The sequence below is a fragment of the Mesorhizobium sp. M0088 genome, from assembly GCF_040322895.1.
GTDB lineage: Bacteria > Pseudomonadota > Alphaproteobacteria > Rhizobiales > Rhizobiaceae > Mesorhizobium.
Genome location: NZ_JAMYUI010000017.1, coordinates 57,339 through 111,150, shown reverse-complemented (window position 1 = coordinate 111,150; position 53,812 = coordinate 57,339). Strand labels below are relative to the sequence as shown.

62 protein-coding genes and 1 tRNA gene (2 of these 63 only partly in view) are annotated in these 53,812 nt (G+C 63.0%); 35 read left to right on the top strand and 28 right to left on the bottom strand.

Features of this window, described 5'->3' with window-relative positions:
• Positions 1-30 carry the 5' end (the start) of an LLM class flavin-dependent oxidoreductase gene (locus tag NKJ67_RS21265; RefSeq protein ID WP_292337483.1) on the bottom strand. It extends 1,029 nt beyond the left edge of the window, so the window shows 30 of its 1,059 coding nt (coding positions 1-30); the start codon lies at positions 28-30; its stop codon lies beyond the left edge, outside the window.
• A 300-nt stretch (positions 31-330) separates the two neighbouring features.
• Between NKJ67_RS21265 and NKJ67_RS21260 the strand changes: the two genes are divergently transcribed.
• A complete protein-coding gene (locus NKJ67_RS21260; RefSeq protein WP_023761392.1) occupies positions 331-759 on the top strand; it encodes a DUF6481 family protein in 429 nt (142 codons plus the stop codon).
• Between the two features lie 131 nt (positions 760-890).
• Here the strand turns inward: NKJ67_RS21260 and sugE are convergent, their stop codons facing one another.
• A complete protein-coding gene (gene sugE / locus NKJ67_RS21255) occupies positions 891-1,205 on the bottom strand; it encodes a quaternary ammonium compound efflux SMR transporter SugE (RefSeq protein WP_013528463.1) in 315 nt (104 codons plus the stop codon).
• Between the two features lie 206 nt (positions 1,206-1,411).
• Positions 1,412-1,537, bottom strand: a complete 126-nt coding sequence (locus tag NKJ67_RS21250) for a hypothetical protein (protein ID WP_013528464.1) — start codon at positions 1,535-1,537, stop codon at positions 1,412-1,414.
• A 210-nt stretch (positions 1,538-1,747) separates the two neighbouring features.
• Here NKJ67_RS21250 and NKJ67_RS21245 point away from each other — a divergent pair, with 210 nt between their 5' ends.
• The 3 genes from NKJ67_RS21245 to NKJ67_RS21235 all read left to right on the top strand — a co-directional run bounded on the left by NKJ67_RS21245 (position 1,748) and on the right by NKJ67_RS21235 (position 4,133).
• A complete protein-coding gene (locus tag NKJ67_RS21245) occupies positions 1,748-2,557 on the top strand; it encodes a transglutaminase-like domain-containing protein (protein ID WP_352582859.1) in 810 nt (269 codons plus the stop codon).
• Positions 2,558-2,701: 144 nt separating this feature from the next.
• A complete protein-coding gene (locus NKJ67_RS21240; RefSeq protein ID WP_352582857.1) occupies positions 2,702-3,667 on the top strand; it encodes a cation diffusion facilitator family transporter in 966 nt (321 codons plus the stop codon).
• 61 nt (positions 3,668-3,728) lie between these two features.
• Positions 3,729-4,133: a GFA family protein gene (locus NKJ67_RS21235; protein WP_023810754.1), complete on the top strand. Its 405-nt coding sequence runs from the start codon at positions 3,729-3,731 to the stop codon at positions 4,131-4,133.
• A 19-nt stretch (positions 4,134-4,152) separates the two neighbouring features.
• Here NKJ67_RS21235 and NKJ67_RS21230 read toward each other — a convergent pair whose 3' ends face one another.
• A complete protein-coding gene (locus tag NKJ67_RS21230) occupies positions 4,153-5,424 on the bottom strand; it encodes a DNA recombination protein RmuC (RefSeq protein ID WP_127269360.1) in 1,272 nt (423 codons plus the stop codon).
• Between the two features lie 103 nt (positions 5,425-5,527).
• On the opposite strand from NKJ67_RS21230, the gene def reads away from it, so the two are divergent.
• Entirely contained in the window at positions 5,528-6,058 is a 531-nt protein-coding gene (gene def, locus NKJ67_RS21225) for a peptide deformylase (RefSeq protein ID WP_352582855.1), read from the top strand.
• Between the two features lie 3 nt (positions 6,059-6,061).
• On the opposite strand, the gene NKJ67_RS21220 is transcribed toward def, so the two are convergent.
• Complete coding sequence (locus tag NKJ67_RS21220) at positions 6,062-6,328, bottom strand: hypothetical protein (RefSeq protein ID WP_127396468.1); 267 nt, start codon at positions 6,326-6,328, stop codon at positions 6,062-6,064.
• 152 nt (positions 6,329-6,480) lie between these two features.
• Here NKJ67_RS21220 and NKJ67_RS21215 point away from each other — a divergent pair, with 152 nt between their 5' ends.
• From NKJ67_RS21215 to truA, 5 genes are read left to right on the top strand one after another with little or no spacing between them, the layout of a single operon-like run.
• Positions 6,481-6,768, top strand: a complete 288-nt coding sequence (locus tag NKJ67_RS21215) for a plasmid stabilization protein (protein ID WP_127328141.1) — start codon at positions 6,481-6,483, stop codon at positions 6,766-6,768.
• On the top strand, positions 6,765-7,190 hold the full coding sequence (locus NKJ67_RS21210; protein WP_127383449.1) for a type II toxin-antitoxin system VapC family toxin: 426 nt from the start codon (positions 6,765-6,767) through the stop codon (positions 7,188-7,190). The genes NKJ67_RS21215 and NKJ67_RS21210 overlap by 4 nt, the downstream gene beginning before the upstream one ends.
• A 45-nt stretch (positions 7,191-7,235) precedes the next feature.
• Positions 7,236-8,189, top strand: a complete 954-nt coding sequence (gene fmt, locus NKJ67_RS21205) for a methionyl-tRNA formyltransferase (protein ID WP_127271004.1) — start codon at positions 7,236-7,238, stop codon at positions 8,187-8,189.
• A complete protein-coding gene (locus NKJ67_RS21200) occupies positions 8,186-8,692 on the top strand; it encodes a GNAT family N-acetyltransferase (RefSeq protein WP_127271002.1) in 507 nt (168 codons plus the stop codon). The genes fmt and NKJ67_RS21200 overlap by 4 nt, the downstream gene beginning before the upstream one ends.
• Before the next feature lie 23 nt (positions 8,693-8,715).
• Complete coding sequence (gene truA / locus NKJ67_RS21195; protein ID WP_292337487.1) at positions 8,716-9,486, top strand: tRNA pseudouridine(38-40) synthase TruA; 771 nt, start codon at positions 8,716-8,718, stop codon at positions 9,484-9,486.
• Here the strand turns inward: truA and NKJ67_RS21190 are convergent.
• Together NKJ67_RS21190 and dapE are read right to left on the bottom strand one after the other, a co-directional pair.
• Positions 9,453-10,088: a transporter gene (locus NKJ67_RS21190; protein WP_292337488.1), complete on the bottom strand. Its 636-nt coding sequence runs from the start codon at positions 10,086-10,088 to the stop codon at positions 9,453-9,455. The two genes, truA and NKJ67_RS21190, sit on opposite strands and share 34 nt — an antisense overlap.
• A 5-nt stretch (positions 10,089-10,093) precedes the next feature.
• Positions 10,094-11,287, bottom strand: coding sequence for a succinyl-diaminopimelate desuccinylase (gene dapE / locus NKJ67_RS21185; RefSeq protein ID WP_127273255.1), 1,194 nt, complete (start codon positions 11,285-11,287; stop codon positions 10,094-10,096).
• A 126-nt stretch (positions 11,288-11,413) separates the two neighbouring features.
• Between dapE and NKJ67_RS21180 the strand changes: the two genes are divergently transcribed.
• Complete coding sequence (locus NKJ67_RS21180; protein ID WP_292337490.1) at positions 11,414-12,454, top strand: 2-dehydropantoate 2-reductase; 1,041 nt, start codon at positions 11,414-11,416, stop codon at positions 12,452-12,454.
• Here the strand turns inward: NKJ67_RS21180 and NKJ67_RS21175 are convergent.
• From NKJ67_RS21175 to dapD, 4 genes are all read right to left on the bottom strand, one after another.
• Positions 12,357-13,130 carry a hypothetical protein gene (locus tag NKJ67_RS21175; protein ID WP_127318320.1) on the bottom strand — a complete coding sequence of 258 codons (774 nt, stop codon included), beginning with the start codon at positions 13,128-13,130 and terminating at the stop codon, positions 12,357-12,359. The genes NKJ67_RS21180 and NKJ67_RS21175 overlap by 98 nt on opposite strands.
• 13 nt (positions 13,131-13,143) lie before the next feature.
• On the bottom strand, positions 13,144-13,521 hold the full coding sequence (locus NKJ67_RS21170) for a DUF805 domain-containing protein (RefSeq protein WP_023810766.1): 378 nt from the start codon (positions 13,519-13,521) through the stop codon (positions 13,144-13,146).
• Complete coding sequence (locus tag NKJ67_RS21165) at positions 13,514-13,876, bottom strand: DUF805 domain-containing protein (RefSeq protein ID WP_127318322.1); 363 nt, start codon at positions 13,874-13,876, stop codon at positions 13,514-13,516. The genes NKJ67_RS21170 and NKJ67_RS21165 overlap by 8 nt, the downstream gene beginning before the upstream one ends.
• 72 nt (positions 13,877-13,948) lie before the next feature.
• Positions 13,949-14,803 carry a 2,3,4,5-tetrahydropyridine-2,6-dicarboxylate N-succinyltransferase gene (dapD, locus tag NKJ67_RS21160; RefSeq protein ID WP_127269742.1) on the bottom strand — a complete coding sequence of 285 codons (855 nt, stop codon included), beginning with the start codon at positions 14,801-14,803 and terminating at the stop codon, positions 13,949-13,951.
• 227 nt (positions 14,804-15,030) lie between these two features.
• Here dapD and NKJ67_RS21155 point away from each other — a divergent pair, with 227 nt between their 5' ends.
• On the top strand, positions 15,031-15,876 hold the full coding sequence (locus NKJ67_RS21155) for an LOG family protein (protein WP_013528481.1): 846 nt from the start codon (positions 15,031-15,033) through the stop codon (positions 15,874-15,876).
• 93 nt (positions 15,877-15,969) lie between these two features.
• Here the strand turns inward: NKJ67_RS21155 and NKJ67_RS21150 are convergent, their stop codons facing one another.
• Positions 15,970-16,686, bottom strand: coding sequence for a pyrimidine 5'-nucleotidase (locus NKJ67_RS21150; protein WP_127808367.1), 717 nt, complete (start codon positions 16,684-16,686; stop codon positions 15,970-15,972).
• Positions 16,687-16,846: 160 nt separating this feature from the next.
• Here NKJ67_RS21150 and NKJ67_RS21145 point away from each other — a divergent pair, with 160 nt between their 5' ends.
• The 3 genes from NKJ67_RS21145 (at position 16,847) to NKJ67_RS21135 (ending at position 19,415) form a co-directional block, all read left to right on the top strand.
• Positions 16,847-17,608 carry a GGDEF domain-containing protein gene (locus NKJ67_RS21145; RefSeq protein WP_352582848.1) on the top strand — a complete coding sequence of 254 codons (762 nt, stop codon included), beginning with the start codon at positions 16,847-16,849 and terminating at the stop codon, positions 17,606-17,608.
• Between the two features lie 194 nt (positions 17,609-17,802).
• Positions 17,803-17,979, top strand: a complete 177-nt coding sequence (locus tag NKJ67_RS21140) for a hypothetical protein (RefSeq protein WP_127269433.1) — start codon at positions 17,803-17,805, stop codon at positions 17,977-17,979.
• Positions 17,976-19,415 (top strand): GMC oxidoreductase, encoded by a 1,440-nt coding sequence (locus NKJ67_RS21135; RefSeq protein WP_352582846.1) that lies wholly within the window; start codon positions 17,976-17,978, stop codon positions 19,413-19,415. The genes NKJ67_RS21140 and NKJ67_RS21135 overlap by 4 nt, the downstream gene beginning before the upstream one ends.
• A gap of 10 nt (positions 19,416-19,425) precedes the next feature.
• Here the strand turns inward: NKJ67_RS21135 and phhA are convergent, their stop codons facing one another.
• Complete coding sequence (gene phhA / locus NKJ67_RS21130; RefSeq protein ID WP_127272324.1) at positions 19,426-20,262, bottom strand: phenylalanine 4-monooxygenase; 837 nt, start codon at positions 20,260-20,262, stop codon at positions 19,426-19,428.
• 139 nt (positions 20,263-20,401) lie between these two features.
• On the opposite strand from phhA, the gene NKJ67_RS21125 reads away from it, so the two are divergent.
• Both NKJ67_RS21125 and bchE read left to right on the top strand, forming a co-directional pair.
• Positions 20,402-20,878 (top strand): Lrp/AsnC family transcriptional regulator, encoded by a 477-nt coding sequence (locus NKJ67_RS21125; protein ID WP_027040109.1) that lies wholly within the window; start codon positions 20,402-20,404, stop codon positions 20,876-20,878.
• Positions 20,879-20,993: 115 nt separating this feature from the next.
• Entirely contained in the window at positions 20,994-22,562 is a 1,569-nt protein-coding gene (bchE, locus tag NKJ67_RS21120; protein ID WP_352582843.1) for a magnesium-protoporphyrin IX monomethyl ester anaerobic oxidative cyclase, read from the top strand.
• An 8-nt stretch (positions 22,563-22,570) separates the two neighbouring features.
• Here bchE and argB read toward each other — a convergent pair whose 3' ends face one another.
• Both argB and NKJ67_RS21110 read right to left on the bottom strand, forming a co-directional pair.
• Positions 22,571-23,464 (bottom strand): acetylglutamate kinase, encoded by an 894-nt coding sequence (gene argB / locus NKJ67_RS21115; RefSeq protein ID WP_013528489.1) that lies wholly within the window; start codon positions 23,462-23,464, stop codon positions 22,571-22,573.
• A 159-nt stretch (positions 23,465-23,623) separates the two neighbouring features.
• Positions 23,624-25,123: an amidase gene (locus NKJ67_RS21110; RefSeq protein ID WP_352582841.1), complete on the bottom strand. Its 1,500-nt coding sequence runs from the start codon at positions 25,121-25,123 to the stop codon at positions 23,624-23,626.
• A gap of 152 nt (positions 25,124-25,275) precedes the next feature.
• Between NKJ67_RS21110 and NKJ67_RS21105 the strand changes: the two genes are divergently transcribed.
• The 4 genes from NKJ67_RS21105 (at position 25,276) to msrB (ending at position 28,037) form a co-directional block, all read left to right on the top strand.
• Complete coding sequence (locus tag NKJ67_RS21105) at positions 25,276-25,815, top strand: sigma-70 family RNA polymerase sigma factor (protein WP_127267227.1); 540 nt, start codon at positions 25,276-25,278, stop codon at positions 25,813-25,815.
• Entirely contained in the window at positions 25,812-26,540 is a 729-nt protein-coding gene (locus tag NKJ67_RS21100) for an anti-sigma factor (RefSeq protein ID WP_127267218.1), read from the top strand. Before NKJ67_RS21105 ends, NKJ67_RS21100 begins: the two co-directional genes overlap by 4 nt.
• A gap of 223 nt (positions 26,541-26,763) precedes the next feature.
• Positions 26,764-27,321, top strand: a complete 558-nt coding sequence (locus NKJ67_RS21095; RefSeq protein WP_352582839.1) for a fasciclin domain-containing protein — start codon at positions 26,764-26,766, stop codon at positions 27,319-27,321.
• A gap of 212 nt (positions 27,322-27,533) precedes the next feature.
• The gene (gene msrB, locus NKJ67_RS21090; RefSeq protein ID WP_352582837.1) at positions 27,534-28,037 is read left to right on the top strand and encodes a peptide-methionine (R)-S-oxide reductase MsrB; all 504 of its coding nucleotides are present in this window, start codon (positions 27,534-27,536) and stop codon (positions 28,035-28,037) included.
• A 176-nt stretch (positions 28,038-28,213) separates the two neighbouring features.
• Here msrB and NKJ67_RS21085 read toward each other — a convergent pair whose 3' ends face one another.
• Both NKJ67_RS21085 and NKJ67_RS21080 read right to left on the bottom strand, forming a co-directional pair.
• Positions 28,214-29,809 carry a DHA2 family efflux MFS transporter permease subunit gene (locus NKJ67_RS21085; protein ID WP_352582835.1) on the bottom strand — a complete coding sequence of 532 codons (1,596 nt, stop codon included), beginning with the start codon at positions 29,807-29,809 and terminating at the stop codon, positions 28,214-28,216.
• A 22-nt stretch (positions 29,810-29,831) separates the two neighbouring features.
• Complete coding sequence (locus tag NKJ67_RS21080; protein WP_352582833.1) at positions 29,832-31,031, bottom strand: HlyD family secretion protein; 1,200 nt, start codon at positions 31,029-31,031, stop codon at positions 29,832-29,834.
• 132 nt (positions 31,032-31,163) lie between these two features.
• Here NKJ67_RS21080 and NKJ67_RS21075 point away from each other — a divergent pair, with 132 nt between their 5' ends.
• The gene (locus NKJ67_RS21075; protein ID WP_027040117.1) at positions 31,164-31,898 is read left to right on the top strand and encodes a TetR/AcrR family transcriptional regulator; all 735 of its coding nucleotides are present in this window, start codon (positions 31,164-31,166) and stop codon (positions 31,896-31,898) included.
• A 23-nt stretch (positions 31,899-31,921) separates the two neighbouring features.
• Here NKJ67_RS21075 and yihA read toward each other — a convergent pair whose 3' ends face one another.
• The 3 genes from yihA to NKJ67_RS21060 form a co-directional block, all read right to left on the bottom strand.
• The gene (yihA, locus tag NKJ67_RS21070; protein WP_024502094.1) at positions 31,922-32,581 is read right to left on the bottom strand and encodes a ribosome biogenesis GTP-binding protein YihA/YsxC; all 660 of its coding nucleotides are present in this window, start codon (positions 32,579-32,581) and stop codon (positions 31,922-31,924) included.
• A complete protein-coding gene (locus NKJ67_RS21065) occupies positions 32,578-33,216 on the bottom strand; it encodes a CatB-related O-acetyltransferase (protein ID WP_292457343.1) in 639 nt (212 codons plus the stop codon). Before NKJ67_RS21065 ends, yihA begins: the two co-directional genes overlap by 4 nt.
• Positions 33,217-33,340: 124 nt before the next feature.
• Positions 33,341-33,655, bottom strand: coding sequence for a peptidase associated/transthyretin-like domain-containing protein (locus NKJ67_RS21060; RefSeq protein ID WP_127267228.1), 315 nt, complete (start codon positions 33,653-33,655; stop codon positions 33,341-33,343).
• A 179-nt stretch (positions 33,656-33,834) separates the two neighbouring features.
• Between NKJ67_RS21060 and NKJ67_RS21055 the strand changes: the two genes are divergently transcribed.
• The 3 genes from NKJ67_RS21055 to NKJ67_RS21045 are packed head-to-tail and all read left to right on the top strand — an operon-like array spanning position 33,835 to position 37,122.
• A complete protein-coding gene (locus NKJ67_RS21055; RefSeq protein WP_127267224.1) occupies positions 33,835-34,299 on the top strand; it encodes a MarR family winged helix-turn-helix transcriptional regulator in 465 nt (154 codons plus the stop codon).
• Positions 34,292-35,584, top strand: coding sequence for an HlyD family secretion protein (locus NKJ67_RS21050; protein WP_127267225.1), 1,293 nt, complete (start codon positions 34,292-34,294; stop codon positions 35,582-35,584). The genes NKJ67_RS21055 and NKJ67_RS21050 overlap by 8 nt, the downstream gene beginning before the upstream one ends.
• Positions 35,581-37,122 (top strand): DHA2 family efflux MFS transporter permease subunit, encoded by a 1,542-nt coding sequence (locus NKJ67_RS21045; RefSeq protein WP_352582829.1) that lies wholly within the window; start codon positions 35,581-35,583, stop codon positions 37,120-37,122. Before NKJ67_RS21050 ends, NKJ67_RS21045 begins: the two co-directional genes overlap by 4 nt.
• A gap of 383 nt (positions 37,123-37,505) precedes the next feature.
• Here NKJ67_RS21045 and NKJ67_RS21040 read toward each other — a convergent pair whose 3' ends face one another.
• The 4 genes from NKJ67_RS21040 to rpmH form a co-directional block, all read right to left on the bottom strand.
• Positions 37,506-38,066 (bottom strand): fasciclin domain-containing protein, encoded by a 561-nt coding sequence (locus NKJ67_RS21040; protein WP_352582827.1) that lies wholly within the window; start codon positions 38,064-38,066, stop codon positions 37,506-37,508.
• A 179-nt stretch (positions 38,067-38,245) separates the two neighbouring features.
• Complete coding sequence (yidC, locus tag NKJ67_RS21035; RefSeq protein WP_127270245.1) at positions 38,246-40,045, bottom strand: membrane protein insertase YidC; 1,800 nt, start codon at positions 40,043-40,045, stop codon at positions 38,246-38,248.
• Positions 40,046-40,059: 14 nt separating this feature from the next.
• Entirely contained in the window at positions 40,060-40,413 is a 354-nt protein-coding gene (gene rnpA / locus NKJ67_RS21030; RefSeq protein WP_027040126.1) for a ribonuclease P protein component, read from the bottom strand.
• Between the two features lie 16 nt (positions 40,414-40,429).
• Entirely contained in the window at positions 40,430-40,564 is a 135-nt protein-coding gene (rpmH, locus tag NKJ67_RS21025) for a 50S ribosomal protein L34 (RefSeq protein ID WP_008833937.1), read from the bottom strand.
• Positions 40,565-40,842: 278 nt separating this feature from the next.
• On the opposite strand from rpmH, the gene NKJ67_RS21020 reads away from it, so the two are divergent.
• Together NKJ67_RS21020 and NKJ67_RS21015 are read left to right on the top strand one after the other, a co-directional pair.
• A complete protein-coding gene (locus NKJ67_RS21020) occupies positions 40,843-42,345 on the top strand; it encodes a sensor histidine kinase (RefSeq protein ID WP_256746509.1) in 1,503 nt (500 codons plus the stop codon).
• Positions 42,346-42,564: 219 nt separating this feature from the next.
• Positions 42,565-42,641, top strand: a tRNA-Arg gene (locus NKJ67_RS21015).
• Between the two features lie 445 nt (positions 42,642-43,086).
• Here NKJ67_RS21015 and NKJ67_RS21010 read toward each other — a convergent pair.
• The 3 genes from NKJ67_RS21010 to NKJ67_RS21000 all read right to left on the bottom strand — a co-directional run bounded on the left by NKJ67_RS21010 (position 43,087) and on the right by NKJ67_RS21000 (position 44,247).
• On the bottom strand, positions 43,087-43,656 hold the full coding sequence (locus tag NKJ67_RS21010; protein ID WP_352582824.1) for a hypothetical protein: 570 nt from the start codon (positions 43,654-43,656) through the stop codon (positions 43,087-43,089).
• Complete coding sequence (locus NKJ67_RS21005; RefSeq protein ID WP_352582822.1) at positions 43,653-43,838, bottom strand: hypothetical protein; 186 nt, start codon at positions 43,836-43,838, stop codon at positions 43,653-43,655. Before NKJ67_RS21005 ends, NKJ67_RS21010 begins: the two co-directional genes overlap by 4 nt.
• Before the next feature lie 172 nt (positions 43,839-44,010).
• A complete protein-coding gene (locus NKJ67_RS21000; RefSeq protein ID WP_127318860.1) occupies positions 44,011-44,247 on the bottom strand; it encodes a hypothetical protein in 237 nt (78 codons plus the stop codon).
• Positions 44,248-44,509: 262 nt separating this feature from the next.
• Here NKJ67_RS21000 and NKJ67_RS20995 point away from each other — a divergent pair, with 262 nt between their 5' ends.
• The 4 genes from NKJ67_RS20995 to NKJ67_RS20980 all read left to right on the top strand — a co-directional run bounded on the left by NKJ67_RS20995 (position 44,510) and on the right by NKJ67_RS20980 (position 49,248).
• The gene (locus NKJ67_RS20995; RefSeq protein WP_292703034.1) at positions 44,510-45,925 is read left to right on the top strand and encodes a LuxR C-terminal-related transcriptional regulator; all 1,416 of its coding nucleotides are present in this window, start codon (positions 44,510-44,512) and stop codon (positions 45,923-45,925) included.
• Between the two features lie 290 nt (positions 45,926-46,215).
• Positions 46,216-46,980, top strand: a complete 765-nt coding sequence (locus NKJ67_RS20990; protein ID WP_352582820.1) for an SDR family NAD(P)-dependent oxidoreductase — start codon at positions 46,216-46,218, stop codon at positions 46,978-46,980.
• Positions 46,981-47,176: 196 nt separating this feature from the next.
• Positions 47,177-48,685: a multicopper oxidase family protein gene (locus NKJ67_RS20985; RefSeq protein ID WP_352582818.1), complete on the top strand. Its 1,509-nt coding sequence runs from the start codon at positions 47,177-47,179 to the stop codon at positions 48,683-48,685.
• 26 nt (positions 48,686-48,711) lie between these two features.
• Positions 48,712-49,248, top strand: coding sequence for a cytochrome c (locus NKJ67_RS20980; protein WP_245469276.1), 537 nt, complete (start codon positions 48,712-48,714; stop codon positions 49,246-49,248).
• A gap of 71 nt (positions 49,249-49,319) precedes the next feature.
• Here the strand turns inward: NKJ67_RS20980 and NKJ67_RS20975 are convergent, their stop codons facing one another.
• The gene (locus NKJ67_RS20975; RefSeq protein ID WP_127268040.1) at positions 49,320-50,021 is read right to left on the bottom strand and encodes a GntR family transcriptional regulator; all 702 of its coding nucleotides are present in this window, start codon (positions 50,019-50,021) and stop codon (positions 49,320-49,322) included.
• 239 nt (positions 50,022-50,260) lie between these two features.
• On the opposite strand from NKJ67_RS20975, the gene NKJ67_RS20970 reads away from it, so the two are divergent.
• From NKJ67_RS20970 to NKJ67_RS20955, 4 genes are all read left to right on the top strand, one after another.
• A complete protein-coding gene (locus NKJ67_RS20970; protein WP_352582815.1) occupies positions 50,261-51,301 on the top strand; it encodes an ABC transporter substrate-binding protein in 1,041 nt (346 codons plus the stop codon).
• Between the two features lie 79 nt (positions 51,302-51,380).
• Positions 51,381-52,463: an ABC transporter ATP-binding protein gene (locus NKJ67_RS20965; RefSeq protein WP_127398375.1), complete on the top strand. Its 1,083-nt coding sequence runs from the start codon at positions 51,381-51,383 to the stop codon at positions 52,461-52,463.
• A complete protein-coding gene (locus NKJ67_RS20960; protein ID WP_127380931.1) occupies positions 52,463-53,389 on the top strand; it encodes an ABC transporter permease in 927 nt (308 codons plus the stop codon). The genes NKJ67_RS20965 and NKJ67_RS20960 overlap by 1 nt, the downstream gene beginning before the upstream one ends.
• Positions 53,386-53,812, top strand: the 5' portion of a protein-coding gene (locus NKJ67_RS20955) for an ABC transporter permease (protein WP_127321958.1). 374 nt of this gene lie beyond the right edge of the window; only the first 427 of its 801 coding nucleotides appear in the window; its start codon is at positions 53,386-53,388; its stop codon lies off the right edge, out of view. Before NKJ67_RS20960 ends, NKJ67_RS20955 begins: the two co-directional genes overlap by 4 nt.

The following is a 53,812-nucleotide window of genomic DNA, read 5'->3' as shown; positions in this document are numbered from 1 at the left end:
GTCGGCGAAGGTGTAGAGACCGAGTTCCATCTAATGTCATCCTGGTGTTGGAATTTGCCGCTAGACGTAGCCATCCGCCAACCTCGCCGCCAGAGGCGCGACGGTGAACAGTGCATGTCGTTTTCGGTTCAATCTCTTCGTCGCAATTCCCAAGGGAAAGCGCTGCGCGCTTTTCCCGGGAAAACCGTTTCACACTTCCCTGAAATTGCTCCAAAGGCGTCTCCCGAGTGCAACAGCCGACAATTTCATGGCTGCCATGCCGTTTTGGCGCTTGAACTCTCGGTTTTCGCGCGTATGTAAGCGTCGCGAATTGACTTCAGGGAAGTGGACTTGGCTATCTACAGGGAAAAAGACGTTTTCGAGCGGCGCAATGCCGCAAACGAGGCAAAGAAGGCGCTCCTCGAGCGCTTCAAGGCAAAGCCGGCGGCGGATGATCCCGCTGTGCTGGCGCGGCAGGCTGAACGCAAGGCGATCCTTGCGGCCCGCGAAATCCGCGAAGCTGAAAAGGCTCGGCTGAAGCAGGAGAAGCTGGCACGCGAAGCGGTCGAGAAGGCCGAGCGCGAGGCAGCAGCCGAAGCGGCACGTATCGCCGCCGAGGAAGCTGCACAGGCTGAGGCCAAGATTCGGGAATCCGAAGAGAACGAGCGCATCGCCCGTTTTCTGGCCGACGAAGCCGAACGCAAGGCCAAGCGTGACGCGCGTTATGCGGCACGCAAGCAGCGCACCGGCAGGACGCCGCCGGGCTTCTCCGCCCGCTAGCCTCAGGATTACCGAAGCAGCCAGCTTCGACAATCAGGGTCGCCTCACAGCGGCCCTGAAGGTGTTTGTCCCATGTCGCCCAAATATTGGTCCCGGTTCTGGGAGGATGACATGCGCAAACCAAAAGACCGTCAGGCGGCGAACTTCAGCCCCATGATGCCGCAGACAATGAGCGCGATGCAGGCCAGCCTGATCGCGGTGGCTGGTTCGCCGAGCAGCCAGATGCCGAGCAGTGCCGTACCGACGGTGCCGATGCCGGTCCACACCGCATAGGCGGTGCCAACGGGCAGCGCCTTCAGCGCCAGGCCGAGCAGAGTGAGGCTGACGACCATAGAGGCAACGGTCAGCACGGTCGGCACCAGTTTCGAGAAGCCATCTGTGTATTTGAGGCCGATTGCCCAGCCGATCTCGAACAGGCCGGCGAAAAAGAGAAGAATCCACGACATCGACAACGCTCCATCAGAGCATCGGACCGAAAAGCGATTTTCGGCGTCCGACGATCAGTCAAACAATGGCGGGTCGTCCCGTCCGGATTTTGGGGAGGCGCGAGGTCGTCCCCGCCACGCCAATATAGGAATTTCGAGCGCTCGATCAACAGCGGCCGGCAACAGTATCGCCGGCCGTAATCTTATTGCGAAGTGGATCGCCGGACCTACTTGTCCTTGAGCTTCATCGCCTTGACCGGCGGCGCCTTCAGCGCGGGAGCCGGAGCGGGCTTCTTGGCGTCCTTCTTCGGCTTGCGGGCTTCCTTGCCTGCCTTCATCGCACCTTTAGCCATGATTCGTACCTCCTGATGTGGGACGCCAAGTGAAACAAGAGAACCGCCCGACCGCAAGGGGTTAGCGACCGTTGCCGGCGTCGCCGGATCGCTTTCAACCGGTTTCTAATTTGCTCGTAAACCATGACGGTCCGTGCGATGGTCATTTTCGCACTGCAGCATCGACCCGAGCTTCGCCGGGTGATCGTCAGGCAGGCCGTCAGGACGACAATGCGAATCCACATCGGCTGCGAGATGAGCTTCGACTTTCCCCAGGAAACGCCGCTCATCGCGATGCTGAATGTGCATTATTCGCGTGCCTCCGATCTCGAGCGGCCGGATTTCCTGATTTCCAACCCGCCGGTGCCGATCGAAAGCTATCGCGACAGTTTCGGCAATTGGTGCAACCGGTTCGTCGCGCCGCCCGGGCGTTTCACCTTCGGCACCGACGCGGTGATCCGCGATCCCGGCACTTTCGAGATGGGCGACCTGATGGCCTGGCAGCACGAGGTTCGCGACCTGCCGGCGGACACGCTGCTGTTCCTGCTGCCCAGCCGTTTTTGCGAAAGCGACCTTCTGGCTGATGAAGCGTGGCGGCTGTTCGGCAACACGCCGCTGGGCATTCCGCGCGTGCAGGCGGTCTGCGACTTCGTCCACAACCACATCGTCTTCAACTACGGCAATGCTCGGCCGACACGCACCGCCGCGGAAGCTTATCGCGAACAGAGCGGCGTGTGCCGAGACTACGCGCATCTCGCGGTCACCTTCTGCCGGGCGCTCAACATACCAACGCGCTATTGCACCGGCTACATCAGCGACATCGGCATGCCGAAGCCGTGGGCGAGCATGGATTTCTGCGCCTGGATGGAAGTCTATCTCGGCGGCCGCTGGCATGTCTTCGACCCGCGCAACAATGCACCGCGCATCGGCCGCATCCTGATCGCCTCCGGCCGCGACGCCGCCGACGTGCCGCTGACCCATATATTCGGCCCGGGAGCGCTTGCCGGCTTCAAGGTGTGGACCAGCGAGATCGTCGAGTAGTCGTTTCTGCCTACGAGTCTCTAACGACAGACCTCTTTAACGACCGCCGTTTTTGAACGAGCCAGCGGTTCACACGTTGTGATGGCTGTGGAGCTTCTTCCATCTGACCATTAGACTGGGTGTGCATCGAATGGGGACAGCACCATGGCCGGACACGGCGGCTCAAAAAAGGTGATCTACGCGGCGCTCGCCGGCAATTTCGCCATCGCGCTGACCAAGTTCGCCGCCGCCGCCTTTACCGGCAGTTCGGCGATGCTGTCGGAGGGCGTGCATTCGCTGGTCGATACCGGCAATGGCGGCCTGCTGCTCTACGGCATGCACCGCGCCGCCCGCCCGGCCGATCGCACGCATCCGCTCGGTCACGGCCGCGAACTCTACTTCTGGAGCTTCATCGTCGCGCTCCTCGTCTTCGCGCTGGGCGCCGGCGTGTCGTTCTACGAAGGCGTGATCCATATGATGGCGCCGGAGCCGGTCGCCAACGCCGAGGTGACCTACATCGTGCTCGGCCTTTCCTTCCTTTTCGAAGGCAGTTCGTGGTGGGTGGCGCTGAAGGAGTTCCGCCAGCAGAAGGGCAAGCAGGGCTGGCTGCGGGCGGTGCAGTCGAGCAAGGATCCGAGCGTCTACACCGTGCTGTTCGAGGACAGTGCAGCACTTCTCGGCCTGATCGTCGCGTTCGCCGGCATCCTGGCGGCGGAAGTTCTAGAGATGCCGGAACTCGACGGCGCCGCCTCGATCGGCATTGGGCTGATCCTGGGCGCGACGGCGATCTTCCTGGCCCGCGAAAGCAAGGGACTGCTGATCGGCGAGCCGGCATCGCCCGAGGTGCAGATGAAGGTGCTGGCGATCGCCCAGCAGGATCCGGCGGTGCAGCGGGCGAACGGCGTCCTGACCGTCCATATGGGGCCGGCAGAGATCGTCGCCGGGCTGAGCATCGAGTTCGAGGACCATTTGACTGCGCCCGAGATCGAAGCTTGCGTCGAGCGCCTGGAGGCGCAGCTGAAGAAGGAGATGCCGGAGATCACACGGCTGTTCGTCAAGCCACAGACGGCAGGCACCTGGGAGAAGCGGCGCAAGCTGATCGACACCGCATCCGATCCGGCTCTGGACTAGCGCCGCGCCATTGCCTGGCTGCCTTGACCCGCTAGATTACCGGGATTCAGGAGGAACGAAGATGAAGATCGACGGCGGCTGCCACTGCGGCGCCATCACCTACGAGGCGGAGGTCGACCCGGAGAACACCGGAATCTGCCACTGCACCGATTGCCAACAACTGACCGGAACGGCTTTTCGCGTGACCGTGGGCGCGCCGGAAGGCCACTACCGGATCACCAAGGGTGCGCCAAAGGTCTATATCAAGACAGGATCGAGCGGCGACAAGCGCGCGCAGGGCTTTTGCGGCGAGTGCGGCTCGCATCTCTACGCGACATCGGTTGGCGACGGGCCGAAGGTTTATGGCATCCGGGTCGGCACGGCGCGACAACGTGAACAGTTAGTCCCGAGACGGCAAAGCTGGCACCGCTCGGCGCTGCCCTGGTTGCCGGAATTCCCGGGTATGACGACCAAGGAAGAGCAGTAGCGCCGTCCGGCGCCGCGCCTCAATCGTCGCCTTCGACGACCCTCAGCCTGAGCTGCCCGGTTTTCGAATCGGCAACGCGTGCGCCAGTATCGACCTTCGCGGCGGGAGCCCGTGACGCTGCGTCCGCGGCGGCATCGCCGTCGGGCTGTGCGCCGAACTCCAGCGCTTCGATCTTCTGGCCGCGCTTGGTGACCTTCGACGTCGAAACCAGGATGTCGTCGATGTCCTTGGCCGACTGGCCGAAATGGACCTGCAGCTTGCGCACCCGCTCATCGACGCGCGCGACATCCTCCATCAGCCGAATGACCTCGCCCTGGATCAGATGCGCCTGTTCGCGCATGCGGGCATCCTTGAGGATCGCCTGGATGACCTGGATCGACAGCATCAGCAGCGACGGCGAGACGATGACGATTCGGGCACGGTGCGCCTTGTGGACGATCGCCTCGAAATTCTCGTGGATCTCGGCGAATACCGATTCCGAGGGCACGAACATGAAGGCGGTGTCCTGCGTCTCGCCCTGGATCAGGTATTTTTCCGAGATATCGCGGACATGGATCTCGATGTCGCGGCGGAAGGCCTGCGAGGCGGCCTTCTGCAGGTCGGCGCCGTCGGCGGCGCGGATGGCATTCCAGGCTTCGAGCGGAAACTTGGCGTCGATGGCCAGCGACGGTGCGCCGTTCGGCATCTTCACCAGGCAGTCAGGACGGCTGCCGTTCGACAGCGTCGCCTGGAATTCATAGGCGCCATGGGGCAGGCCGTCGGCAACGATCGCCTCCATGCGAGACTGACCGAAAGCACCGCGCGTCTGCTTATTGGAGAGGATCGCCTGCAGCTGCACCACTTGGCCGGCGAGCGACTGGATGTTGCCCTGCGCGACATCGATGATGGCCAGCCGCTCCTGCAATTTGGCCAGGCTCTCATGCGTGGATTTGGTCTGCTCGGTCATGGTCTGGCCGAGCCGGCCGGTCATGGCGTCGAGGCGCTGGCCGATCGATTGCGTCAGCTCCGCCTGCCGTGCGCCGAACACTTCCGCAATGGCGCCCATGCGACCCTGCATTTCGGCCTGGCTTTGCAGAATTCCGGCCATCCGCACTTCCGCGTCGCGGGCATGATCGGCGGCTTCGGCAGCCGCCACGGCGCGCGCCTTCGCCGACCGCCACAACGCGATGACCAGCGCCACGAACAGGGCCAGAAACAGCAAAGCGCCGAACGCCAGCGCATGGCCGAGCGTGACGGTTGTGGCGCCGAGCCGGGCGACAGGCTCCGAAAGGATGGTGCTCAAATCATTCATGTGGACAGCATAGACGATTCGCCACGATAGCACAGATCAAAACGTGAACGAGCCTGATGCCGACCGGTTGACGCTTTTCGCTGGAGGTCTTAGGTGGAACGCCATGCCGATCAAGCCGCTCATCATCCTTCCCGACCCCATCCTGCGCCAGGTTTCCAAGCCCGTGGAGCGTGTCGACGCGCCGTTGCGCAAATTAGCCGACGACATGCTGGCGACCATGTATGACGCGCCGGGCATCGGCTTGGCGGCGATCCAGATCGGCGAGCCGCTGCGCTTGCTGGTGATCGATCTGGCCAAGGAAGACGAGACGCCGGCGCCGCATGTCTTCATCAATCCGGAAATCCTGGAGAGCGCCGACGCGCGCTCCGTCTACGAGGAGGGCTGCCTGTCGATCCCGGATTATTACGCCGAGGTCGAACGCCCGGCCGCCGTGCGGGTCAAGTATCTCGACCGCGACGGCAAATTGCAGGAGATGGAGGCCGAAGGCCTGATGGCGACCTGCCTGCAGCATGAGATCGACCACCTCAATGGCGTCCTGTTTATCGACCACATCTCGAAGCTGAAGCGCGACATGGTGGTGAAGAAATTCAAGAAGCTCGCCAGGGACAAGGCGCCGGGCAAGCTGGCGGGATAGGGATCATTCGAGCACGCCACGCAAAACCCAATCCCTGCCAAGCTCGAACGCTTTTGCACCGATCTCTAATGCAAGCGCGCGAGATTCTGGCGAGATGATCAGCACCAGAGAGACAACCACGGCTAACACCATCATTAGCAGGGTGTTATAAATGGCGAAATTGCTCTCTCTTCGCCTCGACAATTCGCCTTTCTCGTATCGTTCTTCGACCGATTTGTATTCAGCTATTGGCTTCCTGCGTTTCCCCAAGGGATTTTGAGCGCGCTGCATATGAAGCTCCCAGGACAGATCCGCGAAGCATACGCCTGAACAGTTGGTGTAGACTTAATGGACCGTTTTGAGTGGCTGGGTGAAGGGGCGGAACTCTTGTTGATCAATGACTCCGGGGGTGATATCAGTGATATCAAATCTTGGAGGCATCCATGGGCGATATGTTGATCAGAGATATTCCCGAACCCTTGAAGCGCGAAATCGAACACGCGGCGCGCAAGGGCGGCCAAAGTCTGTCGGGCAAGGCGATCGATCTCTTGCGTAAAGGCATGGTCGCGGAGAAAGAAGCCAAACCGGAGCCGGGACTTTCCGCGTGGGATGCCATTCGTTCGGCGTTCGCTGCTGAAAATGCAATAGGCGATGAATTTTCCGAGATAATGGACCAAATCGAAGCGGACGGAAAACGCGACTTCGGCCATCCAGTTGAGGATTTCGAGTGATCATCCTCGATACCAATGTTGTTTCCGAAGCCAGCAAACCGGCGCCCGACTTGAATGTCTCCGCCTGGTTCCGCAAACAGGATCTTCTCGCACTCTACATGTGTGGGCCAGTCATCATGGAGCAGTCTTTCGGGGCCGAACGGTTTTTGAACAAGACGGGATCAGACCGTTATATTCGCGTGCTCGATCAGCTGATTTCGCAGCAGTTCGCCGGCCGTATCGTGGAATTTTCCGGTTCGATCCCCCGACTTGCCGGCAAGCTGCGGGCGACGCGGGAAAGAATTGGCCGTCCGATCAGTCTTTCCGACGCCATGATTGCCGCGATCTGCCTCGCCCATGATGCGACGCTTGCCACGCGCAACGTTCGCGACTTCGACGAGCTTGACCTGAAGCGCGTAAACCCGTTTGAAGCGGACGCCTGAGCCGGCACACGGTGCGAGCAAGAAGACAGGATACCAGAAGAAAAAATGCCCCTTCGCGTCATCTTCATGGGCACGCCGGAGTTTTCGGTGCCGACTTTGCGCGCGATCGCCGAGGCTGGCCATGAGATATCAGCCGTCTATACCCAGCCGCCGCGCGCCGCAGGACGACGCGGGCTGGAGCTGACGCCGTCGCCGGTACAGCGCGAGGCGGAGCGGCTGGGCATTGAAGTCCGGGCGCCGGTTTCGCTCAAGGGCGAGGCCGAGCAGGCCGCTTTCCGTGCCTTGCAGGCCGATGTCGCCGTGGTCGTCGCCTATGGCTTGCTGCTGCCGAAGGCGGTTCTCGAGGCGACCCGGCTCGGCTGCATCAACGGCCATGCGTCGCTTCTGCCGCGCTGGCGCGGTGCCGCGCCGATCCAGCGCGCCATCATGGCCGGCGACCTGGAAAGCGGCATGATGGTGATGCGCATGGAAGAGGGGCTGGACACCGGCCCGGTCGGGCTGGTTGAAAAATGCGCCATCGAACCCGATATGACAGCCGGCGATCTGCATGATCGGTTGATGAGTGTCGGTGCTGCCTTGATGGTGGAAGCGCTGGCGCGACTGGAAAGGAATACCCTGACATTCACCACACAAGCTGTGGATGGGGTGACCTACGCCAAGAAAATCGATAAATCCGAGACTCGCGTGGACTGGACTCGCTCAGCAAGTGAGGTCCACAATCATATTCGCGGCCTGTCGCCCTTTCCCGGCGCGTGGTCGGAGATAGGAATTGGCGGCCGTCAGGAGCGGCTGAAACTGCTTCGCTCGACGCTGTCGCAAGGCCTGTCGCTTTGGGAAGAGTTGGGCGAGTCGGGAGGAATTCTCGATGACCGGCTGACGGTCGCCTGTGGGGCAGGCGCGATCAGGCTGGTCGAAGTTCAACGCGCGGGCGGAAAGCCCGCTGCCGCGTCGGAGTTCCTGCGCGGGGCCAAGATCGAAAAAGGACTGAAATTCTCATGAGCATGATGTCGATACGCGCGGCAACGCCGCGGGATCGCGAGGCCATCCGCCTCGTCGAGGAACACGCTTTCGGCCAGCAGGCGGAGGCCGGTCTGGTCGACGCGCTGGTGACCGGCGGCGACGCTGTTGCCGAACTGGTGGCGGAAGAGGACGGCCAGGTGGTCGGCCACATCCTGTTTTCGCGGCTGTTCGTCCAGAATGGCGGCAAGACTTTCGCGGCCGTGGCGCTGGCACCGCTGGCGGTGGAGCCCTCGTTCCATGGCAGCGGCATCGGCGGCGCGCTGATCCGCGAGGCGCATATCCGCCTCAGGGATGCCGGCGAAACGCTGGCTGTGGTGCTCGGCGACCCCATCTATTACGGGCGTTTCGGATATAGCCACACGCGTGCCGAGAACTTCGAAAGCGAATACCAGGGCGAAGCGCTGCAGGCGCTGGCTTGGGGCGACGCGCCTGAGGCCGGCACGCTGGTCTACGCCTCCGCCTTCACCGCTCTCGCCGCGTAGGCGAGAGCGTATAGCCGCCCGGCATGCCGCGTTTTCGCCTCGACATCGAATATGATGGCAGTCTGTTTGCCGGCTGGCAGCACCAGGCGGATCAGCCTTCGGTGCAACAGGCGATCGAGCGGGCGATCGAAAAATTCTGCGGCGAAGCGATCCGGCTGCGCGCCGCCGGCCGCACCGATGCCGGCGTCCATGCGACCGCGCAGGTGGCGCATGCCGACCTCGCCAAGGCGTGGCCGGGCGACAAGGTGCGTGATGCCGTCAACGCCCATCTGCAGGCGGGCGGGGCGCGCATCGCCATCCTGAAAGCGACAGTCGTCTCCGACAGCTTCGACGCCCGCTTCTCGGCCATCGGCCGCCACTATCTCTACCGCATCCTGAACCGCCGTGCCCCGGCCGCGCTCGACAAGGGCAAGGTATGGTGGGTGCCGAAGCGGCTCGACGTCGGCACCATGCACGAAGCGGCGAAAGCCCTGCTCGGACGGCATGATTTCACCACCTTCCGCTCGACCCAGTGCCAGGCCAACAGCCCGATCAGGACGCTGGAACGGCTCGATGTGAGCCGACAGGGCGACATGATCGAGGTCAGGGCTTCGGCGCGCTCGTTCCTGCACAATCAGGTACGTTCGATGGTCGGCTCGCTCAAGCGCGTCGGCGACGGCGGCTGGACCGCGGCCGACCTGAAAACGGCGCTCGAGGCGCACGACCGCGCCGCCTGTGGCCAAGTGGCGCCGCCCGACGGGCTGTTTCTCACCGGTGTCGATTATCCAGTCGAGACGAGCCCGGACAGGCTCTGAACTCCGGCATCCTCCGGCACGGTGATGCCGAGCAGCGCCTGCAGGCCGAACAGCACCAGCAGCGAGGCGATGAACATGCCGACGAAAACGGCGGTGCCGACCGATGCGCCCCTGCCGATCGTGGCGTTGGTCATGCGCCAGATCAGCACCATCGACAGGGCAAACAGGAACAGCGACACAAGGCTCGCAGCCTGGCTTGCGGACGACAGGAAAAGCCGGATCAGCGCCGAGGGCAGCATCAGCCATGCGGTGATGGCCGAAGCCCAGTTGCTGGCGACGACGTAGTGGACGAAGCGGCCGCCGATGCCGGCGCGCGGCGCGATCAGGGCGAGCGCAACCAGCGGCAGCACCCAGGAGCCGATGTCGACCGTCGCCAGGCGGACCAGCATGCTGAAGCGGCCCGCGAAGGCGTCGGGATCGCCGATTTCGTTGGCGATGCCGACCCAGCCGACGATCAGCGCTGGTGCTGCAACGACAATGGCGAAGAAGGAATTCCAGAAGCCGTCGGCCGACAGGTCGAGCAGGCGCAGGCCGTCGGCCTTGCCGAGCATCAATCGCCAGGCGCCCGTCAGCGAAGCTTGGGTTTCGTCCGCCGAAAGCATGCTGTTCAGCCCTGTCCGAACCAGTCTTCTATGAAGCGCTGGTAGATTTGCGTCAGCGTTTCCAAATCGGCAATGGCGACGCGCTCGTCGACCATATGCATTGTCTTGCCGACCAGCCCGAACTCGACCACCGGACAATAGTCCTTGATGAAACGCGCGTCGGACGTTCCACCGGAGGTCGACAGCGTCGGCTCCTTGCCGACCGCCGACTTGATCGAGCCGCGCAGCGTTTCGATAAGCCTGTCGTCGCGGGTCAGGAAGACATGGCTCGGCCGGTCGCGCCAGACGAGCTCGTAGTCGACCGGCGTCTTCTTGCCCTGCCGGTACTTCCTGCGCCTGGCCGCCTGGTCGAGCCGGTTGTGGATCTCGGCCTGCAGGGTCTCGTCCGTCCAGGTGTCGTTGAAGCGGATGTTGAAGGTCGCGGTCGCTTTGGCCGCAATGACATTGGTGGCGGGGTTGCCGACATCGATGGAGGTGATCTCCAGATTGGTCGGCTGGAAATCCCTGGTCCCCTTGTCGAAAACCGGATGCAGCAAGGCGTCGACCAGGCTCATCAGCCCGCGCACCGGATTGTCGGCAAGCAGGGGATAGGCGACATGGCCCTGGCGGCCATTGACGGTGACCGCGCCGGACATCGAGCCGCGGCGGCCGATCTTGATCATGTCGCCGAGAGCGTCCGGATTGGTCGGCTCGCCGACGACAGAGGCATCCCATTTCTCGCCCCGCGAAGCCGCCCATTCGAGCAGCTTCACCGTGCCGTTGATGGCCGGGCCTTCCTCGTCGCCGGTGATCAGCAGCGAGACCGACCCTTTCGGACCGCCATTGGCCTCGACATGGCGCGCCACGGCGGCGATGAAACAGGCAATGCCGCCCTTCATGTCGACGGCGCCGCGGCCATACATCTCGCCATTGGCGATCTCGGCGGCGAAAGGCGGATGCGTCCAGGCGGCTTCGTCGCCGACAGGCACCACGTCAGTGTGTCCGGCGAACATCAGATGCGGGCCATTGCCGGAGCGCCTTGCATAGAGGTTTTCGATATCGGGCGTGCCGTCTTCGGAAAACACCGGCCGATCGACCAGGAAGCCGAGCGGTTTGAGCATCGTCTCCAGCGCGGTCAGCGCGCCGCCCTCAGCGGGCGTCACCGAAGCGCAACGGATAAGGGCGGCGAGGTTTTCGGCGGGATCGGTCGGCAGCGTCATGGCAAAAGCGATAGTCGAAAGCGCAGGGCCTGTCACGGCCAGACATAGGGGCCAGCGTCATGGCTGGCGATGCCGCCAATATTATGGTTTTCATGTCGTATAGCTCCGACCCGGCGCGGCGACAGGATGGCAGACAAGGACAGAAGGATCGTCATAGCCGGTGCCGGCAGCATCGGCTGCTATGCCGGCGGCTGCCTGGCGCTGGCCAACCGAGAGGTCATTCTGCTGGCTCGGCCGCGCATCGAGGCAGCGTTGCGGCAGGGTGGATTGCGGGTCAGCGACCTCCAGGGCCGCGATCGCTCGATCAAGCCCGAGGCGCTTGTCGTCACCGTCGATCCGGCCGCCGCTTTGCCGCTGGCGGACGTGATCCTGGTCACGGTCAAGAGCGGCGCCACCCAGGATATGGCGGATCTTATCAAAGCCCATGCCCGGCCCGACGCCGTGGTGATCAGCCTGCAGAACGGCGTCGACAATGCCGACAGGCTGCGCGCTGAACTTGCCGGACGTACGGTGCTGGCCGGCATGGTGCCGTTCAATGTGGTGCAGTCGCCGGACGGCGAACTGCCGCTGCGCGTTCACCGCGCCAGCGACGGCACGGTAATGGTCGAGGATGGCGACGCCGGCCTGGTCGGCCTGCTTGGCGTCGAAGGGTTTGCGGTCGAAACCCATGGCGACATGAAGGCTGTGCTGTGGGGCAAGCTGCTGATGAATTTGAACAACGCGCTGGTGGCGCTTTCCGGCCTGCCGCTGGCAACCGAGCTGGCCGATCGGCGCTGGCGGCTGATCCTGGCCAGCCAGATCGACGAGGCCCTGAGAGCGATGAGAGCGTCCGGCATCGAGCCGGCGCGGATCGCCGGCCTGCGGCCGGCGTTGCTGCCGAAGGTGCTCAGGCTGCCGGACTGGCTGTTCAAGCTGCTGGCGCGGCGCTTGCTGGCGATCGACCTGCAGGCGCGCTCGTCGATGTGGGACGATCTTCAGCGCGGCCGGCCGACAGAGATCGACGACCTGCAAGGCGCCATCTTGCAGCTGGCGGGGAAGGCCGGCACGCCCGTGCCGACGGTTCAGCGGATCACCGCTTTGGTGCGCGCGGCGGAAGCGGAGCGGCTTGGCTCGCCGGGCCTGGCGCCGGAGCGGGTTGTTGCACCGGCCGGCCGTCGATCAACGTGATCTTCTGCCAGATTTTCCGCGACAGGTTGGATGCCAGGTTCTCGATGTCGTTGACGCCGTCGATGACCACGTCGTCATTGACCGACTGCGCGAAGAGCGCTGCGATCTTGCCGGTGATCGACAGCATTTCGGAGCAATAGTCGAGGTAACGCGCCAGGTCGGCGGCATTGGTGATGCGGGCCGGCGAGTGCGCCGTCGGCTTGAAATCGGCCGAAAGGGCTGCCGGATCCTTGGTCAACTGGTGCATGTCGATGACATGGATCAGCGAACGCAGGCCGTGCAGCTGGCGAAACACCCTTTTGCGCTTGATGCGCTCCTCGGTGCGGATCAGAGCAAGCAAGCCCAACACAGCGAGTATGACGGTGTTGATCGAAGCCTCTATGCCTTGCACCGACTGCAGGGCATCGTGGGTTCCCGAAATGCGGTCGATCGGCAAGATGGTACCGACGAACAGGAACACCAGCACACCCGTGACGAAGGCGGCGACGATGAGCCCGCGCAGCCACCAGATCGGTGCTTCGAGCACCTTGGCCGCCTTGGCCAGATCGCGCGACAGCGAGACCAGTTCGGCGGCGACGCCACGCAATCCCGCTTCAGGGAAACGGTCGGCGATCCGCTCTTCCAGCCGCTCGGCGGTTTCGACGATCAGTTTCGGATCAAGCGTGCGGTAGCGCATGTCCGATCGGCCCTCAGGATTGTTCCGGCTCGTTGGTGCGCCGGCCATAGCGGTTGGGTCCAGGCTGCCCTGGAAACAGGCACAACACAAGGAAGGCGACGATCGACACCACCGGCACGAACAGGATCAGCGCGGCAATGCCCGGCTTGTCCAAATCGTGCAGCCGCTTCACCGCCAGGGCGATGTTCGACCACAGCGAGGCGATGAAGGCGACGAAGAAGATGAACGACCACATGTTGCTCTCGGCCGAGCCTTCCGGCACCAGCGTGAAGCGGTAGAGCGGGAAGGCCTGGATGATGGCGACGAGCAACCCGCCAAGAAAATAGGCCGCGCGACTGACGCGGCCCGAGGTTTTGAAGAAAAGCCAGGTGAGATCTGATCTGTCAGGCAAGCGGGTCCGGTCCATATTGATTGGCGCCTCTGGCGCCTTCGAGAATGCCGCATTCCACCAGAAACCAGATCGGGCCGATGAGCGGCACCAGCATGATCAGGCTCCACCAGCCCGACTTGCCGCGATCATGCCAGCGCTTGGCGTAGACTGCGAGCGCGAAATAGATCGAGGCCAGAGCGATGAGAATGCCGATGATGCCGATCTGGGCGCCACTGGCGGTGGTCAGACGTGTACCGAGGATCGCATCGAGAATGAAGGCAACGATGCCAATGACGATGAAAACGCCAATCGCGGCCCAGAACTTGCCACGGTTGATGCGACCATCAAAACTTGTGAGCAGATACTTCCAGTCCATGTCACCCCTCCATCTTGAACCAGCGCGACCGATTGTCGCGCCGGCGGAAGGTGCGCTCGCTTTGCGCAAAGATCAATCGCGCAGCAATTCGTTGATCGAGGTTTTGGAGCGGGTCTTGGCGTCGACACGCTTGACGATGACGGCGCAGTAGAGGTTGGGACCCGGCTCGCCGTTCGGAAAGGGCTTGCCCGGCATCGTTCCGGCGACGACGACGGAATTCGGCGGCACTTCGCCATAGAAGATCTCGCCGGTGGCGCGGTCGACGATCTTGGTCGACTGGCCGATGAAGACGCCCATGCCGAGCACCGAGCCTTCGCGCACGATGCAGCCCTCGACCACTTCCGAACGCGCGCCGATAAAACAATTGTCCTCGATGATGGTCGGGCCGGCCTGCATCGGCTCCAGCACGCCGCCGATGCCGACGCCGCCGGACAGATGCACGTTCTTACCGATCTGGGCGCAGGAGCCGACCGAGGCCCAGGTGTCGACCATGGTGCCGCTGTCGACATACGCGCCGACATTGACGAAGGACGGCATCAGCACGGCGCCCGGTGCGACATAGGCCGAACGGCGCACGACCGACGACGGCACGGCTCGGAAGCCCGCCTTTTCGAAATCGACGGCACTCCAGCCGTCGAACTTCGACGGCACCTTGTCCCACCACACCGCCTCGCCGGGCCCCCCCTTGATGATCTCCATCGGGTTGAGCCGGAACGACAACAGCACGGCCTTCTTCAGCCACTGGTTGACATGCCACTTGCCGTCGGCCTGCCGCTCGGCGACGCGGACGGCGCCGCGGTCGAGCAGATCGAGCGCCGACTGGATGGCGTCGCGCGTTTCGCCGCGCGTTGCCGTCGAAATCGCGTCGCGTTCCTCGAAGGCCTTCTCGATGGTCTTTTCGAGGCTCGCCAGATCGGGCTTCGACATGAATTCGCTCCATTACCAAGCTGTTAAGGGGCAACGCCTTAACCTGTTTTGAAAGTCGCGCGGACCCCTTGGCAGGCTTTGCCTGTCTGGATCTTTGCATGTAGCAGGTTCTTGTCACAAAACCGCGGGACACTTTTGCGGAACCTGCTTATGTGAAGCCTTGGTGAGGGTCAATCGCGGCTGCGTCATGGGGCGGCGCAAGTGAAGAATTTGGACGGGTAGAGCATATGACACCTATGGAAAAGGCGGGCTGGACGCCACTGCCGCATTCGGACGAGGATCTGGAGCGGTCGAAGAGTGTGCCGGATACGCCGCAGACGCGTGCCGAAACTTACCGGCTCGCCTGGAACGATCCCGACTTCATGACGCGGCGCGAGTTGCGCGCGGTCCGGCTGCAGCTTGAACTCCTGAAACCGGAAATGATCCTGGCCGAACGCGGCATCCGTTCGACGGTGATCCTGTTCGGCGGCGCGCGCCTGCCGGAACCCGGCGGCGAGGCCTGGGCGGCCAAGAACGAGACGCAGAAGAAGAACCTCGAGGAAAACAGCAAATACTATGAGGAGGCGCGGAAATTCGCCCGCCTCTGCTCGCAGCAGTCGGCTACCTCCTATTACCGCGAATATGTCGTGGTGACCGGTGGCGGGCCCGGCGTGATGGAAGCGGGAAACCGCGGCGCCGACGATGTCGGCGCGCCGTCGATCGGCCTCAACATCGTCCTGCCGCACGAGCAGGCGCCGAACATCTATGTGACGCCGGAGCTCTGCTTCAACTTCCATTATTTTGCTATCCGCAAGATGCATTTCGTCATGCGCGCCAAGGCGGTCGCGGTGTTTCCGGGTGGCTTCGGCACGATGGACGAATTCTTCGAGACGCTGACCCTGATCCAGACAGGGCGCATGGAGCGCGTGCCGGTGATCCTGTTCGGCAAATCCTTCTGGAAGCGGGCGATTGATCTCGATTTTCTCGCCGAGCAGGGCACGATCAGCCCCGGCGATCAGGACATCATCGACTTCGTCGACACCGCTGACGAAGCCTGGGGGATCATCAGCCGGTTCTACAAGTTAGGGGAGTAGGGAAATGGGGAATTGAAGAACTGACGAATTGAAGAACTGGGGAACTGGGGGAATCCGTGGAGACCGTCCTTCATTCTTCAATTCTTCAAGTCTTCAATTCCCCTCTTCCTCCCCCTCCACAATCGCCGTCAGAAACCCCGCCAGATCGTCGGTGACGAAATCGACATCATCCTCATTGGCTGGGTCGCGCTCCCAGATCTCGGAAAAGGTCGGCTCGAAATTGCGCGGCACGATAAGCACCGTGGTCATGCCGAGCGACTTCGGCACCGACAGGTTGCGGGCAAGGTCTTCGAACATCACCGCATTGTGGCCGGTGACGGCGTGGAGTTCGGCGAACTTCTCGTAGGTCTGGCGCGCCGGCTTGGGATTGAGCCCGGCGGCGACGATGTCGAAGATGTCGTCGAAATGGTCGAGGATGCCGAGTTGGCGCGCGGTGCGCTCGGCGTGCCTGCGGTCGCCATTGGTGAAGATGAACTTGCGGCCCGGAAGCTGGCGGATGGCGGTGCCGAGAACGGGGTCTGGCACCAGCCATGAATAGTCGATGTCGTGGACCTTCTCGAGGAAATCATCGGGGTCGATGCCATGACGTGTCATCAGGCCGTTCAGCGTCGTGCCATATTCGCGGTAGAGTTCCTTCTGCAACTTGCGCGCATCGTCGCGCGGCAATGCCAGCAGCTCGCCGACATAGGCGGTCATCTTGACGTCGATCTGCGAGAACAGATTCGAATGATGCGGATAGAGCGTGTTGTCGAGATCGAAAACCCAGTCGGTGACATGGGCGAAGCGGGCGGGGTCAGGGAGCGTGGTCATGGGCTCCTTATGGCATGAAACGCGCATTCCGGAAGCGACTTTATCCACAACTTCTGCTCGTTGAGGTTGCGTAAATCGCCTCACGATTCAAATTTTAGGCATCTGGGAAAGGTGGCCTTTAGGGCTTGCTGGCAGAGAGGCAGTCTTGTGGGAGCAAGCGATGAACAGCATAATTCTGAGATCCGCCGCCGTTGCTTTCGCCTCAGTCGCGGCCTCTCTCCTGCTGACCCTGATCATCGTTCCGGCCATGGGATTTCCGGTCAACCGCACGATCTGGCTGACCTCCACCCTCTGTCCGCTGGTGCTGGCGTGGGCTGCCAGCGCAAGCACTTTCTGGCAAAGCGACAGGCTGAAAAACGCGCATCGCGATCTCGCCCGAGCCCATGCCCAGCTCGCCGCCGCGCATCGCCGCCTGGCGGAAAAGGCGAGCCGCGACGACATGACCGGCATGCTCAACCGGGAAAGCTTCTTTGCCGCGCTCGACGGTTCGCGCCGCAAGTCCGATCGCGGCGCGCTGCTGATCATCGATGCCGACCACTTCAAGACCATCAACGACAATTTTGGCCATCTGACAGGTGATGACGCGCTGCTTTTGATCGCCAGCGCGATCCAGCGCGGCGTGCGCAGCGGCGATGTGCTCGGCCGCATCGGCGGCGAGGAGTTCGGCGCCTTCCTGACCGGCGCCACCGAGCAGGAGGCCAAGCGCGTCGCCGAGCGCATTCGCCGCGAAGTGGAGCTGATCCGCTTCCGGCCCGTCGACGAGCGGACCATTCCGCTCACGGTCAGCATCGGCGGTACTGTCTGCAGCGAGGAAGCCAGTGTGTCGGAGCTGATGCGCGCCGCCGACCGGCGCCTCTACCAGGCGAAGCACCAGGGCCGTAACCTGACGATCATCGACACCGGCATTTCCGAGGCGGCGTGATCCGATCTGCCGCAACCGGCCTGTTAAGAAAACTCTAACGCTGTTTGCACTCGGTTGCACCACTTAGCCGGGTTTTCACTGCTTCGCGGCCAAACTTGGCACGATACTGGCTTCCACGGTGATGCATGTGTCGTTCCGGGAATTGCCGTTCTGGGAACGCCATGCAGTGCCGAAGCCCAGCCGAGAGACCAGCCATGAGTTTCATCATCAAGAAAATGTCACGCCGCGCGCTCGTGCAGGCGTTGATCGCATTGCCTGCCCTGTCTTTGTTCCGCAAGTTGCCTGATGCCGATGCAGCCGATCCAGAGCCCAACCCGAACGAGATCGTCGAGGTCAATGGCTGGATTCTGAGGCGGAGCGACCTGGCATGATCTTCGACAGCTACGAGGCGTATCGCGCCGCGAACTTCACCCCAAAAGTGTGCATCCTAGGCTCCGGTCCGGCCGGCACGACCATTGCCCGCAAGCTTGGCGCGGCCGGCATTCCGGTGGTGGTGATGGAGGCCGGTCCGCGCGAATTCAGCGACGAGTCGCAGGACTTTTACCGTGGCAGCACGGTCGGGGATTTTTATTTCGATCTCGACATAACCCGGCTGCGGTTGATGGGCGGCAGTTCCAACCACTGGGCCGGCTGGTGCCGCGTGCTCGACAAGCAGGATTTCGAGCCGAAGGCCTGGGTACCCGATACGGGCTGGCCGATCCGCCGCACCGACATCGAACCCTATCTGCCGGAAGTGCGCGACATTCTCGACCTTCCGGCCCTCCGGCCAGATGTGCCGATCTCGGACGACATTCACTGGGTGCAGCTGATCAAGAGCCCGGCCGTGCGCTTCGCCGAGAAGTTCGGCGATGAACTCGACAAGGCCAAGAACATCGCGGTGGTGCTCAACACTTGTGCCACCGAACTTTCCGGCGACGGCAAACGTGTGACGGGCGCCAGACTGTGGTCGAACGGGCAGGATGCCGGCTCCTTCAGTGCCGACTATTTCATCGTCTGCACCGGCGGGCTGGAGAATTCGCGGCTGCTTCTGTGGTCGAACCAGCGTTCGAACGGCGGCGTCGTGCCGAATGCGACGGCGCTTGGCCGCTACTGGATGGAGCATCCGACCTTCGAGGGCGGCAACGCGATCCTGGCCGACTACAACGCGTTCGAGGTCGACGCCGTCAATGAGGCCTTCTTCTCGCCGACCCTTGCCGCCATGGAGCGGCTGCAGATCATGAATTTCGGCATCCGGCTGATCGAGACGCCGTATCCCGGCGTCAAGAGCCTTATCGCCGACCTCGCCTGCACGGCACCCGACATGGCCGAGTGGATGTCCTCCAAGCTCAGTCAGAGACTGCGCTGCGCCGCCCAGCTCTACGTCGCCTGGGAACAGGCGCCGCTGGCCTCCAACCAGATCGAGTTGTCGAAGACCGATGTCGACCATGCCGGCGTGCCGCGCATCGAATTGCACTGGAAGAAATCCGAACTGGAACATCGCACCCTGCTCGAAGGGCTCAGACTGTTCGGCAAGACGCTGATCGAGAAGAATCTCGGCCGCGTGCGCATTGCCGACTGGATCAGCAACGGCCAGGACTATCCGACCAATGACGAGACGGCGGGCCATCACCATATGGGCGGCACGCGAATGGGCACCGACGTCACCAAAAGTGTGGTCGACGCCGACTGCAAGGTGCACGGCATGGACAATCTCTATGTCGGCGGCTCCTCGGTGTTCTGCACGTCGGGCCAATGCAACCCGACGACGACGATCACCGCGCTGGCCTGCCGGCTGGGCGAGCATCTGAGCAAGGTGGTCACCGCCTGACGGTTCTGCGCTATAACGTCGCCGGGTCGAGCGCCGGCTGGTCCTTGCGTCGGGCGACGATCGCCGCGAAATCGGCGGTCTGGAAGGCATCGCGCAAGGCGTCGAAGGACGGCAGCACGAAATAGGCGCGCTGGAACTTGTCGATCTCGTAGCCGGTGCGCATCACCGTTTCCAGGTCGAAGGGCACGTGGTGGGCGTCCTTGCCTTCGACCGCGAACTGCAGCTCGGTAAACGACGACATCAGGCCGGCGCCAAAGGCCTTTAGCGGCTGGCCGGCCTCCTGCATCAAGCCGTATTCGGCCGTGTACCAGTAGAGCCTGGAAATCATCTCGTCGCCGCCCAGCGCGATGATGTCGCCGGCCTTCTCGCCATACATCTGCATGAAGTCGGCGAACACCGGTTGCGACAGCGCCGGCACGTGGCCGAAGAAATCATGGAACATGTCGGGCTCGACAATGTAGTCGAGCTCCTGCCTGGTCCGCAGCCAGTTGGTGACCGGGAAGCGGCGATCGGCGAGATGATCGAAAAACGGGGCCGCGGGAATGAGACCGGGCACCGCGACGATCTCCCAGCCGGTCAATTTGCGCAGCTTGGCGCTGACCTCGTCGAAATCGGGAATACGGTCGAGCAGGCCAAGTTTTTCGACGCCGTCGAGATAGGAATGGTGGGCGAGCCTGCGCGTCAATTTGGTCTGGCGGTCGCACAGCGTGCGCCACACCGCCTGCTCTTCTTCGCTGTAATCGTAACCCTGGGACACGGTGAAATCGGCGCGGCAGACCGAATAGTCACCGCGCAATCCTTGCGCCGCGCAGTCGCGGGCATATTCGGCAACGCTCATCGTCGTCATGGTTTTCCTCCTCGCAAATCATGAATGGCTGACGTGCCGAAAGGCTAACCGGATTTGCCGAGGCAAATCGGTTTTGATGATGGCTCGAACGGAATATTTGGGATAACATCCACTCACAAAACCCTCTATCGGAGTGAAAATGCCTCAATTCGACGATTTCGAGATCAAGATGCTCGATGTCCTGCAGCGCGACGGGCGCAAGCCGGTTTCCGAACTGGCGCAAGAGATCGGCCTGTCGACGACGCCGTGCGCGCGGCGCTTCGAGGCGCTGCAGGAGGCCGGCATCATCAAGGGATTTGCCGCGGTGATCAGCCGCCGCGCGGTCGGCCTGATGGTCGAGGTGTTCATCCAGGTGCGCCTGGTCAGCCACAGCGACGGCTCGCCCGAAAGCTTCATCGCCGCCGTGCAGCGCATGGACGAGGTGTCCTCGTGCTGGACGATGACTGGCGACCATGACTTTCTACTGCATGTCATGGTGCCGTCGGTCGACGAACTCAACGCCTTCGTTATGCACCGGCTGATGCGGCTCGACGGCGTGCGCGACGTCCACACGCAGTTGGTGCTGCAGAACATCAAGGGGCCGGGCCATGTGCCGCTCGGGCATCTCAGGCGATGACAATGCCTCTCTTCGCACTCCTTGGGGAAAAGCTGCACGCAAACTGCTGAAACGGGCCAAGCGCGTGTCCACATCGCCGGCCAGCTTGCGCGGACCAACCGCCCAGAGGTCCGCCATGAAAATCGTCCTGATCAATCCGCCGCACACCGCCATCGGCAGCCGCGTGCCCGACGATCACCTGCCGCCGCTCGGCCTTCTGGCGATCGGCGGGCCTCTGATCGATGCCGGGCACGAAGTACAGCTCGTCGACGCCGAATTCGGACCGATGCCGCTCGATGACGTCGTGCGCGACGCACTGGAGGACCACCCCGACTTCGTCCTGATCGGCCATTCCGGCTCGACCTCGGCGCACCCGACCGCCTTGCTGATCGCACGCATGATCAAGGAGAGGGAGCCGGCGACCATCATCATCTATGGCGGCGTTTTCCCTACCTATCATTGGCGCGACATCCTGGCCGCTACCGATGCTTTCGACTTCATCGTGCGCGGCGAGGGCGAGGCGACCGTCGTGGCGCTGGTCGAGGCGCTGGAAATGCACCAGCCGCCGGCGAGCGTGGCCGGCATCGCCTATCGCGACGATCTCAGCCGCCCCTTCGCCACACAGGCCGCCATGACCATTGCCGACCTCGACGCCTACCGCGTCGGTTGGGAGCTGATTGAGCACTCGCGGTACAGTTACTGGGGCGGCAAGCGGGCCGTGGTCATGCAGTTTTCGCGCGGCTGTCCGCATCTGTGCAATTATTGCGGCCAGCGCGGCTTCTGGACCCGCTGGCGGCATCGCGATCCGGTGAAATTCGCCAGGGAGATCGCCTGGCTGCACCGCGAGCACGGCGTCGAGTTGATCAATCTCGCCGACGAGAATCCGACGGTCTCGAAGAAAGCCTGGCGGGCCTTCCTCGACGCCCTTATCGCCGAGAACGTGCCGGTGCTGATCGTGGGTTCGACCCGCGCCGATGACATAGTGCGCGATGCCGACACCCTGCATCTCTACCGCAAGGCCGGCGTCATCCGCTGGCTGCTCGGCATGGAAAACACCGACGAGCAGACGCTTCAATTGATCCGCAAGGGCGGCAGCATCTCATCCGACCGCGAGGCGATAAGGCTGCTGCGCCTCAACGGCATCCTGTCGATGGCGACCTGGGTCGCCGGCTTCGAGGACGAAGGGTTCCGCGATCTGTGGCGCGGCTTTCGCCAACTCATCGCTTACGACCCCGACCAGATCCAGGCGCTCTATGTGACGCCGCATCGCTGGACGCCGTTCTTCCGCATCGCGCGGGATCGCAAGGTGATCCAGCAGGATGCGCGCCTGTGGGACTACAAGCACCAGGTGCTGCAGATGACGCGGCTGAAACCCTGGATGCTGTTCTTCAGCATCAAGCTGATCGAGTTGGCGGTGCAATCGCGGCCGAAGGCGCTGGCCCGCATCCTGTTCCACAAGGATCCCGAGCAGCGCCATTCGATGCGCTGGTACACCCAGATGGGCCGCCGCGTGTGGTTCCGCGAGGTCTGGGGCTTTCTGGTCCGCGACATCAGGGTGAAAGACGGCCCGACGCTGGCCGAATTCTGGGGCGCGCCGCAGGACGCCGAGGAGGAATCGATGACGGTTTCACGGCCGGCCAGAAAGCTCGCCATTCCCACCATCGGCAATATTGAAGATTCCGAGGCGAAAAAGTTAGCCGGCTGACGAGCCCCTCAGGGCACGATCAGCGTGCCGGCGCCATGTTCGGTGAACAGTTCCAACAGCACCGCATGCGGCGTCTTGCCGTTGAGGATGACGACGCCTTCGACACCGCGTTCGATCGCTTCGATGCAGGTCTCGACCTTGGGGATCATGCCGCCCGAGACCGTGCCGTCCTTGATCAGCGCCTTGGCCTCGGCCACGGTCAGTTCGTCGATCAGCTTCTTGTTCTTGTCGAGCACACCAGGCACGTCGGTGAGGAACAGCAGGCGCGTCGCCTGGCAGGCGCCGGCAATGGCGCCGGCGAAGGTGTCGGCATTGATGTTGTAGGTGTGGCCGTCGCGGCCTGGCGCCACCGGCGCCAGCACCGGGATCATTTCGGAGCGTGCCAGAAGATCGAGCAAGGTGCGGTCGACCTCGACCGGCTCGCCGACGAAGCCGAGATCGAGCACGCGCTCGATGTTGGAGTCCGGATCGATCATGGTCTTGCGAGCCTTTTCGGCGAAAACCATGTTGCCGTCCTTGCCGCAGAGACCGATCGCCCATTCGCCCTCGGCGTTGATCAGCGCGACGATCTCCTTGTTGATCGAACCGGCCAGCACCATTTCGACGATCTCGACCGTCTTCTGGTCGGTGACGCGCAGGCCGCCCTCGAACTTCGATTCGATGCCCATCTTGGCCAGCATGGCGCCGATCTGCGGGCCGCCGCCATGGACGACGATCGGGTTGACGCCGGACTGCTTGAGCAGCGCGATGTCGCGCGCGAAGGCCTTGCCAAGCTCAATGTCGCCCATGGCATGGCCGCCATATTTCACCACGACCGTCTTGTGTTCGTAGCGCTGCATGTAGGGCAGCGCCCGCGACAACAGGGCTGCCTGCATTTCGGCGGTGGCGGTTATTTCCGTCATCGGCTTGGTTCCCGGCTTTTTATTTTAAGCACGTCGCTGTCCCAAAACCGCTGGACACTTTTGGGCGACATGCATCAGGTAAGGACGGCGGCGTCTTAGCGGGAATTGGCGCCGCCCGCAAATGGCTTTGCTGTCATATTCAAGCGCTTCACGACCTCGTCATCGTGTCGGCACCATCAGCGGCGCCCTGCGGTCCAGCCAACCCGAGATCTTCTCCATCTGCGCGGCGAGCGACAAAAGCGTCTCCTCGTCGCCCGGACGGCCGGCCGCCTGGACGCCGAGCGGCAGGCCGGCGTCAGTGACATGGACCGGCAGCGCGATCGACGGCTGGCCGCTGACATTCTGGATCGCCGGCCAATGGGTGAACCAGAGGCTCTTGTCCATCAGCTGGCCGAAGAATGGCTTCAGCTTCAGCAAGGGAGTGAGGTGAAGCTTGTCGAGCAGGTTTTCGATGAACTCGTCGGCGCCTTTCGGATCCATGGCGCCGCAGGCGAGCGGCGGGTGGGCAATGACCGGCATCAGCACGGCGTCGTACTGCACGGTCTCCGAAATCAGCTGCCGCGAGGCGGCATGCAGCCGCTGCAGGTCGGCATAGGTCTCGCCGGCCGACACCATTTCGCCGAAGCGGGCGAGCACCCGCGTCGCCCGCTCGATGTCGCCGGTAACGGAACGGCCGACACGCAGCGCTTCGGCCCGCATCGTGCCGGCGACTGCGGAGGCAACCGTCCTGCAGAAATCGGCGAAGAACTCGCGGCCGATAAAGGGTAGGTCGATCTCCTTGATCGTGTGGCCGCCCTCGCGGGCAAGCGCCATCGCCGTGTCGAGCGCCTTGAGCGTCTCGTCCGAGATCGGCAGGCCAAGCGGGGATTTGCGGTACACGGCCAGGCTGAGCTTGCCGGGATCGCGCGCGGCAGCGGCCGCGAACGTGCCCTTCGGCGGCGGCGCGGCATAGGGCGACAGAGGATCGGACCCATGGGTGAGGTCGAGCAGCAGCGCGCAATCACGCACCGAACGGGTGAGCGCATGGTCGACGACCATGCCGTACCAGCTTTCGCTCACCAGCGGCGTCAGCGGGGTGCGGCCGCGCGACGTCTTCAGGCCGACAAGCCCGGTGCAGGCGGCAGGCACGCGGATCGAGCCGCCGCCATCGGAGGCATGCGCCACCGGCACGACGCCGGCGGCGACCAGTGCAGCCGCACCACCCGACGAGCCGCCGCTGGTGTGACCGGTGTTCCACGGATTGCGGGTGATGCCGAAGGCCCTGGATTCGGTCATCAATCGAAGCCCGTGCTCCGGCGATGTCGAGGTGACGATCGGGATAAGTCCGGCAGCGATGTAGCGGTCGGTCAGCACCGAATTGACATCGGCCAGCCATGCCGGAATGCGGCTGCCGCCATGCGTCGGCACGCCCCTGATGGCGATGCCGAGATCCTTGATGGCGAAGGGAACACCGGCCAGCGGCAGCGAGGGGTCGACGGTCTTGGCGCGGGCCCGCGCGGCATCGTAGAGCGGTTCGGCCGTGGCATTGATGTCGGGACGGGTGGCCTCGGCGCGGGCAATCGCGGCGTCGGTCAGCTCGACGGCCGAAACCTCGCCCTTGCGGACCAGATCGGCGAGGCCCGCGGCATCTTCTTCCCAAAGGATCCGTTCGACCGACATGCGCGCTCCCCCCATCACTGAGGGCAAGCTAGCCAGTGGCGATTCCATTGGCAATCGGTCGACGGACCCGGCTGGCGACACACAAAAGCTTAGGCGTGCACAAGGTTATTTCCGCCGTTGCAAATACATTGCAATCGCCTAACTTGCCGCAGATGACGCCGCAGGACATCACCAAGCTGATCGTCCGGACTTCGATGAAGGATCGGGCCGCGTTCGATCTGCTTTACCGGCAGACCAGCGCGAAACTTTTTGGCGTCTGTCTTCGTGTATTGAACGACCGGGGAGATGCGGAAGAAGCGCTACAGGAAGTCTTCGTCAAGATATGGACGAAGGCGGATCGTTTTGCCGTCTCCGATCTAAGCCCGATCTCCTGGCTGGTGGCAATTGCGCGTAATCATGCGATCGATCGCATACGAGCGCGGCGCAGGCCTGCCGCCGACATCGATGCCGCGCTCGACGTGGCCGATCCGGCGCCGGGGCCTGAAGCGATGGCGGTGGCGGGAGACGAATCCGAACGTATCCACCATTGTCTCGATGAGTTGGAGAAGGACCGGGCAGCCGCCGTCCGGGGCGCCTATCTCAAGGGCGAGAGCTATGCCGAACTGGCGGAGCGCCATGGCGTGCCGCTGAACACGATGCGTACATGGCTGCGCCGCAGCCTGTTGAAACTCAGAGAATGTCTGGAAAGATGACGCTGGCAGAAGACACAGGACCGGAACGTGGAGGCGACGACCTGCTCGCCGCCGAATACGTTCTCGGCGTGCTCGATGCCGACGAACGCCAGATCGTCGCCCGCCGCATCGATGCGGATACGGTTTTTGCTCGTCTTGTCGAGGGATGGGAGGTCCGTCTCTCACCGCTGGCCGCCGCCTACCCGGAAATCGAGCCGCCGGTTTCGGTGAAGACCGCGGTCGACCGCCGGCTGTTCGCGAACGCTGCCGCCGTGACCACGCCCGCCGAATCGCGCGGCGGCCTGTGGTCCAGCCTCGCTTTCTGGCGCGGCCTTGCCGCGGCTGCGGTTGCGGCACTGGCGATTTACATTGCCGTGCCAGTCCTCAACCCGCCGGTCGAGGAGCCGCAGGCGCGCCTCGTCGCTTCGCTGGCCGCCGAAGGCAGCGACGTCAGATATCTTGCCGTCTACGACGCCGCGCATCACGAAGTCGGCCTGTCGCATGTCTCCGGTGAGCGTGCTTCCGGCAAGGACTTCGAGCTGTGGATGATCGAGGGCAAGAACCCGCCGGTCTCGATGGGCGTCATTCCGACCGGTGCTACGGCACATATCGTCGTCTCGCCGGCGGCCCAGCAGAAGCTTGCCCAGGGCGCGGTGCTTGCCGTCAGCCTCGAGCCGTCAGGCGGTTCGCCGACCGGACAGCCGACCGGACCGGTGGTCGCCGCCGGCGACCTGAAGAGCATCTGACCGGCTCTTGGCGTCGCCAGACTCAAAATAGAGTACCTGAAGTGTATCTCCCACCTTCCACGCCCGTAGACAGCATGGTAGCCGGCAAGCCGTTGCGTGGCAAAATCTCTTCGGCATCCCGGGCAAAATAAAAAATAATAATATTTCTGAAACTCCCGCACTTCTGTTCCGTATCTCCTCGCGTCCCCAAAAATGGGAAGAGAAACCCGAGGAGTTTGACATCATGCGTAGATACGCCACCCTTTTGCTCGCCGGTACGATCGCCATTTCGGCCCTTGCCACCGCTGCCTATGCCGAAAACCCGATGGTTGGCGGCGCCGCGATGTATGCTAACAAAAACATCGTCGAGAACGCCGTGAACTCGAAGGACCACACCACGCTGGTCGCCGCCGTGAAGGCCGCCGGCCTTGTCGAAACGCTGCAGGGCGCCGGTCCGTTCACCGTGTTCGCTCCGACCAACGAAGCCTTCGCGGCTCTTCCGGCCGGGACGGTCGAGACGCTGCTCAAGCCTGAAAACAAGGACAAGCTCACCAAGATCCTGACCTGCCATGTCATCGGCGCCAAGGCGATGGGGGCGGATGTCGCCGCGATGGCCAAGGCTGACGGCGGCGCCCACAAGGTCAAGACGGTCGGCGGCTGCGAGCTGTCGCTCAAGGCCGACGGCGGCAAGGTCACCGTCACCGACGAGAACGGCAATGTCGCCAATGTGACGATCGCCGATGTCGAACAGTCCAATGGCGTCATCCACGTCATCGACAAGGTTCTTTTGCCCAAGATGTAACAAGGGGATTGCTGCCGGCGAACTGGCAGCAAGGGCCCTCCGTCGATTGCACGATCCCGCTCCCGTGATCCGCAATTGACCCGCGCACTCCGCGCCGCCCATATTCGGATGTGGGAGGGCGCGGAGTGTTCGTTCGAGGGGGCTACCGTCACCGGCTTTTGATTTCCGCGCGGCGGTATAGTTTGGCAAAAGGACATCAGGAGGAACCGGTCATGAACCGTCGCGACTTTCTTTTGAGCGGTGCCGCCGCCATCGGCGTCGTCGGGGCCGCAGCAACGATGCTGCGCATGGGCGATCCGCAGGCAGCACAGGCCGCCGAAAAATTCGAAGTCACCAAGACCGACGCCGAGTGGAAAGCCATCCTGTCGCCGGCCGCCTTCGACGTGCTGCGCAAGGAAGGCACGGAGTATCCCGGCACCAGCCCGCTGCTCAACGAACACCGTAAGGGCATCTTCGCCTGTGCCGGCTGCGACCTGCCGGTCTATTCGTCGGAGACGAAATTCGATTCCGGCACCGGCTGGCCGAGCTTCTGGCAAGAGATCCCCAAGGCTATCGGCACGACCGTGGACCGCTCGCTCGGCATGACGCGCACCGAGGCGCATTGCCGCCGCTGCGGCGGCCATCTCGGCCACGTCTTCGACGACGGTCCAGCGCCGACCGGCCTGCGCCACTGCATCAACGGCGTCGCGCTGACCTTCAAGCCCGCCACAACCTGACAAATTCCAACTGGATATGAAAAACTCCGGGCTTGCGGCCCGGAGTTTTTTGCGCGGTCAGAGCTTTTTCGGGCGTGGACTGGAGGAGCTTCCCGAAACAGCTGCCCACGTATCTCTGTCTTGTCGCAATTCCTGACGGAAAACCGCCTTACACTTTTCCTGGAATTGCTCCGGTATCAGTGGCCGCCACCACCTCCACCCGCCGCCGCGGCCGGCTTGCGGATCAACATGGTGAACAGGCCAAGCGTCGCAAACAGCACCGTCAGCATGAAGAACACATCCATGAATGACAGCAGCGCCGCCTGCTGCTGGACCATGCCCGACAGCTTGGAGATGGCAGCACTTGTCGCATCCAGGCCGGGGGTTTGCTCGAAATTGAGCGTCATGTTCTGCAGCTTGGTCTGCGCGGCTTCACTGCCCCATTGCACATGCTCGGAGAGCCTTGCGTAGTGGAAGGCATTGCGGTCGATCAGCACGGTGTTGATCAGCGCGAGGCCAACCGCACCGCCAAGGTTGCGGGTGAGATTGAACAGGCCGGACGCATTCTTCAGCCGCTCGGGCGGCAAGGTGCCGAGCGCGATGTTGTTGATCGGCACCATGCACAGCATCATCGAACAGCCGCGCAGGATCTGCGGGATGAGCAGCTCGTTGAAATCCCAGTCGGCGGTCAGATGCGTCATCCACCAGGTGCCGGTGGCGAAGCCGAAGAAGCCGATCATCATCATCAGCCGCGGGTCCATCTTGTTCGACAGGATGCCCGAGATCGGCGCGGTGAAGAACATGGCCAGGCCGCTGACGAACAGCGCCTCGCCGATCATCATCGAATCGTAGCCACGGATGCGCCCGAGATACACCGGGTAGAGATAGGTCAGGCCGTAAAGGCCGATGCCGATGACGAAGGAAAACAGCGAGCCGAAGGCGAAGTTGATGTTGGTGAAGGCCTTCAGGTCGACGATCGGCTCCTCGGCGGTGAACACCCGCCAGAAGAACAGCACCGCGCCGATGGTCATGACAATGGCGCAGATGAAGACGCCCTGGTCCTGCAGCCAGTCATTGTTGGGGCCTTCCTCGAGCACATATTCCATGCAGCCCAGGAAAGCCGCCATGCCGGCGAGGCCCCACCAGTCGAACTTGCTGAACAGCTTGAGGTTGGGCTTGTCGAAGTCGATCAGCGTCCAGGCCGCCGCTGTCACCAGGATGCCGGGCACGACATTGACCAGGAACAGCCAGTGCCAGGACATGGCATGGCTGATATAGCCGCCGACAGTCGGGCCGATGGTCGGCGCCAACGTCGCCACCAGGCCGATCATCGGCGAGACGAAGGCGCGGCGCGAGGGCGGGAAGATGGTGAAGGCAGCGGCGAAGACGCTCGGTATCATGCCGCCGCCGATGAAGCCCTGGACGGCGCGGTAGACAATCATCTGGTCGATGTTGGTGGCAGTCGCCGCCAGCGCACTGGCCGCGGTGAAGCCCGCCGCCGAGATCGTGAACAGCACCCGCGTCGACAGCATCCGGCTGAGGAAGCCCGACAGCGGGATCATCACCACTTCGGCGATCAGATAGGCGGTCTGCACCCACGGGATTTCGTCGGAGCTGGCGCTCAGGCCGGCCTGGATTTCCGACAGCGAGGCGGAGACGATCTGGATATCGAGGATGGCCATGAACATGCCGAACACCATCGCCAGGAAGGCGATGACGCGCCGCGTCGAAATGGTGTCAGGCACAGCCGGCCTCGCCGGCGGTGCTCCTGCTGTCAGGGTTGCGGTTGCCATGGCATTGCTCCCCGGCAGCCGCTCAGTTCGACGCTGCCGCTGATGCCGACCCGGATGGGGCGGTACGGCTGTCGACGGCGACGATGACGCTCAGGCCGGCGCGCAGTTTGCCGCTCTTCAGGACATCTGCCGGCACATCGATACGGACCGGAACGCGCTGCACGACCTTGGTGAAGTTGCCGGTGGCGTTTTCGGGCGGCAGCAGCGAGAACACGGCACCCGAAGCCGGCGCCAGCGACGAGACGGTTCCCTCGAAGTCCTGGCCGTCGGTCGCATCGACCGAGATCTTGACCTTCTCGCCGGGAACCAGCCGGGCAAGCTGCGTCTCCTTGAAGTTGGCGACGATGTAGAGCTTGTCCATCGGCACGATGACAGCGAGCTTCTGGCCGGGGCTGACAAGGTCGCCCTGTTCGACCGAGCGGTTGCCGACGATGCCGTCATAAGGCGCCTTGAGCACGGTGAAGGAAAGATCGCGCAGCGCCTTGTCATGGCTGAGCTGCAGGGAGGCCAGCGTGCTCGCCGATTCCGCGCGTTGCGCCTGCAGCACGCCGATATTGGCCTGCGCGGCGGCGATCTGTGCGTCGGCGCCGACAAGGGCGGCATCGGCCTGCTGGACCGCCGTCTGGGCGTCGTCCAGCTGCGCCTGCGTGCCGACATGGGTCTTGAGCAGTTGCGAGGCGCGCGCCGCGACCTTGGCCGCATTGTCGGCGGCGGCCTGGTCGGCGACCTTCTGCGCCTGCGCCTGCTGCAGCGAGGCGCGGGCCGCGTCGGTCTGGGCGTCGATACGGTCGAGCGTCTTGCTCAAAGTGGCGATCTGCGCCTCGGCCTGGGCGACGGCAATCTTGTAATCGCCGTCATCGACGACGAGCAGCGGATCGCCGGCCTTGACCAGCTGGTTCTCGCTGACCTTGACCTGATCGACATAGCCGGAAATCTTGGGCGATATGAACGCCATGTCCGCCTGGACATAGGCATCGTCCGTCGAGATCATGAAGCGGCCCGTGGTCCAGTAATCGTAACCATACCAGGCGCCGGCGCCCAGCAAGGCGACGCCGATGATCGGCAGCAGGAAGGAACGCACCGAACGCTTCTTCTTGGCCGGAGCCTCTGCCGGTGGCGACGAGACCGGCTGGACAGGCACTTCCGGGGCTTCCGTCGCCGGCGCAACCTTGGCGTTGGGAAAGGGACGGACTTCGGCAGTGGTCGGCGCGTTCGAGGACATGACATCTCTCTAAAGTTATAATATAATACTGAACCGTTCGGTTCGATCCGGCCGTTGACATAGCGCGTAAACAGGACCATATCAAGGGCAATCGAACCGCTTGGTTCGAATTATTTTCGAGGTGTGACTTTCATGGCCGAGACCCCGCCCAATGTCGAAAACGAGTCGTGCGACGACCTGTTGGAAAGCTTGCGTCGTGGCCGCCCGGCCGCGGGGCAGGATCCGGTCAAGCGCAGCCAGATCATCGACGGCGCCCGTCGTGTCTTCATCGACAAGGGCTTCGAAGCCGCCTCGATGAACGACATCACCCGCGAGGCCGGTGTCTCCAAGGGTACGATCTACGTCTATTTCGCCAACAAGGAAGAGCTGTTCGAAGCGCTGATCGAGGAAGAGCGCGGCACCATCTTCAAGAACATGTATGACGTGCTGGACAATGCCGACAACCTGCGCGAGACGCTGGTGAAGTTCGGCAAGGTGCTGGCCCTCAAGATCACGTCGGCCAAGGTGATCCAGGCGCAGCGCACGGTGATCGGTGCATCCGACCGGATACCCGACATGGGCGCGCGGTTTTACGAGCGCGGTCCCAAGCGTGGCCACGACAAGGTCGCGGCCTTTCTCAATGCCGCCATCGAGCGCGACCTGCTGCGCATCGACGATGTCGATCTTGCCGCCTATCAGTTCACCGAACTGTGCCTGGCCGGTCTGTTCCGCCAGTGCATCTTCGCCTATCGCACGAAAGCCCCGACCCAGGACGAGATCGACCGCATCGTCAGGTCAGGCGTCAGCATGTTCCTCAAGGCATACGGCACCGAAAGGCTTGTGGCGGAAGAAGGCCACCAGACGATTGCTATCGAAGCCAAGCCGTAGGCCATGCTCTAAGGTGTGGATGCTTAGCCGCCATTGGCGGCAAGCACGATGGCCGCCTGCAATTCCTGGAGGCCCTCGGCCTTTTCAGAAGAGGTGGCCAGCACGAACGGGAACGCCGCCGGCCGCTTCTTGATCTTTGCCAGCGTCTCCTCGATCAGCCTCGGCACGCCGGCAGTCTTGATCTTGTCGGTCTTGGTCAGCACGATCTGGTAGGACACCGCCGCCTTGTCGAGCAGCGACAGCACTTCGTCGTCCTTGGCCTTGATGCCGTGGCGGGCGTCGATCAGCACATAGACGCGCTTCAGCGTGACGCGGCCCTTGAGATAGTCGAAGACCAGCTTGGTCCACTCGTCGACCTTCTCCTTCGGCGCGGTGGCATAGCCATAGCCGGGCATGTCGACCAGCGCCAAGGGCGGCAGGTCGGCGCCCTCACCCGAAAATCCGTCCGGCACGAAATAGTTGAGCTCCTGCGTGCGCCCCGGCGTGTTGGAGGTGCGCGCCAGCCCCTTCTGGTTGACCAGCGCGTTGATCAGCGACGACTTGCCGACATTCGAGCGGCCGGCAAAGGCGATTTCCGGCGGCCCTTCCGGCGGCAGGAATTTCATGGCCGGCACGCCGCGGATGAAGATCCACCCCCGCGTAAACAGTTCGGTGCCGATTATGCTGCTGTTCAGAGCGTTCAAGCTGCTGCCTCCAGAAGAGAGATATCGGCGCCCCGGATAGCATCGAGGTTGCGACTGACCTTGTCCACCGGCCAGTCCCACCACGCCACCGCCAGCAGCCGCCTGATTGTCCGGTCGTCGAAACGCATCTTCACCACCTTGGCCGCATTGCCGGCGACGATCGCATAGGGCGGCACGTCGTGCGTCACCACCGATTTCGCGGCGATGATGGCGCCGTGGCCGATTTCCACCCCGGGCAAGATCACCGCCTCCATGCCGATCCAGACGTCGCTGCCGACGATGGTGTCGCCACGCACTTCCCTGGACCAGGTCGCCGGGTCAAAACCCTTTTCCCAGCCATGGCCAAAGATATTGAACGGATAGGTCGAAAAGCCGGACATGGCGTGGTTGGCGCCGTTCATGATGAACCGCGCGCCCTCGGCGATGGCGCAGAACCGACCGATGATCAGCTTGTCGCCGATGAAGGGATAGTGGTGCAGCACGCATTTTTCGGCGAATTTATCCGGCCCGTCGGGGTCGTCATAATAGGTGAAGTCGCCGATCTCGATGTTCGGCGCATTCACCAGTCCCTTGAGGAAGCCGACGCGGGTATGCATCGGGATCGGGTGCTTGATGTCTGGGTTGGGTCCGTCCATGTCGAAATCCGTCAGAGAAATGGCAGCCAGGCACATCCGAAACTCGAATGCGCCCGTTCAAAATAGCGTGATCCGCCCTATAGCACCAATCGGGCGACGAGCGAGCTTTCCTTGACGGCCTTGCTCATTTGCCGCCGCGGCAGATCACGATCGGATCGGACATTGCGCTGTCGAAACCGCTGCCCTGATAGACGGTGACGTTCGCCGCGCCGGGCGGCAGCATGAAGCTGCCTTCGACGATTTTCTGGTCTCCGGCCGGCATGTGGAGAGCCCAGCTATAGGTGCAAAACTGAGGCGGCGCCTGGGGTTCGACGTGGCTGCAGTTCAATTGCGCGCCACCCAGCATGGCGGCGCCGCCGCAGCTGACGGCGTCCTTTGCGAGCGCAATGCCAGGCCATCCCGCGATGGCCGCCACGGTCACGATCTTCAGCCAATTCATCGTCCTATCCTTGCCCGGCAACAGCCTGCTACCTGAGCCTTTTTATGGTGTCGCAGCACATGCGTCATTTTTTCCAGGCGGGCTTAGTCCGTCTTGCGCACCGCGTCCAGCGGGATTATGTGCATGATGATAATAAGCATGCTCACTAAAAGTTGCGCCTTAGAACCTCAGTACCTTCCATGCCATCGTCACCCAACATCAGCTTCGTGCTGCACGATGTCGCGCGCCTGCTTCGAAAGCGGTTCGAGCAGAGGTCGCGGGCATCGGGGCTGACCCGCGCCCAGTGGCAGGTGCTCGCCTATCTCTGCCTGCATGAGGGCATCCACCAGAACAAACTGGCCGATCTTATCGAGATCACGCCGATCACGCTCGCCCGGCTGCTCGATAAGATGGAGGCACGCGGCTTCATCGAGCGCCGGCCCAATCCCGCTGACCGCCGGGCATGGCTGCTCTACCTGAAGCCGCAAGCTTATCCGCTCATCGAAACCATGCGTACCAATGGGCAGAAGACGCGGGACGAGGCCTTTGTCGGTCTTTCCGCGGATGCCCAGCTGCATCTGCTGCAAACCCTATCCCTCATCAAATCCAATCTGCTCGCGGCTTGCACCCAGCCTGCCGCCGACCGGGAGAAAACACATGGCTGAATCAACCTCACCAAAGAAGCCTGCCGAAGAAGACGGATCCTCCGCCGGCCGGGCGCGCGACCAGATCATCCGACTGGACAGCGAACGCGAACAAAGGCGAGCCGGCACCCTCATCGGCAATGACGAGCTCGAAGCACCGGTCGCCCTGGAGCCGGCGGCGCTCGAGGCGCCGTCCAAGGAGCCACGGCAGGCCACGGTTGCGGTGGCGCCTCCGGCGCCGGTCAAGCCCAAGCGCGGCCGGGCACGGCCGATCCTGTTTGCCCTGCTTCCGGTCGCGCTGGTCGTCGGCGGCTATTACTACGTCATCGGCGGCCAGGTCATGACGACCGACAACGCCTACATCCAGGCGCAGTCGCTCGGCGTTTCCACCGATGTCTCCGGCACTGTGTCCGAGATCGACGTGCACGAGAACGAGGCGGTGAAGAAGGACCAGGTGCTTTTCCGGCTGCGGCCGGCCTCTTTCGAAACCGCTCTTGCCGCCGCCCAGGCGCAGCTCGGCACTGTGCGCAACCAGGTGCTGACCTTGCAGGCGAGCTACCAGCAGTCGCAGGCGCTGATCGAGCAGGCGCAGGCCGACATCCCCTATTACGAGGCCGCTTTCCAGCGCCAGCAGGATCTGCTCAAGACCTCCACCTCCTCCAAGGCGACCTTCGACAGCGCCCAGCACGACCTCGTCGCCGCCCGCCAGAAAGTGTCCGTTGCCCAGGCGCAGGCACAGGCGACGCTTGCCCAGCTTGGCGGCGACGCCAGCCAGCCGGTGGAGAAGAATCCCTTCTACCTCCAGGCGCAGTCGGCGGTGGACGACGCCCAGCGCAACCTTGCCGATTCCATCGTCAAGGCGCCGTTCGACGGCATCGTCACCAATGTCGACGCGCTTCAGGTCGGCAAGTACCTGCCGGCTTCGCAGCCGGCCTTCAGCCTGATTTCGGCGACCGATCTGTGGATTGCGGCGGAGCCGAAGGAAACCGAACTGACCTATGTGCGGCCGGGACAGACGGCGACGATCAGCGTCGACAGCTACCCCGGTGCCGTCTGGCACGGTACGGTCGCCTCGATCAGCCCGGCGTCATCGTCGAGTTTCTCGCTGCTCCCGGCGCAGAACACCACCGGCAACTGGGTCAAGGTCGTGCAACGCATTCCGATGCGCGTGACGTTGGACGATCTCCAGGGCAAGCCGCCGTTGCGTGGCGGGATGAGCGTCGTGGTCGGCATCGACACCGGCCATGCGCGCGGCCTGCCGGACTTCGTGACGGACCTGCTCGGCCGGTTCGGACAAAAGTCATGACCGGCGCGTCCGCGACAGGTGGCGTGGTCGCCAATCGCGGCGCCATCACCGCCTGCGTGATCCTGGCCGTGATCATGCAGGCGCTGGACACGACCATCGCCAATGTCGCGCTGCCCTATATCCAGGGCAGCGTCTCGGCGAGTGCCGACCAGATCAACTGGGTGCTGACGTCCTATATCGTCGCGGCGGCCGTCATGACGCCGCCTTCGGGCTATCTTGCCAATCGTTTCGGCCGCAAGCGCATCCTTTTGATATCCATCACCGGCTTCGTCGTCGCGTCGGTGCTGTGCGGCTTCGCGCAGTCGCTGCCGCAGATCGTCGGCTTCCGCCTGCTGCAAGGTCTGTTCGGCGCGGCCCTGGTTCCGCTGGCGCAGAGCATCCTGCTCGACATCTACAGCGTCGAGGAGCGCGGCTCGGCGATGGCGCTGTTCGGCGTTTCGGTGATGGTCGGGCCGGTGCTCGGGCCGGTCATCGGCGGCTGGCTCACCGAAAACGTCAGCTGGCGCTGGGTGTTCTACATCAATGTCCCGATCGGGGCCCTGGCTTTCGCCGGCGTCTCGATGTTCGTCCAGGAAACCAAGACGGATCTCAAGGCCAGGCTGGACTGGCTGGGCTTCGGCATGCTCAGCATAACCATCGCCGCGCTGCAGATGTTCCTTGATCGCGGCGAGCAGCTCAACTGGTTTTCGTCGTCCGAGATCATCGTCGAGGCGCTGATCTGCGCGTCGGCCTTCTACATCTTCCTCGTCCACACCTTCACCGCCAAAAACACATTCGTGAACCCGCGGTTGTTCCTCGACAGGAATTTCGCCGTCGGCATGATCTTCATCTTCATCATCGGCATCACCTATCTGGCCTCGCTGGCCCTGATGACGCCCTATCTGCAGACGTTGATGGGCTATCCGGTGGTGACGGCCGGCATCGTCATGGGGCCGCGCGGTCTCGGCACCATGGCTTGCATGTTCCTGGTCGGCAGGCTGATCGGCAAGGTGGACACGCGCTGGCTGCTGTTGACCGGTCTGCTGGTCACCGCCTGGGCGATGTACGACATGACCGGCTGGACCCCTGATGTTTCGCAATGGACGATCATCAGCACCGGCTTCATCCAGGGCGCGGGCCTGGGCTTCCTGTTCGTGCCGCTAACCACCATCACCTTCGCCACGCTGGCGCCGGAGCGGCGCGCGGAAGGCACAGGCCTTTACAATCTGTCGCGGAACATCGGCTCCAGCGTCGGCATATCCGTCGTCACCGCGCTGTTGACGGAGAACGTGCAGATCAACCACGCCAACATCGCCACCTATGTGACGCCTTACAACCAGGCTTTCAGCAATCCGGCCATCTTCCAGGCGATGGATCCCTACAGCGCCGCGGGCCGCGCCGCGCTCGACGGCGTGGTGACGCTGCAGGCGACTGTTATCAGCTACATGAACGACTTCAAGCTGATGATGATCCTGTCGCTTGCCGCCATTCCGCTGGTTCTGTTGCTGCGCAAGCCGGCGACTCCGGCGAAGATCGACCACAGCGCCGTGATGGAGTGATGTTTTGGTCGAGGGCCTTTTGTTGAAGCAAGTTTCGAATGCGTCACTGTCGACAAAATGGAAATACAACGTATGGCGACGTCGTCGGCTGTCCCGTTGCACGTGATGCTAGGTTGCCCAAGTATCCAGCTGATTGAGGACGGCAATCGCCGGATACGATTTCCTGCCGGCTAACCGGCATCTCGGCTACCCCCTCCGTTCAGGTATTTGTTCTCTACGGTCTTCGGTCCATGAACCAAAAGAAACCGGGGTCCTGTGAGGGACAGGACCCCGGCCGATGCCGATACGACTTCCCAAGAAACATGGCACCTCGTCATGAGATGGGGATGGCAGGCCCGAGAAAGCCCCGACGGACCTGCCTTGATCCCCTTTGCCGAAAGCCGTTACTTCGGCAACAGCACCTTGTTGACGACATGGATGACGCCGTTCGACTGGTTGACGTCGGCGATCGTCACTCGCGCCTCGCCGCCTGACTCATCCATGATGTAGAGCTTGCCCTTCTTGACTTCAGCGGTCAGCGTGTCACCGGAGACGGTTTTCATCTCGTACTTGCCGCCCATCGCTTTGGCCTTCTTCATCATTTCGGCGCCCGAAATCTTGCCTGCCACGACATGCGCGGTCAGCACCTTGGTGAGCTTGCCCTTGTTCTCCGGCTTCAGCAGCGTGTCGACGGTGCCCTTGGGCAGTTTCGCAAACGCCGCGTTAGTCGGGGCGAAGACTGTGAACGGGCCAGCGCCCTGCAGCGTGTCGGCCAGGCCGGCGGCCTTGACCGCGGCGACCAGCGTCGTGTGGTCCTTCGAATTGACGGCGTTCTCGACGATGTTCTTGGTGGTGTACATCGGCGCGCCGCCGACATTCGGGTTTTTGGCATAGGCGGGCGCGGCAATCGCCACGCCGGCGACGAACGCGGAAAGGGCGATGGTCCTGAATGACGGCAAGCGCATATGGTCTTCCTCCGGGTGAGGGCTGATCGGAATTGATAGCCTTTGGAAACGCACAGGCAGTCACGCCGCCGGCGGGGCGCAAGTTTCGCCGATCACAGGAACGTGATGCCGAAAGCGGCTTGAACGAAAAAGCCCCGCGCGAGGCGGGGCTTTGAAGGCTGGAGAAAGCGCTGCGCCTTCTATTCGGCCGGTGATGGTTTCTTTCGGAACAGCGCGACCAGATTGTCCCACAGCTCGATCTTGGCGCCCTGGCGCTTCATGATGATGCCTTGCTGCAGGATCGACAGCGTGTTGTTCCAGGCCCAGTAGATGACCAGGCCGGCCGGGAAACCCGCCATCATGAAGGTAAAGATGACAGGCATCCAGGTGAAGATCGCCGCCTGCGTCGGGTCCGGCGGCGTCGGGTTCATGCGCATCTGCAGGAACATGGTGACGCCCATGATCAGCGGCCATACGCCGATCATCAGCATATGCGGCAGCGTGATCGGAATGAGGCCGAACAGGTTGAACAGCGATGTCGGATCGGGCGCGGCCAGATCCTGGATCCAGCCGAAGAACGGCGCATGACGCATCTCGATGGTGATGTAGAGCACCTTGTAGAGCGCGAAGAACACCGGGATCTGCAGCGCCACCGGCCAGCAGCCGGCGATCGGATTGATCTTCTCGGTCTTGTACAGCTCCATCATCGCCTGCTGCTGCTTCATCTTGTCGTCCGCGTATTTCTCGCGGATCTCGAGCATTTTCGGCTGCACCTTCTTCATGTTCGCCATCGACGCGTAGGACTTGTTGGCGAGCGGGTAGAAGATGGCCTTGACGATGACGGTGGTGGCGAGGATGGCCAGACCGAAATTGCCGAAGAATTTGTAGAGCGTGTCGATCAGCCAGAACATCGGCTTGGTGATGAAGTGGAACCAGCCCCAGTCGATCAAAAGATCGAACCGCTTGATTTGACGGTCCTCTGCATAGGCGTTGATCTTGCCGACCTCTTTGGCGCCGGCGAAGATCTCGCTCTCCACTGTCGCCGATTGACCGGCGGCAACCGTTATCGGGTCGGTCAGGAAGTCGGACTGATAGCGGTGGCGGCCGTCCTCGAAAAAGGCGTAGCGCGGCTGGAACGGCTGCTTTTCGGTCGGCACCAGCGTCACCGCCCAGTATTTGTCGGTAATGCCCAACCAGCCGTCAGTCGACTTGCCCGGCGTGAACTGCTTGTCCGATTCGATGGACGCGTATTTGTGCTCCTGCAGGCCTTCGGTGCCGGTGAAGCCGATCAGGCCCTCATGCAGCACATAGGTGCTGGCAACGAGCGGCTTGTCGAAGCGGGTGACGCGGCCGTAATTGGACAGCGAGACGGCGGCCGTGCCCGCATTCTGCACCGTGTCGGACACCGTGAACATGTAATCGGTGTCGACGGAGAAGGTGCGCTTGAAGGTCAAGCCCTTGTCGTTCGAATAGGTCAGCGTGACCGGGGTTGTCGGCGTCAGCGTCGCATTGCCGTCGACGGTCCACACAGTCTCCGGACCGGGCACCGCGCCGGTCTTGTCGTTGCCGACGAAGCCGATCTCGGCATAATAGCCATTGGGCAGTGCCGCCGGGTTGAGCAGGCTGATCTCGGGCGAGTTCTTGTCGACCGTCTCGGTGTAGTGCTTGAGCTTGAGGTCGTCGAGGCGGGCGCCGGTCAGGTTGATCGAACCCTCGAGGCTCGGCGTGTCGATCTTCGCGCGGGTCGTCGTGGCGAGCGCCTGTTCGCGGCCGGCCGGCGTCACGGCGTCGGTACCCGGTGCATTCGGAATGGCGCCAGGTGCGGCGGGCGTTCCGGTGTCGGTACCGGCGGCCTTCTTCTGCTCCTCGATGCGCTGCTGTTCGACGCGGGCCGCCTCGCGCTGGGCTTCGCTGCGCGGCAACACGTAAAAATATTGCCATACCGCAAGGATCAGCACCGACAGCGCGATGGTGATGAAGAAGTTCCGGTTGTTTTCCATCGAAAGCCCTTGGCCTATCGTGTTCCGCGCAGTCGGCGGGAGAGTTCGGCCTTCAACTGGCCGAACGGAGTGGTAAGCACGTCTTCGCGCCCGACGATGACATAATCATTGCCAGGCGCCATGTCACTTGCAGCATGCGTACGGACGGCTTCTCGCAGCCGCCGCCGGACACGGTTGCGGACAACCGCATTGCCGACCTTCTTGGTGACGGTGTAGCCGACGCGCGGCGACAGGCCGTCGCCGCGGTCGAGAACTTCAACGAGAAAAAGCCGCCCGCGTCGTTTTTCACCACGACGGACAGCCAGGAATTCCGCGCGCTTCAGAAGCCGCTTGGGATTTGGTCCCACTGGCTTGCCGGTTGCGGGCAACGATCTCGTCTTCCGTTCAGGCGCTGAGCCGCTTGCGGCCGCGGTTGCGGCGAGCTGCGACGACGCCGCGACCACCCTTGGTGGCCATGCGGGCACGGAAGCCGTGCCGACGTTTGCGGACGAGTTTAGACGGTTGGTAGGTACGCTTCATTTGTTTTAATACCGCGGGGTGCGGCCCTTCTTGATTCTGTCACTGTGTAACAGGAGCTTTGCCGGGCCGGCTTTGGCGCGATCGAAACCGCGCCGGGACGAATGGCCCGAGCGTGTGCGGGCTTATAGAAAGAAGGCTTTTGGAAGTCAATCCGGAGTCGTAGGGCGCAATCCGGCTCCGTTCAGACCGGTTTATGTTTGCGACCAAGGATGAAATTGGCAAAAAAGCCGTAATCGCCTAATCTGCGTTGATCAAGTGATCGTGAAGACATTAGCCGCATGAGCGAAACCATACAGGCACAGGAAGGGATCGGCACGGCGGCGTCCACCGAGGCGCCAGCCGCCGTGCGCACGGTGCCGCTGTCGCGCGGCCTGTCGACCAAGCTGCTGCTGCTGACCATCGTCTTCGTGCTTCTGGCCGAAGTGCTGATCTTCCTGCCCTGGATCGCCAGCTACCGGCTGAACTGGCTTAAGGAACGGCTGAGCACGGCGGCTGCGGTGTCGATCGTGCTGGTGCAGGGTGAGCCCGCCTCGCTGTCGCGCACGGCCCAGAACGACGTGCTGATGGCGATCGGCGCCAAGGCGATCGCGGTGCGCGACGGCGGCGTCTCGCGGCTGCTGGTGGTGGCCGAAATGCCGCCGAAGGTCGACGCGCATATCGATATCGCCTCGATCGGCATGATCAAGGGCATGACCGGCGCGCTCGACACGTTGTTTTTCGGCGGCGACCGGATGCTGCGCGTCTTCGGTCCGGTCGGTGACTCGGACAAGGAGTTCGAGCTGATCATGCCCGACAACAGCCTGCGCAATGCGATGCTGCGCTATTCGCGCAACGTCGCCTTCGTCTCGCTGCTGATCTCGCTGTTCACCGCCATGCTGGTCTACGCCGCCATCGACCTGATCATGATCGGGCCGATCCGCACGATGACGCGCTCGATGCTGTCCTTCTCCGAGGCCCCCGACGATCCCGGACGGATCATCCATCCGGCTGCCCGCGCCGACGAGATCGGCGTTGCCGAGCGCGAGCTGTCGCAAATGCAGGAGCGGCTGCAAAAAATGCTCTCCGAGCAGAAGCATCTTGCCGACCTCGGCCTCGCGGTCTCCAAGATCAACCATGACATGCGCAACATCCTGGCCTCGGCGCAGCTGATGTCGGACCGCCTGCGCCAGGTCAAGGATCCGACCGTGCAGGCCTTCGCGCCGAAACTGCTGCGCGCACTCGACCGTGCCGTGTCCTATTCCGAAGGCGTGCTTCACTACGGCCGCACCCAGGAGCCGCCGCCCGCGCGCCGCCGGCTCCGGCTGCGGCAGCTGGTCGAAGACGTGCAAGGCCTGCTCGACATCGAGCAAGGCATCGAGTTCGTCAATTCGGTCGAGCCGGCCTTCGAGGTCGATGCCGATTCCGACCAGCTGTTCAGGGTGCTCACCAATCTGTGCCGGAATTCCGTGCAGGCGATGGCGGCCGACAGCGAAAACGCCTTGGTGCGCCGCCTGGCGGTTTCGGCCGTGCGTCTGGGCAGCGTCAGCCGCATTGCCGTCAGCGACACCGGACCCGGCCTGCCGCCCAAGGCGCGGGAAAACCTGTTCGCGGCCTTTCGCGGCTCGGCGCGCAGCGGCGGCACCGGCCTTGGCCTGGCGATCGCGCACGAACTGATCCGCGCGCATGGCGGCACGGTGGAACTGGTCGAGAGCATTGGCGGGCGCACCACATTCGCCGTCACCATCCCCGATCAGCCGGTCCGGCTCGACCAGGCGCGCAATGGCCTGCGCCGCCCCGCCTGACCGTTTAGGGCGCTGGGTCTCCAATGAGCAGGAACCGGCTCGACTTCGGACCGTTGCCAGGTGCCGGAATCCCAGCCTTCATCGCCGGCCAAGGCACTTGTGACAAAACTTTTGCCGGATCGGCTTGCTTTTCCGAAATTCAGTCGCTAGGGAACACGTCTCGTCGCGACCGGTCGTTCACGATCGGATTGCGGGGTCATGGAAAGCATGGCCTGTTGCGCGCCCGTAGCTCAGCTGGATAGAGCACCAGACTACGAATCTGGGGGTCAGGAGTTCGAATCTCTTCGGGCGCGCCATTCCATCCAGCTGAAATTGCTTGCCTTTCAGGCCTCGCTAATCAACCGTATCGGCATGAATTCCTGACGAATGGTGGCCCGCCTGTTGGTCAACAGACGATTCGATCAGATTCGCACGGATCGGGCTGGCGGTCATCGCGGTCGCTGGGTACACGCATGGGGCACCGGTGTTGATGTTGCCGGCTCCCAACGCAAAATCTAGGGAATGACTGTCCGAAAAAAGGCCGTTTTCAACTGCCGCCGATTCCTCGCGTTCTCATACATGCTGATCGGCGGGATGAGGCGCGCTCTCCGCTCCGGCCCTCGCCCGCACCTCGAATTTGGTGCGCTTCAACTCCGGAAGAGTCTTCTGATGCTGCAGATGATCCAGCACGGTCTTCTGCGCGACGTTGCCAAACCCCCAAAGGCACCTGCAAGCAGGGGCCTCTGTCTTCGACATGGGCCGTCACGTTCGATCTCGGTTGCCGGCGGACGATGCCGGCGCGCTCCCGGCTCGCACCTCCTGGAGCAGCAGCAACAGGTCTGCCTTGGCCAAAGCAGATAGCAGACAAGCAATGTCAGCGGCGCTGCGACGAGCGTCCAGGAAGCGCCCGACCATACCAGTTGCAGGGCACCGCCGCTCCCCACCGCGGCCGAGACCAGCGCCGGCAGACGGCTGGCCAGAACGGCACTCCGGAACGGCACTCCGGAACGGATTGGGCCAGTTGGCTGGCCAGCCGGGCAACGGCTTGCCGTCCTCGAAGGCGCTGCCGAACTTGCCGAGCGCATGCAGCAAGCCCGAGGTCGCCGCAAGCACAGGTTCGCCGAACAGGAACAGGGCGATGCCGAGTCCGATCGCCCCGACCCCTGACGTCATGTCGCCAAGGCGGTTTAGGGACACGTCTGGGGACGGCTTCCTGGCCCATGCGCGGCAGTAGATCTCGCCGCTCCAGAAGAAGACCAGCGTGGCCAGGGTGAGCGACAGGGCAGCGATGCTGCCAACGAAATAATCGAGGAGCGCGGCATGGCCACTCACGGCGGAACCGGCGGCACGGCAACGATCTGGACCATGACGCCCGTCGCCAGCCCGAGCCCATTGCCGAGATTGTAATATCCTCCGGGACCTACCATGCGTGAACGGATTGCCGCGGCGAAACGCGACAGGCCTGAAGTGTCGCCCGGCTCTCCGGCGGCATCGGGAAGGTCATGCATGATCATTGATAACGAACCCCGCGATCAGGCAGCGCACGCAGAAGACGTGCTGGATCATCTCGATCCGAGCAGCAGACAGTTGGCCCGCACCTTCGACATATCGATGTTTCGACAAAAGCTGGTGTATGTGGCGCGCGGTGAGACCAGCTTAGATCAGACCGCGGTCGATCGGGCTTCCTTAGGTGTTCGGCTCGGTCGTCATCGTGCTCTCGTCGTTTTCCGCCCTGTTCAGATTGGCGCAGTGCGGGTGAGCGTTGGCGGGGACAATCTCATAACCGGCTGCGATCAACTGGAGACTCATCTCCTCGAAGTGACGCTTCGAGCCGCTGACGATCGATTCAGGCGTGTAGTTCCAGCCGTTGCGGGCAGCATTGGCCAAGATGCTGGCATAGGCATGCATGCTGGCGATTTTCACGTTTGATTCCAGCAACTGTCGGCACCCGCTTGCGAAAGAAGGTGACGGTTGGGCGGAATAGCCCAAGGCCGTGCATGCCAGCACTATGGATACAGGACGCATGGAACCCCCCTTAGCCGATTGTTTGTTGCCGTCGGGGAAGCTTGCGCCGTGCGAGCCTGCGGCGGAATCGGGCAGATGCGGTATTCGGCCTAGTGCATTTGTAGCATTCTTCTGTAGCATTCTTCGGCTACGGAGGGGTTTCCAAGGACGGGGGTCCACAATGGTGCTCGGCGCTTCGAAAGCTCAAACGCTTGTCGCATTGTCGGGTCGTGAGCGCGAGGTCGCGGAAAAATTTGCCGCCGGCCTGACCTATCGGGAGATCGGCAAGGCGCTTTTCATTGCTCCGGCCACTGTTCGCACTCACCTTGCGACCATCTACGGAAAACTTGGGGTGCGGACCAAGATCGGGCTCGCGGCGTACTTTGCCGGCGCTTCCGGCGCCAGGCCAGGCGGGCTGTCACCCCATCAAAGCGAAAAACCGCGGCTGGCGGTGATGCCGGTCAAGGGTCAGTTCGGCAAAACAAGGACCGATGCGGATGCATTGACGCGCGCGTTGACCGCAGAGCTCGGACGCTTCTCCCAGATCGGAATCGTCGCAGCGGCCACAATGTTCGCGCTCGCGAAGCGGCATCTCACTGTCAAGGAAATCGGCAGGACCACGGGAGCCAACTATGTCCTGGAGGTCGCGGTCCATAGCCAAGACAAAGCCATGCACGCCTTCGCGCATCTCGTGGACGCCGAGGAGGAAGTCGAGGTCTGGAGCGCAAGATATGATCTCGCCCAGACGTCATCGCATGACGAATTGACAGGCGTGATCAGCGGAAACCTCTTCCAGGTGTTGATGAAGCACGCGGCAGGCCCGCCCGCCCTCGAGGAAGCAATTCAGCACCACAAGCTCTATCTGAAGGCGTTTTACCACGTCGAACGGCCGACGGCGAAAGGCATGGTCGTAGCGCGGCGTCTCTGTGAAAGGCTCCTCGCCGCCGAGCCAGAGCATGCCTTGATAAGGGAGACTCTTGCCTGGGTCGATTTCCACTCCTGCTTCAACGGATGGTCCACTGAACCCGTCCAGGCCTTTCGCCGGGCTGGTGATGAGGCTCGGGCCGGACTTTGTGGCCATGACCGGGAAGCATCTCTGCACAGTGCTCTCGGATTGGCCGAGACTTATCTCGGAAACTTGCAGACGGGCCTTGGCTGCCTGTGGCGGGCCATCGCACTCAATCCGAACGATGCAGAGTGTCGTACCTGGCTGGGAATTGGGCTAACTTACGCCGGAGATCTCGAAGGTGCACAGGCAGCTTTCGCGCGGGCCGACCTTCTCAGTCCGAATTATCATCCGATCTTTCTGTTCAGGGGCGATGCCGAATACGCCGGCGGGAACTATAACGCCGCGACTGCCTCGTTTGATCGATTTCTGATGGTCCTGCCTGAATACCACTGGGCACGGCTCCTGCGGGCTGCATCATACATGGGGATGGGCGATCTCGAGTCTGCGCGGAAGGACGTGTCGTTCGTCTCGCGCGAGTCGCCCAGGTTGACCGGCGAGTATGTCGATCGATTGCAGCAAGCGCGCGGTCCGGAGTTTAGAAATAACCTGTGGTCACGCCTCAGCGCAGCAGGACTGCCATGGAAGTGACCTATCGAGGATGACATTGGGCGCATAAGGTCCGGTTGCGTGTCAACTTGCGTCATGGCGGGCTCCAACCCGAACGGCGGGAACGAGTGACGGCCTGCGACTGCACGGCGGTGGCAGGATGGCTGGTCAACACCGGCCACGCAATGGACTAAGCATTCGGGCGGCGCCTAGGCAGGTCACCAGGACGAAGCTCGGCTAAGCGGCGCAGAATGCTGCAGAGCAAATCTTCAAAGCGCCGTCGTCCAATCTGCGTGGTAAGACCGCGACAGGCGGAACCAGCGGAGCCCGATTTGATCATTCCCCATACCCGCATCAAACGCGCTTTGATCACCGGGGCCGGCGCGGCCGACGGCATCGGCTTTGCCATTGCCCGGCAGCTCGGCTATGCCGGTCATGCCGTTTTTCTCACCGGTGCCAGTGCGCGTGTGCTCGATCGCGCCGTTGGGCTCCGTGCAGAAGGCATCGATGCCAAGGCCGTGGTCGCCGATCTCACCATCGCTGCCGATGTCGCGCGGCTGCGGGCCGATGTCGGGGCGGTCGATATACTGGTCAACAATGCCGGCATGGGCTCGCTGGCATCGCCATCGGTCGACAAGGCGTTTCTCGCCATGACCGAGGCCGACTGGGACCAGGGGATCGACGTCAGCCTGAAGACGGCATTCCTCGTCACGAAGGCCTTTCTGCCGGCGATGGTCGAAGCGGGCTACGGGCGCATCGTCAATGTGGCGTCGGTCACCGGCCCGCTGGTGTCTTTCGAGGGCACGGCCGCTTATTCCGCCGCCAAGGCCGGCATGGCCGGCCTGACGCGCACGCTGGCGCTCGAAGTGGCGAAAAACGGCATCACCGTCAACGCCGTCGCTCCCGGCTGGATCGAAACGGGCTCGTCGAGCGAAATGGAGCGGCAAGCCGCCCTGCATACGCCGCCGGCGCGGGCCGGGCGGCCGGATGAGGTGGCCGCCGCGGTGGTGTTCCTGGCCTCGGAAGGCGCCAGCTATGTCAATGGCGAGCTGCTGGTGGTCGACGGCGGCAACAGCCTTCAGGAGCGCAAGGGCTGAGAACTCTGCGGCTTCGCCGGAACGACCGGTGTTCATGATCGGACAGCGGGTCCGGGCTCTTACTACATCGTGCGCCAGGGCAGCTTCTATCGTCGCCGTCGACTGCTCGATCTCACTTGACCTCCCAGCTGCTGGAACCCTTAGGGTCACGCGAGGTCTTCCGGCGGGCCTTTCATCGAGAGCAAGGAGCGGAGAAATGCATCGACGCGGATTTCTGACGGCAAGCCTGGCGACGGTTCTGGCGAGCCCGCGTGCGCTGGCGCAGACGAAGATGGACGATATGTCGATGCCCGGCATGGGCGGCCATGCCGGGCACGACATGCCCGCGATGGTGCAAGACGCGGTCACCCTGCCCGAAGGCCAGGCGTTGCGCGCCCTGCAGGTGCTTGCCAACGAAGCCGACCGGCCGGGCCTGCTCAGGGCGAGGCTGACCGCGGAACCGGCCATTGCGAGGTTCGCCGAGGGGCGCGACACACCAATCCTCGCCTATAATGGCATCAGCCCGGGGCCGCTGATCGAGGCCTTCGAAGGCGACCGCGTCGAGATCACATTTGCCAACCGCATCGATAACGAGGTGAGCACCATCCACTGGCACGGCATGCCGGTGCCCGCCGACCAGGACGGCAGTCCGATGGATCCGGTTGCGGCGGGCACCGAGCGCGTTTATGCCTTCGAGCTGCCGGAAGGCTCCGCAGGCTCCTATTGGTACCACCCGCACCCGCACGGCAAGACGGCAGAGCAGGTCTATCGGGGTCTTGCCGGCGCCTTCGTCGTCAAGGCCAAGGCCGATCCCATCCCGGCCGAATATGGTGACACGGTGCTGGTGTTCACCGATCTCAGACTTGCCGCCGATGGCTCGATACCGAGCAACAGCATGAGCGATCTGATGAACGGCCGCGTTGGCGACCACGTGCTGGTCAACGGCCAGAAGAATCCCAGGCTCTCGGTGGCAAAGGGCGCCAAGCGACGCCTGCGCCTCTACAACGCCACCAACGCACGGTTCCTGAAGCTTGCCTTCGACGGCGCGACGATAACAGTCATCGGGACGGATGGCGGGCTGCTCGCGGCGCCGGTGGCGGCGGACGAGATCCTGCTCAGCCCGGGCGAACGCCTCGAGTTGGTCGCATCCTTCGACAGGCCCGGCCCCATCACGCTCAATACGCTCGGCTACGACCGTGGCTGGATGGGTCCCGGCCGCCCGGCCGATGCGGGGCTGACGCTGCTGACGGTCGATGTCTCGGAGAACGAAGCCGAGGCGGTGCCGCAGCTGCCGGCGCGGCTGCGGCCGATCGCACCGTTCGCCGACCCTGTCCTCAGCCGGCGGCTCGTTTTAACGGAGACCATGGCGATGAAACCCACCGGCATGGAGATGGGCTTCCTGATCAACGGCAAGGCCTTCGACATGGGACGCGTCGACTTCGTCGCCAGGGCCGGCGAGATCGAGCTCTGGGAGATAGTCAACCAGGCCGACATGGACCATCCCTTTCACGTCCACGGTACGCAATTCCAGGTCGTCGAACACGAGCGCGACGGCGCGGTGTCCAAGCCGCCCTATCTCGCATGGAAGGACACGGTGAACGTCGCCCGCGGCGAGACGGTGCGGCTCCTGCTGCGCCAGGATAGGCCGGGGCAGCGCATGTATCACTGCCACATCCTCGAGCACGAGCAGCTCGGCATGATGGGCGTGCTCGATGTCATGGCATGAAGTTCGGCATCGCGTTCGGAGCGGTGGTGCTGGCGCTGGCCGGTTCGCTGAGCCTCTCCTCGCCGCAGGCGGTCGCCTCCAGTGATGAGATCGTGGCCGCACGCCAGGCCTCGATGAAGGCTATGGCGGCGGCAGCGAAAACCATCGCCGAGATGTTCGGCGGCAAGCGCGCCTACGACGCCGCCAGCTTCAAGGCGGCGGCGGAGGCGCTCAGCGCCCGTACCGGACCCGCCCTGATGGCTGAATTCCCGGCGGGCACGCTGGGCGCGCCGTCGGGCGCCAAAGCGGAAATCGATCAGGCGCGGCCGGAGTTCGAGGCGCTCGCCAGTCACATTGGCGAACTCGCCGATGCATTGGCAGCCAAGGCCGAAACCGCGCCTGCCCGGATCACCGGGGACATGCGCATGGGCGCGATGACGTCAATGGACGGGGGCAGTCTGCTCGGCAAGCGGCTGAAGACAACGGAGGCGGATCCGGCCGGATTGCCGGCGGAGCATCTTCTGCACCTTATCCTCCAGGATTGCTCAAGCTGCCATTCCAAGTTTCGGCAAAAGGTGAAGTGAGAACCGGCGATCACACCGCCATTTGTTGCCCTCTTGTGCAGCGATGCGGAATGCCAGGAAGGCCACCTGTATCAAGACGCCTTCGCCAGAAAATTCCGATAATCCGACTTGGCCTGCAGCAGGCGCAGCACATTGTCGCGCGAGCCGCGCACATGGGCGCGTGCCAGCGTGCCGGCTCTGGCGGCGTCGCCGGCGCAGATGGCATCGACGATCTCGGCGTGCTCGTCGCGGGCGATCTTCCATTCGTCCAGCCACAACAGTTCGGTCCAGACGTAGTGCTGGCACTTGTCGAGAATGCCGCACAGCATGTTGTGCAGCATGACGTTGCCGCTGATTTCGGCGATGACGCGGTGCAGGTCGATGCCGACTTCCAGTTCCTGGAATTTTTCCCGGTTCGTGCGTTCCGGAATGGCTGCCAGCCTTTCGCATTCGGCCAGCATGGCGCGCAGCCGCGCCTTGTCCTGTTCCGTCGCCGCCGTTGCCGCAAGTTCCGTCGCATGGCCGTCGAGCAGTTCGCGGATCTCGAAGGCCTCGCGGAACATGTTGATGTCGAACTCGGTGACGACATAGCCCTGGCGCGGCCGGCCGGTGACCAGCCCGTCACGCTCGAGGCGATTGAAAGCCTCGCGCACCGGGGTTCGGCTGACCGTCAGCTTCGCCGCGATGTCGTTTTCGGTGACGCGGGAGCCCGGCGGGATCTGGCCGGTCACGATCATCGCCTTCAGCGCGGAGTAGACCGAGTCGCGCAGCGTATTTTTGGTTTCCTTGGCCAAGCTTCCCTTCCCACTTCTCCGGCCTTTCAGCCGGAACACGCATAGCTGTAGCCGCAGTCGGCGCAATTTGCCACGCCTCCGGCGAAGCCGTCCCCTCACCAACCTGGTCCGGCACGAAGCGTACATTTCGAGCGTGCCGGCGGTGTTGACAACATCGATCGCTAGTCTACACTCAAAATTGTATACAAAATAGCATGCCAAATCAAAAACAATGGGAACACCGGTTGGAGAGCCGAAAAATGAACAAAACCAGAAACGTTAGCATCGTTGCGATGGCGGGCCTCATGGCTTCGTTCGCAGCCCCCGCCATGGCGGGCGACACCATCACCGTCGCCTCATGGGGCGGCACCTACCAGGAGGCGCAGACCAAGGCGTTTTTCAAGCCGACCGCCGACGCGCTCGGCATCACCATCAAGGAAGACACCACCAACGGCCTCGACGACGTCCGGCTGCAGGTGACCGGCAATGCGGTGAAGTGGGACATCACCGAACTTGGCGCCGACGAATGTGCGCGCGGCTCGAAGGAAGGGCTGTTCGAAAAGCTCGACTACGGCATCATCGACAAGAGCGGCATCAACCCGAAGCTTGTCCACGACGACTGGGTCGGCATTTCCTACACCTCGGTCGTGCTGATCTACCGGACCGACGTATTCGGCGACAAAGGCCCGAAGACCTGGGCCGATTTCTGGAACGTGGAAAAGTTTCCGGGACGGCGCGCGCTGAGCGGCAGCCAGGCGACGGAAACGCTGAGCGTTGCCGCACTGGCCGAGGGCATTCCGATCGACAAGGTCTATCCGGTCGATATCGACGGCGCGTTGAAGTCCGTCGACAAGATCCGCGGCAATGTCGACGCCTGGTGGACCTCCGGCGCCCAGGCCATGCAGCTGGTTAAGGACGGCGAAGTCGACATGGCGAGCATCTGGAACGGCCGCGCCGGCACCTTGAAAAAGGAAGGCGCGCCGATCAGCTTTTCCTTCGACCAGGGCGTGCTGACCGCCGACTGCATGGTCATCCCGAAGGGCGCCAAGAACAAGGAGGCGGCCATGAAGGCGCTGGCGATGTTCGTCAGCCCGCAATTGCAGGCCAATCTGCCGCTCTATGTCGACAATGGCCCGGTCAACGAGAAGGCTTTCGAGACCGGCAAGATCCCGCAGGACAGGATCAAGGACATCAATTCGGCGCCCGAAAACGTCAAGAAGCAGGTGTTGCAGGATGCAGAATTCTGGCGCGACAACCTGGTCGAGGCGACGGAAAAGTTCAACAATCTGATCCAGCAATAGGCTGCGGCCGCAATCCAAACCACGGCAGGGCGACGCCTCGCCCTGCTTTCGCCGCCTCAGCCCCTGGGAGAGAAAAATCTTGTCCATTGCGCCATCCGCGTTGCCGATCGGCATGCGCGGGATCGAGAAACGATTTGGCAGCGTGCCTGTGCTGCGCGACCTCAACCTCGATGTCGAGGCTGGTGAATTCCTGACGCTGCTGGGGCCTTCCGGTTCCGGCAAGACGACGCTGCTGATGATTCTGGCCGGTTTCGTGCGGGCCAATGCCGGCTCGATCAGGGTCGGCGGCGACGAGATCATCACCACGCCGCCGCACAAGCGCAACATCGGCATGGTGTTCCAGAACTACGCGCTGTTTCCGCATATGAACGTCTTTCACAACATCGCCTTTCCGCTGAAGCAACGCGGCGTCGCCGCCGCCGAGACGGCCGAGCGTGTCGAGAAGGCACTCGATCTGGTGAAATTGCAGGGACTGGGCGAGCGCCGGGTCGACCAGCTCTCCGGCGGCCAACGCCAACGCGTGGCGCTGGCGCGCGCCATCGTCTTCGAGCCGCGCATCGTGCTTATGGACGAACCCTTGTCGGCGCTCGACAAGGGCCTGCGCGAGCACATGCAGATCGAGCTGCGCGCCCTGCATCGGCGGCTCGGCATGACCACCGTCTATGTCACGCACGACCAGCGCGAAGCCATCACCATGTCGGACCGCATTGCTGTCATGAACGGCGGACGCATCGAACAGCTCGACAAGCCCGAAAGCCTCTACGCCAGGCCGCAAACGCAATTTGTAGCAGGCTTCATCGGCGAATCGAATTTCATTCCGGTCGAGTGCCGCAACGGCTCCGTCTGGTACGAGGACCGAAGAATCCATACGGCGGCGGCGACGCCGGCGGCAGGCCAGTACCTGATGGTGGTGCGGCCGGAAAAGCTGCGGCTCTTGGCAACCGCCGAACCGACAAGCGGCGTCAACGTGCTCAACGCGACGCTCAGTGACATCATCTATCAGGGCGACAGCTTCGTCTGCTATGCCGTGCTGCGCGACGGCCGGCAGCTGACTTTGCGCGACTATTGCCGCAGCGATGTGCTGGCGAAAATGCCGGCGCCCGGCCAGCCAGTCTCGTTCGGTCTCGATGCGCAGGACACAATCCTGGTAGCGGCAGACTGATGAGCGCGCAGACCGCCGTCATGCAGGAGAATGCCGGCCGCGCGGGCCCGGATTTGAACACGCAAGCGCTGCGCACGGACGCGCGGCGCGAGTCGTTGCGGCTGCTGGCGCTGCTGTCGCCGAGCCTGTTGCTGGTCTTCGCCATCATCATCGTGCCCATCGGCTGGCTGTTCTGGCTGTCGCTGTTCGACGAAGCGGGCGGCTTCAGCGCCGCCAATTATGCGCGATTCTTCGAGCAGGCCTCCTACATCAAGACCTTTGTCACCACCTTCAAGGTCGCCTTCATCGTCACCGGCGCCTGCGTGCTGCTCGGCTATCCCCTGGCCTACATGCTGTCGCAACTACCGCGCCGGGCGGCGTCGATCTGCCTGATCTTCGTCATCCTGCCGTTCTGGACATCGGTCCTGGTGCGCACCTATGCCTGGCTGGTGATCCTGCAGCGCAAGGGCCTGATCAACAGCTGGCTGATCGACCTCGGTGTGATCAGCCAGCCGCTATCGCTCGCCAACAATTTTTCGGGCGTCGTCATCGGCATGACGCATATCCTGCTGCCGTTCCTGGTGCTGCCGCTTTACGCCTCGATGAAGACAATCGACACCGACTGCCTGCGCGCCGGCATGAACCTCGGCGCCGGCCCGGCCGCCACCTTCCGGCAGATCTTCTTTCCGCTGTCGCTGCCCGGCCTCGCCTCGGGCGTGGTCATCGTCTTCGTGCTGTGCCTGGGCTTCTTCGTCACGCCTGCGCTGATGGGCGGCGGCAAGGTCATCATGTGGGCGATGCGCATGGAACAGACCACCAGCCTCTATTCCAACTGGGGCGCGGGTGCAGCACTCGGCGTGGTGCTGCTGGTGGTCACGCTGGCGCTTCTCGGCCTGTTCCAGTGGCTGCTCGGCGCGCGCGCCACAGGTGTGTGGAGTTCGCGATGAGCGAGGATGTCGGCCTGCCTATCTCGCACCGGCAACGGCTGTGGCTCTATTGCCTCGGCGGCCTCGTGCTTCTGTTCCTGATCGCGCCGTCGATCATCATCGTCATCATGTCGTTTTCGGATTCGACGCTGCTGCAATTCCCGCCGCAGCAATGGTCGCTGCGTTGGTACCAGACCTATTTCGGGTCGCTGGAATGGCGCGATGCCACGATCGTCTCGGTCAAGGTGGCTATCATGACAGTGCTGGTGGCGACGCCGCTCGGCACCGCGGCCGCCTATGCCATCAACCGGGGCACGCTGCGCTTCAACGGCACCATCAACGCGCTGCTGACGGCGTCGCTGATCGTGCCGGTGATCCTGATCGGCATCGGCACCTTCTTCCTCTATGCGCGCATCGGGCTCAACAACACGCTGACCGGCCTGG

Coding starts and splice junctions, on each gene's coding strand:
- sugE (WP_013528463.1), bottom strand. CDS start 1,205: ATGTCGTGGATTCTTCTCTTTTTCGCCGGCCTGTTCGAGATCGGCTGG.
- NKJ67_RS21250 (WP_013528464.1), bottom strand. CDS start 1,537: ATGGCTAAAGGTGCGATGAAGGCAGGCAAGGAAGCCCGCAAGCCGAAG.
- NKJ67_RS21245 (WP_352582859.1), top strand. CDS start 1,748: ATGCGAATCCACATCGGCTGCGAGATGAGCTTCGACTTTCCCCAGGAA.
- NKJ67_RS21240 (WP_352582857.1), top strand. CDS start 2,702: ATGGCCGGACACGGCGGCTCAAAAAAGGTGATCTACGCGGCGCTCGCC.
- NKJ67_RS21235 (WP_023810754.1), top strand. CDS start 3,729: ATGAAGATCGACGGCGGCTGCCACTGCGGCGCCATCACCTACGAGGCG.
- NKJ67_RS21230 (WP_127269360.1), bottom strand. CDS start 5,424: ATGAATGATTTGAGCACCATCCTTTCGGAGCCTGTCGCCCGGCTCGGC.
- def (WP_352582855.1), top strand. CDS start 5,528: ATGCCGATCAAGCCGCTCATCATCCTTCCCGACCCCATCCTGCGCCAG.
- NKJ67_RS21220 (WP_127396468.1), bottom strand. CDS start 6,328: ATGCAGCGCGCTCAAAATCCCTTGGGGAAACGCAGGAAGCCAATAGCT.
- NKJ67_RS21215 (WP_127328141.1), top strand. CDS start 6,481: ATGGGCGATATGTTGATCAGAGATATTCCCGAACCCTTGAAGCGCGAA.
- fmt (WP_127271004.1), top strand. CDS start 7,236: ATGCCCCTTCGCGTCATCTTCATGGGCACGCCGGAGTTTTCGGTGCCG.
- NKJ67_RS21200 (WP_127271002.1), top strand. CDS start 8,186: ATGAGCATGATGTCGATACGCGCGGCAACGCCGCGGGATCGCGAGGCC.
- truA (WP_292337487.1), top strand. CDS start 8,716: ATGCCGCGTTTTCGCCTCGACATCGAATATGATGGCAGTCTGTTTGCC.
- NKJ67_RS21190 (WP_292337488.1), bottom strand. CDS start 10,088: ATGCTTTCGGCGGACGAAACCCAAGCTTCGCTGACGGGCGCCTGGCGA.
- dapE (WP_127273255.1), bottom strand. CDS start 11,287: ATGACGCTGCCGACCGATCCCGCCGAAAACCTCGCCGCCCTTATCCGT.
- NKJ67_RS21180 (WP_292337490.1), top strand. CDS start 11,414: ATGGCAGACAAGGACAGAAGGATCGTCATAGCCGGTGCCGGCAGCATC.
- NKJ67_RS21175 (WP_127318320.1), bottom strand. CDS start 13,130: ATGCGCTACCGCACGCTTGATCCGAAACTGATCGTCGAAACCGCCGAG.
- NKJ67_RS21165 (WP_127318322.1), bottom strand. CDS start 13,876: ATGGACTGGAAGTATCTGCTCACAAGTTTTGATGGTCGCATCAACCGT.
- dapD (WP_127269742.1), bottom strand. CDS start 14,803: ATGTCGAAGCCCGATCTGGCGAGCCTCGAAAAGACCATCGAGAAGGCC.
- NKJ67_RS21155 (WP_013528481.1), top strand. CDS start 15,031: ATGACACCTATGGAAAAGGCGGGCTGGACGCCACTGCCGCATTCGGAC.
- NKJ67_RS21150 (WP_127808367.1), bottom strand. CDS start 16,686: ATGACCACGCTCCCTGACCCCGCCCGCTTCGCCCATGTCACCGACTGG.
- NKJ67_RS21145 (WP_352582848.1), top strand. CDS start 16,847: ATGAACAGCATAATTCTGAGATCCGCCGCCGTTGCTTTCGCCTCAGTC.
- NKJ67_RS21140 (WP_127269433.1), top strand. CDS start 17,803: ATGAGTTTCATCATCAAGAAAATGTCACGCCGCGCGCTCGTGCAGGCG.
- NKJ67_RS21135 (WP_352582846.1), top strand. CDS start 17,976: ATGATCTTCGACAGCTACGAGGCGTATCGCGCCGCGAACTTCACCCCA.
- phhA (WP_127272324.1), bottom strand. CDS start 20,262: ATGACGACGATGAGCGTTGCCGAATATGCCCGCGACTGCGCGGCGCAA.
- NKJ67_RS21125 (WP_027040109.1), top strand. CDS start 20,402: ATGCCTCAATTCGACGATTTCGAGATCAAGATGCTCGATGTCCTGCAG.
- bchE (WP_352582843.1), top strand. CDS start 20,994: ATGAAAATCGTCCTGATCAATCCGCCGCACACCGCCATCGGCAGCCGC.
- argB (WP_013528489.1), bottom strand. CDS start 23,464: ATGACGGAAATAACCGCCACCGCCGAAATGCAGGCAGCCCTGTTGTCG.
- NKJ67_RS21110 (WP_352582841.1), bottom strand. CDS start 25,123: ATGTCGGTCGAACGGATCCTTTGGGAAGAAGATGCCGCGGGCCTCGCC.
- NKJ67_RS21105 (WP_127267227.1), top strand. CDS start 25,276: ATGACGCCGCAGGACATCACCAAGCTGATCGTCCGGACTTCGATGAAG.
- NKJ67_RS21100 (WP_127267218.1), top strand. CDS start 25,812: ATGACGCTGGCAGAAGACACAGGACCGGAACGTGGAGGCGACGACCTG.
- NKJ67_RS21095 (WP_352582839.1), top strand. CDS start 26,764: ATGCGTAGATACGCCACCCTTTTGCTCGCCGGTACGATCGCCATTTCG.
- msrB (WP_352582837.1), top strand. CDS start 27,534: ATGAACCGTCGCGACTTTCTTTTGAGCGGTGCCGCCGCCATCGGCGTC.
- NKJ67_RS21085 (WP_352582835.1), bottom strand. CDS start 29,809: ATGGCAACCGCAACCCTGACAGCAGGAGCACCGCCGGCGAGGCCGGCT.
- NKJ67_RS21080 (WP_352582833.1), bottom strand. CDS start 31,031: ATGTCCTCGAACGCGCCGACCACTGCCGAAGTCCGTCCCTTTCCCAAC.
- NKJ67_RS21075 (WP_027040117.1), top strand. CDS start 31,164: ATGGCCGAGACCCCGCCCAATGTCGAAAACGAGTCGTGCGACGACCTG.
- NKJ67_RS21065 (WP_292457343.1), bottom strand. CDS start 33,216: ATGGACGGACCCAACCCAGACATCAAGCACCCGATCCCGATGCATACC.
- NKJ67_RS21060 (WP_127267228.1), bottom strand. CDS start 33,655: ATGAATTGGCTGAAGATCGTGACCGTGGCGGCCATCGCGGGATGGCCT.
- NKJ67_RS21055 (WP_127267224.1), top strand. CDS start 33,835: ATGCCATCGTCACCCAACATCAGCTTCGTGCTGCACGATGTCGCGCGC.
- NKJ67_RS21050 (WP_127267225.1), top strand. CDS start 34,292: ATGGCTGAATCAACCTCACCAAAGAAGCCTGCCGAAGAAGACGGATCC.
- NKJ67_RS21045 (WP_352582829.1), top strand. CDS start 35,581: ATGACCGGCGCGTCCGCGACAGGTGGCGTGGTCGCCAATCGCGGCGCC.
- NKJ67_RS21040 (WP_352582827.1), bottom strand. CDS start 38,066: ATGCGCTTGCCGTCATTCAGGACCATCGCCCTTTCCGCGTTCGTCGCC.
- yidC (WP_127270245.1), bottom strand. CDS start 40,045: ATGGAAAACAACCGGAACTTCTTCATCACCATCGCGCTGTCGGTGCTG.
- rpmH (WP_008833937.1), bottom strand. CDS start 40,564: ATGAAGCGTACCTACCAACCGTCTAAACTCGTCCGCAAACGTCGGCAC.
- NKJ67_RS21020 (WP_256746509.1), top strand. CDS start 40,843: ATGAGCGAAACCATACAGGCACAGGAAGGGATCGGCACGGCGGCGTCC.
- NKJ67_RS21005 (WP_352582822.1), bottom strand. CDS start 43,838: ATGATCATGCATGACCTTCCCGATGCCGCCGGAGAGCCGGGCGACACT.
- NKJ67_RS20995 (WP_292703034.1), top strand. CDS start 44,510: ATGGTGCTCGGCGCTTCGAAAGCTCAAACGCTTGTCGCATTGTCGGGT.
- NKJ67_RS20985 (WP_352582818.1), top strand. CDS start 47,177: ATGCATCGACGCGGATTTCTGACGGCAAGCCTGGCGACGGTTCTGGCG.
- NKJ67_RS20970 (WP_352582815.1), top strand. CDS start 50,261: ATGAACAAAACCAGAAACGTTAGCATCGTTGCGATGGCGGGCCTCATG.
- NKJ67_RS20960 (WP_127380931.1), top strand. CDS start 52,463: ATGAGCGCGCAGACCGCCGTCATGCAGGAGAATGCCGGCCGCGCGGGC.